This window comes from Porphyromonas crevioricanis, from assembly GCF_900476255.1.
Classification (GTDB): Bacteria; Bacteroidota; Bacteroidia; order Bacteroidales; family Porphyromonadaceae; genus Porphyromonas; species Porphyromonas crevioricanis.
Window position 1 is genome coordinate 2,062,672 of the sequence record NZ_LS483447.1, and the last position, 57,671, is coordinate 2,120,342.

Genomic DNA, 57,671 nt, shown 5'->3' on the forward strand with positions numbered 1-57,671 from the left:
ACAAAAGCAGACATGAAGAAAATCTTCTTTGCGGTAGCCTTGTTTGCGAGCAGCATGACTTGCTTGCTGCATGCACAAGAGCCCGTATCCAGCAAGCCCGCCTCGAATGACGAGAATGTATTCACTACAGTGAAAGTACTGCCCTACACTTCCATCAAGGATCAAGCGAACTCCGGCACCTGCTGGTCTTATTCGGCTTTGGCCTTTGTTGAAAGCGAACTCCAGAGAATGGGTAAGGGAGAGTACGATCTGTCGGAAATGTTTGTAGTAAATCGCTCATACAAAGACAAAGGAGACAAGTATGTGCGTATGCACGGCAAGCTCAATTTTGGCCAAGGAGGTTCTTTCTATGATGTGATTTATGTGCTCAAACACTATGGCATCGTGCCGGAAGAGGCTATGCGTGGTCTCAACTACGGAACCACAAAGAATATGCACGGTGAAATATCTGCCACAGCACAAGCTTACCTGGATGCAATCATCAAAAATCCAAACGGCAAACTCTCTACGGCTTGGCGTAAGGGATACGATGCCATTATAGACACATATTTGGGTGAAGAGCCCGAAGAGTTTAGCTACAAAGGCAAGAAATATACCCCGAAGAGCTTTGCTCAATCCCTGGGCTTCAATGCCGATGATTACGTATCGCTGACCAGCTACACGCATCATCCGTTCTATTCACAGTTTCCTCTTGAGATAGAAGACAACTGGCGTTGGTCCTCCTGCTACAACCTTCCTATCAACGAATTCATGGAAGTAATGGATTATGCCATTGACAAGGGGTACTCAATCGCATGGGGTACAGACGTGAGCGAAGTAGGTTTCACCAGAGATGGTATCGGAGTTTTGGCCGATGTAGAAGCTATAGAAACGAAAGGATCCGATCAAGATCGCTGGGTAGGCCTGAGCCGTTCCGCCAAAAGAGAAGAGATAGCCAAGCTCGTGCGTCAAGCCGATTGTCCTGAAATAGAGCCTACTCAAGAATTCCGTCAGCAGGGCTATGACAACTATACCCTCACAGACGACCATGGGATGCAGATTGTAGGAAAGGCCGTAAATCAAAATGGTCGTCCTTTCTTCATCGTGAAAAACTCTTGGGGCGAATCCGGCAAGTACAATGGTATTTGGTATGCCAGTCGCAACTTTGTGGCCGGTCGTACAATGAATATCGTATTGCACAAAGATGCTTTGCCCAAAGCTATCGCCAAGAAACTTGGTATCAAGTAAAAGAGGATAGGTATTACCTCTCAAATAAGAAAGCCGTCTTGGAGTCTTCAACGATTCTCCGAGACGGCTTTTTTCTTAAATCGTGCTTACGAGAGAAAAGATCAAATCTGAGTAGCTCTCGATAATGCAGTGAGTGCTTATGGCTCCAGACTATGTATTATTTTGTTTATATTCACGCATTTCAATTTTCTTTCGTAAAGAGTGTTTCCGATCAAATTAAGAGCTTTTTGGCTGTGTTTCTCCTCTCCTTTTTTGTCTCAATAGGAGTCATTTTTAATTGACACGGGAGAGAGCAAAAATTCTCTCCTGTGAGAAAAATATTTTTCTCCTGTGTTAGCAAAAATTCTCTCAGGAGAGAAATTCGGCCCTCTCAAAACGCCCTATTCATCGGCATTCTAAGAGTCTCCAAAAAGCTCTCCAAAAGCAGGTATATCCTCCAATCCATATGGCCACTCTTCCTTCTCTTTTTCCGCTTTTTTTTGCGAGTATATATTTACAAAACATATCTGTTTTAGGAGAAGGAGAAAAAAGCTTTTTAGAGACTGTGGGCTGAATAGGCCAAACCTCTTTCGATGCTGTTGTCTCGAAATAAGAGCATAGGCCTTTGCCAACATCAAAAATTTAGTTACCTTTGCGTCCGTAAATCAAGAACGGTATCTTGGCCGAGTGGTTAGGCAACGGTCTGCAAAACCGTCTACGGCGGTTCGAATCCGCCAGGTACCTCCAAATAAACTCCCGAAGCGCATAAATCAGCGGTTTTGGGAGTTTGTTCGTTTTTTGAAGAAGGCAAGTCCTCTTGATTAGCACTTGCTTTTTAATCCCATATTATGATGAATAAGCATATCAATTCACTCTTCCGTCCCAAGCTATTGGATGTATTTTCCTCCTATTCAGGGTCGCTTTTTGCCTCTGACTTGATGTCTGGACTTATTGTAGGAGTTGTAGCCCTACCCTTAGCTATTGCTTTCGGTATTGCCTCAGGGGTTTCGCCCGAAATAGGGCTACTGACAGCTGTTATCGGAGGGCTCTTGGTATCTCTGCTGGGTGGCTCCTCCGTACAGATCGGGGGGCCGACAGGAGCCTTTGTTGTGATTGTCTATGGCATCATACAACAACATGGCATAGACGGATTGATCTTGGCAACACTGATGGCTGGAGTAATGCTCTTACTAATGGGTTTGCTCAGGTTGGGTAACCTGATTAAGTTCATTCCTTACCCCATTGTGGTAGGATTTACGGCCGGCATCGCACTTACTATCTTCTCTACACAAATCAACGACCTTCTGGGCTTAGGCATAACATCCGTACCCGGAGACTTTTTAGGCAAATGGGCTGTCTATTTCCAGCACATAGGAGCTACAACTCCTATTGCCGTGGGTTTTAGTTTGGCAGCGATTATCTTGATAGTCTTCACTCCGAAGGTGACAAAGAAAATTCCAGGATCTCTTGTAGCTATCATACTCCTTACAATCATTGCTTATCTGCTTCGCTCCAAAGGCATCGGACAGATGGAAACGATCGGAGACCGCTTCGAGATCACGGCCTCTATCCCCAGTCCACATCTGCCACAGTTCTCTCTGGAAACTCTCAAAGAGCTTTTCCCCTCTGCCTTCACCATAGCTCTACTCGGAGCCATAGAGAGCTTATTATCCGCCAGCGTGGCAGATGGAATTACCGGAGACAGACACCGTTCCAACACCGAGTTGATAGCTCAGGGCGCAGCAAATATCGTGGTGCCATTTTTCGGAGGGATACCGGTAACAGGAGCCATTGCTCGTACAATGACTAATATCAACAATGGTGGGCGTACTCCCATTGCCGGAATTGTACATGCTGTGGTACTCCTCCTGATATTGCTTTTTTTGAGCCCTCTCATGGATTACATTCCCATGGCAGTACTAGCCGGGGTTCTGGTAATTGTTTCCTACAACATGAGTGGGTGGAGATCAGTCTGGAGTATCCTCAAGGGAGATCGTGGAGGCCGCATAGTGATGCTAACAACTTTCCTACTGACGGTACTGCTTGACCTCACCATAGCCATAGAGGTGGGTATACTACTCTCGATGCTTCTTCTGATGAAGCGTATCACCGAGACCACCAATATAGTGGTAAGCAAAGACAAAGTGCCCGTTGATCAAGACGGAGAATGGCCACAACATTTACAGGCAGAATCCGAACTGCACCTCCCCAAAGGAGTGGAGGTATACGAAATCAATGGCCCTTACTTTTTCGGGATAGCAAACCGGTTTGAAGAAGCCATGAATACCATTAAAGACACTCCTACAGTCCGGATTGTACGTATGCGAAAAGTTCCTTTCATGGATAGCACGGCTGTACACAATCTACAGGGATTGATACGCAACTCTCAGAGCAAAGGAGTGGATGTAATACTGAGCGGAGTGCGTCCGGAAGTGCGAGAAACACTCAATGCAGCTGAAATAAGCCAACTGATCAAACCCGAATATATTTGCAGAGACATACATCAGGCCATACAGGTCGCTACCCAATTGGTAGAAGAAAAAAAGGTCTGAAGAAAGTTTCAAACATGAATATTTCGGAGCAGCACATAGATTTATTTCCTCTGGCAGAGCTGAAAGGGAAAGAGCATCCTCAACCGATCAGGCAACTCTGTGGCCTCTACCATGCGGCATTCGTGCGTGAAGAGCAGCGTCCGTGGGGGATGCTCCTCTCTCCCTCCAAGAAGCCATCTTCTTTCCGCCCCATGGCCATCTATCATGGAGATGAATTAGCAGGGCTTTGCAGTTATTGGGAGTTACCCTCCGGATGGCTATTTGTGGAACATATTGCCATATTTGCTCGTCACCGGAACAGAGGCCTTGGCAGCCTACTGCTATCCAAACTCCGATCCTTGGGTGAGCTTATCTTAGAAATAGAACCTCCAACTCTCTCTTCGCAGGCGAGACGCAGGCTGGAGTTCTATCAAAGAAACGGCTTCAAAACGATAGACAAATACTACCAACAACCCCCATACAGAGAAGGAGATGCCCCCACTCCTCTATGGCTACTCTCAACAGAGGCAATCGATCCGGAGTATATCAAGCAAGATCTCTACTCTCTGGTCTACGGACTGGCCCCCGACCGGCAAAAACAAGCATGAAAATAGGCAATATAGACTTGGGAGAAAAGCCTCTTCTGCTGGCTCCCATGGAGGATGTAACAGATTTGGCTTTCAGACATATGGCCAAAGAGTTTGGAGCAGATTTGGTGTACACAGAGTTCGTTGCAGCCGATGCTCTCATAAGAGATGTAGCCGGCAGTATACGCAAGATGCAAGTAGACGAAACAGAGCGTCCCGTAGCTATACAGATCTACGGACGGGATGTAGAGACTATGCGTCAGGCAGCTGAAATAGCAGCCACAGCTAAGCCGGATCTCATTGATATAAATTTCGGTTGTCCGGTAAAACGAGTAGCAGGCAAGGGAGCCGGGAGCGGTATGCTCCGTACACCAGAGCTTATGCTGGATATAACTCGAGCTGTGGTGAAAGCTGTAAATCTCCCTGTCACTGTCAAGACCCGTCTGGGCTGGGATGCCTCTTCTATCATCATTGAGACGCTGGCCGAAGCCCTCCAAGACTGCGGTATTGCCGCACTCACCATTCATGGTCGAACGCGAGCACAGATGTATACCGGTTCGGCCGATTGGGCCCCTATCGGCCGGGTGAAAGCAAACAACAGGATACATATCCCAATCATCGGAAATGGAGACATCACCACTGCCGAAGAAGCAGCTGAAGCCTTTGATCACTATGGGGTAGATGCTGTAATGGTGGGTCGAGCTTCGATAGGTTGTCCTTGGATATTCTCCCAAATGAAGCACTATCTCAAGCACGGATGCCTACCGCCTCCTCTGCCTATGCAACAGGCTATCGAGATACTCAAGCAGTTGGTCAAAAACAATATCGCCAAACTGGGAGAAACCAAAGGTATTTTGCACTCCCGACGCCATATAGCCGTAAGTCCGATATTCAAGGGTATACCCAACTTCCGTCCGACACGTATTGCCATGCTGCGTGCAAGCACGGCCACAGAGCTTTTTGATCTTATGGATGGAATAGACATCGGTTAGAGGATCGTATTTAGCAGAATATATAGAGAGAAACAAAAGCGTGCAGTATTTCATTCAGACTATCATTTAGGGTGTAGAAAAGAAAAAATAAATCTATCCACCCTAAAAAGAATACCTGTCATGAAATCATTTATTTATCATCTGTTCGCCCTACCTATACTCCTAATAGGCCTGGCAGCCTGTAACAAAGACGATAATACGGAACTGGGGAAGGAACCAAACTCTCGTACCGTCTTGTCTCCCTGCAAGAAAACTATCGGAGAAAAACCGAAGAGCAATAATTACGATTTTCCGCAAGAGCTAATCACATTCTCCCCCCTCTCGTCCAAGCCTCAGCAAGAGTATTTCGTATACAATCATTTTGAACTTATGACACCCTGCGACTTAACTCGCCTTGACGTGAAAATACACACCGAAGGCAATGAGCTCTGGATTGAAGAAAAGATGCTGGACGGAGGGAATGTCAATTGTCTTTGCCCGAGAGATGTGGCCAAGATAGTACGCATCCCTGCCGGTGAGTATGAAATAATCCTCAATGAAAAAAGCCTGGGCACTCATCAATTGAGTAACACAGCCTCTACAATAATCAAGCTGGAAGATGTACAGCCCGTATTCGACATCAAATACATCCTGGGGGAACTCCCCTATCTCAGATTGACTGATAGGCCTTGGGTATTGGAGCATGTACGCATGGCAGAAAACATCATAGGAACCAGAGTCGAGTCGCCAAAAGAGAAAGATGGAGCACTAACTTTCGTAAACAAAACGGGCAAGTTTTTCTCCAAAGTGCACTATCTGACTACAGAAAAGGGAATCATACAAGCCAGACTCAAGGAAGATTTGTCTAAAGAGATGAAAGATGAGCTTATCCAGTTTATGCTTGGGAAAGGCTTCTCAATCTCGCCTACCACCCTCGAGGGGTACGACAAAACTTACATACACAATGCCTTCAAGGTTGCCATGCACTTCAAGAAGGATGGAGAAATACTTATCAATAAAAAGATCAGGATAGAGGGGACTCCGACAGAAAATTCTCAGCCAGTCTCCTTAGGGTTCGACAATCAACAAGCAAGGTATACAGAAGCTTGCAATGCAAAAGCCTGGAAGGACTTAGCCTCTTTGGCCGAGCTTTCTCCCAATGACAAAAACCTCATCTATAGCTACTACTCGATGATGCAACCTTGGGCAATGCTGCACAACGCGGCCAGCAATGATGGGATCCCGGAGATAGATTGCATCACAGCTATTCATCCTCCTCTGAACGAACAGTGGTACAATGAATATTGGGATTTGCTGAAAAGGAACTTCAATATCACCGATAGTGAGACAAGAATGAGTACAGCCAATACAATCTTCTCCTCTCATCTGGTCTCTCCCCTCCCCTCTTTCTTAGATGTATTGAAAGCCTACTACGACTGTGATCCACAGGTCGTGGACTTCTCTCAAAAGGAACAAACTGCGACACTCATCAACGAATGGGTCAAAGAGCATACTATGGAAATGATTCCCTCTTTCATATTGCCGGAAGAGCTCCAAGAGAATATGGTATCACTTCTCGTAAATGCTATCTACTTGAAAGCAAGTTGGAGTAAGGGATTGCACTTCGACGTTCAAAAGACTCAAGCCCGGCCTTTTGCCTCTCTCGGCAATATCCCGACAATGAATCAAAAAGCAGAGATGTGCTACTACCGCTCTCAGCAAGGCTTCTCGTCTGTCTCCTTACCTCTCGGGAACGGCTCTTTCGAAGCTATATTCATCCTCCCAGACAATGGAGAATCCCCTCTTTCCATAGCTAAACAAATCGCAAATACCCCTCATCTTTCTCTATCCGGACACATGACGGAAGTAGATCTATATCTGCCTAAGTTCAAGGTGATAGCCTCATCTCCTCTAAATAAGATGTACAAAAGAGACCATGGCAAACTCTATAAGAAAGAGGGTTTATTCTTGCGAGGCTGGAATAACCCTAGATTTGTGGTATCGCAGGTGACTCAGAAGTGTATCGTATCAGTGGATGAAAAGGGGGCAGAAGCTGCTGCTGCAAGCGCAATAACAATAGAACCGACAGCTGTCGAACCACAAGATCCCATTACATTGCACTTCGACAGACCTTTCCTCTTTCTTATCAGGCATACGGAAAGTCAAATGCACCTCTTCTCTGGTATTATTTACAGACCAGAGTGGAAGTAACAGAAACCTGTTTTCAGTCCTTACTAACACACCAACTTTGCCAAGGGGTTATGTCATAAATGATTTTATGGCATAGCCTCTTTTTTGTCGAAACAGGTAAGTATAAGTTGAAGAAAGAGGTTTACAGAAAAAAAGAAGAAAGGCAAGTGGAGATCAATCCATAAGAATGATATTCCGAATCCCATTGGCAATCACAAGCAGAATCAAGAAGGCTAATCCCCATGGAGGTACTCTCCTGCGATTCGGATGCCAGAACTCCGATCCTGAGAGCAGATAGAAAAGATAGAAAAGAGAAGAGAATAGTAAGTAAAAAGCAAAGAGCACAGCCAAGGGATTCATCTCTACAGCAGCAAACCAATCACCTTGGAGCAACAAGCGTAATGCACGCAAGGTACCACAACCGGGGCAAGGATAGCCCGTAAGCTGTCGGATGGGACAATGTAAAGGTTGGGACTCCCAGAAAAATATAACCGGCAACAGGCCTATGGGTAAAAACAAAAACCACCGCCTCCCCATGCGATGACATAGAGAAGCGATGGTCGAAAAAAATCTACCAGATCTGACGAACTTAGACATAAGACAAACAAAGCCCAGTGGTCAGAAATCCCGAATACCCTTTAGAGTAAGTTTATGGCCTCATGAATTCTCTTCATATTGGCTTCACGGGTAGCATCAGTAATCAAGAACAAATCGATAATAGCCCAAATACCACAGCCACCGAAAGTAAGCAGCTTAGCTACGCCGAGCCCCACTTGTCCAAGCATAAAACGATCTATACCGAGGGTTCCAGCAAAGATTGATACAATCAGCAACGTAGTAGGGTCTTTCATCTCTACTGCCTGAAGTTGAATGATCTGAGAATCACTCATATCTTCCAACCGCTTTCTCAAAGAAGGAATTTCATGTGAGGGTAAATACTTCGATACAGAAATGATGTACGCATTGAGCATATCAGAACTCATAATTTTTGTCATATTTGTGTCTTCCGGCTCCGGCGAAGACTTTTTACTATTGAGCTAAGAGAGTCGCGAAGCCACCTTCATATCAGCCGACCCTAATACTACACAAATGGAGGAAAGACCAATGCAATAGGACGCTCCCTTTTTTACTTCTTATCGGGAAAATACTTTTTAATTTCTGTTTGAGAGGCGGAGGTAATAATTATTTGACATCTCCATGGGGAGCGAAATTATACGATCCGATCTAAAGATACAAGTCTTTTAATACTTTCCCTTCGGAGTACACAAGAGACTACTGAAACAACATGCCCGAAGCAACTTCTTTGGCTCTTGCTTCTCCAGCCAACCGCTTCACGATAGCCAAAGCAAATGAGGCCGCAAAAGCTGGCCCCTTACCTGTGATGACATGGCCGTCTTCTGCCACTCCCTGTGTAGAAATACGAGCATCTATAAGACGCTCCTCAAAGCCGGGATAACAAGTCATCTCTCGTCCTTTCGAGATACCCAATGCCCCCAAAACCATGGGAGCAGCGCAGATTGCAGCCAAGAGACGACCTGCTTCATGCTGCCTAACCAGTGCTTCTCTCAATTTTACACAATCCATCAGATTGGCAGCTCCTGGCATTCCTCCAGGAAGAACAAGGCAGGCGGCATCGTCGAGAGTAACATCATTGATAAGAGTGTCGGCCTCAACAGCAACTTCATGTGCTCCAATCACCTTACGATCCGCATGTACAGATACTGTACATACGGGCAAATCTGCACGACGAAGGATGTCGATCACGGAGAGGGCTTCAATCTCTTCAAACCCGTTGGCTAAGAATACGAATACTTGATTCATGGCTAAATGTATTTTGTGGTTTTGTCTTTTTCTTTCTGCATCTCGGTTCCTCTATTCGGAACAAATCTCAACGCAAATCATAACGATAGGTAATAGTTCCTCGCTGATTCGGAGCATTCGATACGGCATTGAAGCGTGTACGCCTGGCTGCATCTCTGGCAGAAGAACGCATCCCTGCATCGGCAATATTCGTTCCAGCGGGATCAATCCAAGCATTTACTACACCCCCCGAAGCATCCACTTCTATACCAACTCGAATGGTTCCTCGTATGGCACTGGCATAGGTGGGACGGACCGGTTGCCCTCCATTGCCAGCAATGGTGCGCCCACTGAGGGCATAGGAGTCACCACTACCATGTATACTGCCCTGGTTACCTGTTCCCTTAACATCGGCTCCCTGACTTTCACTCTTATTTCGACCTCGTCCAAAAGCTCCTGCTACATCCTGCCCTATCTGCCGTTCGGCTCGTTTGCGAGCCTCTTCTGCCTGTTGGGCTCTTATGGCTTCTTGGCGAGCCTCTCGACGTCTGCGCTCAGCCTCCTCGGCAGCTCGCCTTCGTTCTACCTCGGCAGCATCAATCTTTGGGGCCTCGTTCCGAGTCATTGTATTGATAGGAGGTTGCTTAACTCTGGCCCTTCGATGGCTCTTAGGTGATGTATTCTTGGAGGCAGATGGTGGCATAGGGGTTTCTTTCTCCTGCACATTCCCTCGTGCAGGCTCCTCTTGCCCCTGTGTTATCTCTGATGTTGTGCCATAATTGATGAGCACCAGCTCTACCAACTCGGTACGAGGAGGAGTGGAGGAAATATGTATCAACATCAGCACCCCCAAAGCCAAGGCATGCAACCCCAGCGTGACAAGAAGAGATACGATTCGCTGTCGATCAATGGATTTCATGGTGTTCCAACTTAATCACACTCCCTCGACTAAATGTCCGCGACCTTGGTTGCCAACATGATGCGCACGTTGGCTCTCGAAGCCAGCGTTACCACCTTTATCACCTCTTTGTATGGTACAGATTCATCTGCATAAATTGCCATATACACATCCGGATCTACAGCCTGATATTCGGCCAGTTTGGCCGGTATATCTTCGAACAAGATCTCTTCCTCTTGATGCTGACCGTAGGCTAAAAAATAGTGCAGGTCGGGTGTGAGGGTAAGGCGAAGCACCTCCTTACTTGCAGAAGCCTGCTTGTCAGAAGCCGGTAGATTAACCTTGATGATGTTGGGAACAACGAAAGTGGAGGTAATCATAAAAAAGATAAGCAGCAGGAAGATCACGTCTGTCATAGAAGCCATGCTGAAAGACGGGCTGCTGCCAGAACGTCTGCGCAGACTCATACTCGCTCATTGATTAAATCCATAAACTCCAAAGTCTTTGTCTCCATTTTGTTCACAACCTTGTCCGTGAGGGCAACTAAATAGTTATAGCCAAAAAGGACAATGATCCCCACAATAAGTCCTCCAACAGTCGTGACCAAAGCTTGGTAAATACCACCGGCTAACATGCTTATATCTGCCCCTCCGGCAGCAGCACTGGACATATTGTAGAAAGACTCTATCATACCCGTTACGGTACCCAAAAAGCCTATCATGGGAGCTACAGCAGCTATCGATGCTAGTACAGGCATTCCGTTCTCTAACTTACCAACCTCGATGTTCCCGACATTCTCTATCGCAACGAGAATATCGTTCATCGGACGCCCCAATCGGCTCAATCCCTTCTCGATCATACGCGCAGAAGGAGTATTCGTACTCTGGCAAAGGTTAATAGCGGAGTCTAACTTCCCATCGTGGAGGTAGTCCTTTATACGTTCCATAAAGGCATCTCCCTCCTTACCGGCAGCATGTATCTGCAGCAACTTACGAACAAAGAGATAAATGGCTATTACAGACAGCGCAAGCAGGATATATATAATGGGACCTCCATATTGAGCCAACTCCCAGAAAGAGGGAGGCGATATGGGTTCTGCTGTGGCAGGAGAGGAAATTGTACGTACAATGGTATCTGTTACCGGGTTTTCTATTTGAAGCAATGGTATCATATGCCGTATATTCTGCGTTTAGGTGATATAATTTTCTTAAATGGCAAACAAGGAAGGGGATATGCCTTAGGCTTTCGCTTTCAGGCAGCTTAGATAAGCAGCAATTGTCCTCTCCAGCCCCATGTAGAGGGCATCGGCTATCAAAGCATGCCCTATGGAGACCTCTTCGAGCTGCCCGAGGGATTGGGCAAAGAAGGCAAGATTATCCAAATTCAAATCGTGACCGGCATTGACAGCCAACCCCAATTTGTGAGCATGGGCTGCGGCCTGCACAAAAGGAGCCACAGCAGTGTCTCTGTCTTGATGATAGGCCGAAGCATATGGCTCCGTATATAGCTCGATGCGATCCGTACCGGTCTCTCTGGCTGCAGAGATTGTAGGCAAAGAAGTGCCCACAAAGATTGATGTACGTACCCCTAAGCCATGAAAATGATCAATCAAAGATTTCAGGTGATCGAAATGTTTCTCCACATCCCAACCGGCATTACTTGTCAGCACTCCGGGTGCATCGGGCACCAGAGTTACCTGCGTGGGGTGTACTCTCTCTATCAACTTGATAAAACGATCATCAGGATTTCCCTCGATATTAAATTCGGTAGTAAGATGTTCATTCAGCTCCAACACATCGCTATAACGAATATGTCTCTCGTCCGGTCTGGGGTGTACCGTGATTCCCTCCGCTCCGAACCGCTCGCAATCGAGCGCGACTTGTAACACATTGGGGACATCCCCTCCCCTGGCATTACGCAGTGTAGCTATTTTATTGACGTTTACACTCAGTCTTGTCATCGGTTTGATATATATTTGCTTGTCGCAAAGGTAGTTTATTATCGATACAAGATAAAACAGTTGGTATAGGCCTTATGGAAATAGCAGTTTTTGGGAGCCAACATAAAGTAGATCAGGCAGAAAACATCGTACACTTCATCTGTCAACTGTCCCAAATAGCCAAACTCAGTGTGGAGAGACAGTTCTATGGCTTCATCCGTCGTAGTCTGGGGCTCAAAATAGAATGCAATATCTTGGACGAAGAGACACTTCCTACAGCCAACTATGTGGTATCCATAGGAGGAGACGGCACATTCCTAAGAGCGGCCCGTTATATCGGAGCTACAGAAATACCTATCTGGGGGATCAACTCCGGCAGGCTGGGTTTCCTAACTGATGCCGACTGCTCAGAAGCTATTGGGCTTATTGATAAACTAGTAGAAGGTATATTTGAGTTGGAGAGCCGCTCCATTTTGCAGATCGAGGTAGGAGACCATTACATCGGCCATGCCCTCAACGAAGCTGCTATCATGAAACGGGAAACCGGCTCTATCATTACCATTGACACCTATCTCGGGGATGACTATCTGGCAGCCTACGATGCCGATGGCTTGATCATAGCCACACCAACCGGATCTACAGCCTATTCTCTCTCTGTCAATGGTCCTCTTATCATGCCTCACTCTCAAGATTTTGTTCTCTCCCCCATTGCTCCGCATACACTAAATATGCGTCCACTGGTAGTACCGGACAACACAATCATATCCATGACGGTGAGCTCTCGCAGCGACAGTTTCCTACTCTCTTTGGACGGCAAAGCTTCCCCTTTCGACTGTGGAGAGCCAATACGCATACGAAAAGCAGACTATAGTATCCGCCTGATGAAAGTTGCCAACCACTCCTTTGCCGACACCTTGCGCAAAAAATTGATGTGGGGAGCTGCCGTGCGCAGTTGAGCTATTGGCCCCAAGAGAGAGAGAGAGAGAGAGAAGAAAGAGAGCTTTCAATCCTTCTCGGATAGGCTCTTGTTCTTGCCCTGCATGGCCTTTTCTACAACAGGCTCAAGCTCCTTGAGTATCAAACGCCCCTGACGCTGATAACCCTCAACGGTAAAGTGCACCTTGTCAGCTCCATACAAACCTTCTTCGGTCCAGCGCAAAGCCCCATCATTTCCTCCCATCATTTCATGCAGATCAATGCACACGATGCCACGCTCCTGACAATAGCTGCGCATAGCTTTGGCCGCTTTGAGAGTATTGTCATTAGGCTCTACTTGAGTGCGGTAGACCGGCACACGGCGATAGCGAGCCTTCTTACCACGACCTCGACGCACTCTCTTACTACCAGCCTTGAGCCGAGTCGTCCGGAAGAAAGGAGGAGGAGTTGTGAATACAATTTGAGCCTGAGGACAATACTCCTGCAATAGTGTGACTAAGCGATCTAAAGAGGATAAGTAAACCTCCTCGTTGAAATTTCGCCCTGTACACTCATTGGTTCCCAAAGAAACGAGTACGATGTTTGGCCTAAGAGAGGCGAGCCCTTGCATATACACATCACTGGCATACTGATCCATCACAGCTCCATTAAGCCCAATTTCGTGGTAAAAGATTTTCCTTTTCTTGGTCTCTGTCAGCTCCAAGACAAAGCCACTGTAGCCGGTATCCTCTCCAAAGACCACTGTGGAGTTGGGGATGAGACGCAGAGAAGAAGTCGGGATGTCCAAGAGCAGCGTATCTACAACCATATCGCTCCGTTGCTGGGATGGCAGCAGGGTATAGCCGGTATTGCTTCCCGGTTTGAGAGGAGTCGCATGATAACTCCGATGCACATATACTCGATCGAACTGCTCCGTATTTTTCAGAGACAGAGAGAGATTGAAGTTTTGGGCAGCAGGACGCAGTAAAATACCGGATGGTCCCACGGCCTGTGGAGTTCTGTTCTGCTGTGTAATGAGTTTGTAGTGCCAACGAGACGGGCTAGCCTGCACACTGTAATCGGTTGGCTGATTGCTCCCATACAATTTGTAAGGGCTAATCCACCCACGTCCTGCCGATCCGAAGCGTTGTTGCAACTCTTTGCGTAAGAGCCCACTCATATGCCCGGCCTGCACATGACTATCTCCTATATGTACCAACACAAAGGCTTGATTACAAGAAGCTCCTATATCGAGTCTTGTGGTCGTATCATCAGACAGCATAGCAGCCTCGGATCTGCCGGCCCACAAACGAAGCCAACACTCCGGTAGGGCAAGAAGCCCTACAAGAAGACAAGAGATGATAAGTTTCCATCTATTCGATAGCATCATAGTATTTCTTCTCCAGTTCAAACGCACGTACAAAAGCTTCAGCAATCTTCTTGCCTCCGGCAAAACTGATATGCGTATAATCTTTGGCAGCCTGCCCCTGCGCAACCATGCGTACCATACTGCCATCCCCTCCCATTGCCAAAAAGGTATTCCAGAATACAATACCGCTGTCCATGGCGATACGCCGTTGGGCTGCGAGCAAACGATGAATGGCAGGCATTGTCACAAAACCCTCGGTACTCCTCTGTGCCCTATCCGATACCCCCATGAGCATAATGTCGGATCCGGGAAAACATTTCCTCAGATGTGCTACAACAGAGAGCATCTGCTTGTAATAATTGTCGTAATTGAGCTGTTTGGCATTAGCTACGTTGAGACCATATTGCAGCACAATCAGGTCATAAGGTCTGAGAGAACAAAGAGAAGACGAAGTAGCAACATCTATTTTACTTAAAGCCAAACCGCTATTTCCTCTGAGGGAGAAGTTATCTACGCTGATCCCATCGGAATGCTCTAAACTCATTCCCAAAATACTCAAGCCATCGGAGGCCGGCACCGAGAGGCGTACACGTTTGGTGTTCCCCTGCCAACGGTATTCACCTACTCCTCCTTCGGTAGGGCGCAGATCAACTACAACTGTACTATCCCCTACAGTTTTGAGAGAAACAGTAGAGCCTCTCTCTGCCTGATAATACAAAGAAATACGGGTAGCCATATGGATAGAAGAGCTATCACCCGGCAATTTGTAGCTCACGGAAGATCCTCCTTGCTGTGGCAAAAAGTAATATCCGGATAAATTGTGCTTTCCCTTGGAATGGAGCATATTCATCGTTTTCCAGCCGGAGAACTGGTGGGAGATAGTACTCCTAAAACCAGCTACCTGACTTGTAATAGGCATCCAGCCAACTCCTCCTCCTCCGTATTTGCGCTGGAGCATCTTCCTCAAATGAGCTGTAAATATGTCTCCCTCAATGAAAGAATCCCCAAGCACAGCTATACGTACAGGTCTGCCCAAAGAGCTACCGGATCTGAGTGAGGAGAAGAGTCTCTTAAGCCCCGTATGCGAAGGGCTGTAATCCTCAAACAAAGCCAGGGTAGAATCCGACGGATTTTGCTTCCGCAGATGCTGATAAACAGAATCTCTCATCGCCAAACTGTCTCGAACCGGAAAGCCGGCTTCTTCCTGCGGTTGACGTTCGGACTGCTTTCTGCGTCTCTCCATGAAATCTGCAGAAAGCATACTCTGCCGAGCCAATTCAGTTTGACTGCTATCATCCTCGACTCGTAAGTCGGACAATAAATCAACCTTTTTGATTTGCCATGAGCCGACTTGCTCGGGAAGGAAATACAACGCTACAGTGGCTAAGGCTACTACCAACAAGAGAAGCCAAAGGCGGAGCATATAGTTTTTTCTACGCATCTGTATATCCTACAACAAGAATGAAGTCCTGCGAATGTACACACAATCAAGAGAATAAATTCTCCTTAACGGGCAGCAATATACCCCTCTAAATGAAAGGAACTATTATCATGGTGTAGCATAGTCGCTACTCCATCTTCCGGTTTGTTCATATACCTTAAGTACATACTCTCCGCCCTCTAAGTCTCAAAGGTTTCGCATGGTTATTGCTTTCTGCGAAATCTCGCAAAGAAGACTATCCGCACCTCTTCCTTCCTCTGTTTTTATTGATAAAAAACTGCGCCGTCAGGAGAAAAAGCCCGAACGACGCAGCCAAACACATTAACAACAATCTTTTAGCCAAGAGCCGAAAGCCGGACTCGAACCGGCGACCTATTCATTACGAATGAATTGCTCTACCAACTGAGCTATTTCGGCAGCCACCCACAAAAAGGGGCACAAAAGGTACCCTCCCTGCAAGGCGGTTGCAAAGGTATTAACTATATTCTAATCTGCAAGCAATTCTGATATAAACTTGTCCAGCTCTTCACTATAGCCCTTGAGCAAGGGGTCATCTATACGTACGATAGCACCATCTATGAAAAGAAGCTCCTCTATCAAACTAAAATCATCATGGACCAACTGCACCGAGAAAGGCTGATCGAAACAAGATTGTTCAAAATACTCCTCCTGCTGCAAATCCTGCACAATACCTCTAAGTTGGCCTATAATCCGCTCATCCGGTTCAGTAGCTCCTTCCTCGATCCAGCTGAAAATCACCTTTGAGGCCAAGAGGCTGTCGCCATCGCCATACACTTGCAACTCCCCAGTGGCACGATCCACCTGCAAGAAGAGGTCGTGCAGCACCAAGGCTGACTGCTTGCTCTCCAGCATACTGGGGATTTGCCTAAAAAGATCCTTGATGATAGAGATTTCTTTTCCTTGTTCCATGCTTATTTCTGCCTTTTAGATATTTTTCAGTGCCTGTATGCTTTGCTCTATCGTGCGAATACGGGCTTCTGCATCGGCCTTTTTCTTGTTCTCCAACTCCACGACTGCCGCAGGGGCATTCTGCACAAATCGCTCATTGCTCAGCTTCTTCATCACCGAAGAAAGGAATTTTTGTTGATATTCCAAGTCGGCTTGGAGCTTAGCCAGCTCACCCTCTACATCCACAGACTTGGTGATGGGCAAAGCGTAATTCAACGTACCGACCAGAAAACTCACAGCTCCCTCCGAAGGATGCTCCACCGGACGTATTTCCGATAGATTAGCGAGCTTAGCGACAATACTATCCAAACAGCTGTCGTGTGCAGGCTCGACCTCCAATACCAATAATTCTTTTGGGGGATATTCTTGCCAAGTCTCACAGAGCGTATGCCAGCTACAACCTCCAGCATATGGGCGAAGGAAACCAAAAAGGCTTCGTCCGGCTCGATTGGATCTGCGATCACGGCCTTCATAATGCTAATTTCTTTTGCCGAGGTATTGCCTTCGGAATTCAAATGCTGCCACACTTCCTCGGTAATGAAAGGCATAAATGGATGGAGCAACTCCAGAAGTTCTACAAAGAAAACTTTTGTTTCGGCCAATGTAGCCGAGTCGATCGGACTACCGTACGCCGGCTTCACAATCTCCAGGAAACGACCGGAGAAGTCATCCCAAAACAGCTTGTACAGCAGGGTCAAAGCCTCACTCAATCGGTACTTGGCAAACAGGTCTTCCAACTCTATTTTCACTGCATCGATACGCATCCGCATCCAACGGCAGCCCAGTAAAGCATATTCGGGCCTCGGTGTCTCATCCGATGATTGCCAAAGAGAAACCAGACGGAAAGCATTCCAAATCTTATTGCAAAAGTTTCGTCCCTGTTCACAAAGAGCCTCATCGAAGAAAATATCATTACCGGCCGGAGCTGCCATCATCATTCCCATGCGGACGCCATCCGCTCCATACTTGTCTATCAAATCCAGAGGATCGGGGGAGTTGCCCAAAGTTTTGGACATCTTACGTCCCTTATCATCCCGCACAATGCCCGTAAGATATACGTGTCTGAAAGGCATATCCCCCATGTATTCGTATCCGGCCATGATCATGCGAGCAACCCAGAAGAAGAGTATATCCGGGCCTGTTACCAAACAAGAGGTAGGATAGTAGTAACGCAACTCTTCATTGGGTTCGCCGGGGACATGTCCGAAAACGGATATTGGCCAAAGCCACGAAGAAAACCATGTGTCGAGACTGTCTTCTTCCTGTCTCAAGTCAGAGATCTGCAAATCGGCCTTTCCTTGCTCACGGCGAGCCAACTCCAGAGCTTCCTCTGCCGTGGCAGCCACAACAAAGCTACCGTCCGGCAAATAATAGGCTGGGATACGATGTCCCCACCATAGCTGTCGACTGATACACCAATCCTTGATATTCTCCATCCAGTGGCGATAGGTGTTTTTGAACTTTGCCGGATGCAGCTGTATCTTATCGCTCATGACAGCCTCCAAAGCAGGGACAGCCATTTTTTGCATAGAGAGAAACCATTGCATGGAGAGCTTGGGTTCTATAGCCACATCGGTACGTTCGCTGTACCCTACCTTATTAGTGTAATCCTCTACTTTCTCCACCAAGCCCTCCGCTTGCAGATCTTCCACAATCTGCCGGCGCACGGCAAAGCGATCCATCCCTGCATACTTACCTCCGTATTCGTTGAGGGTGCCATTGTCATTGAATATGTCTATAGATGCCAGCCGGTGTTTTTGTCCAAGGTTGTAGTCATTGATATCATGGGCTGGCGTAACCTTGAGACAACCCGTCCCGAAGCTAATATCTACATATTCATCCTCGATAATGGGCACAGCTCTCCCTTGCCCTGGGACAATGACTTCTTTGCCTTTCAACCAACCGTATCGCTCATCGGTCGGGTTGATACACACAGCCGTATCGCCCATGATCGTTTCCGGTCTGGTAGTAGCCACCACAATGTATTTCTGAGGATCATCTTGCAAATGATAACGCAGGTAGTAGAGTTTGCCATGTGTCTCTTTGTAGACAACCTCTTCGTCGCTCAGAGCCGTAAGGGCTTGCGGATCCCAATTCACCACACGAACACCTCTATATATGAGTCCCTTGCGGTAGAGGTCTACAAAAACGTCTATTACCGATTGTGAACGCTCCTCATCCATAGTAAAAGCAGTACGGCTCCAATCGCAGGATGCTCCGAGACGCTTGAGTTGCTCCAAAATAATACCTCCGTGCGTGTGTGTCCAATCCCATACATGCTCCAGAAACTCCTCCCTGGTCAAGTCGGTTTTCTTGATACCCTGTGCAGCCAACTTGGCCACGACCTTGGCTTCCGTGGCAATTGAGGCATGATCTGTACCGGGTACCCACAGGGCATTGTAGCCTTTCATCCGAGCCCGGCGTACCAATATATCTTGTATGGTATTGTTCAACATATGCCCCATGTGCAAGACGCCTGTTACGTTGGGGGGAGGGATCACCAGGGAGAAGGCTGGCCGAGTATCCGGTTTAGACTCAAACAAATGATGCTCTTGCCAAAACTTATACCACTTATCCTCCACCTCTCGCGGTGTGTATTTAGAAGCTAATTCCATTGTTGATATGCCTTATATTAATGTAGACCCAGCCCGATCGTAGAGCTTTTCCGAGCAAAGGTAAGAACAAATGCAAAATGAGACAGTTACACACCCCGGTAAAAAGCAGTTTCAGTAGCCTTCTGCCGGACTTTACAGAATGCAGCAATCAGGGAAAGACACCGATATGGAGAGTGAAGGGAACGTATTCCGGATAAGAATTCAAAATCCGAATGTCAACAACAGTGTAGTCAATGTGGCATGGAGCGAGGAGTTCATCTACTTTATTCTCGGTAGGTACAACCACAAAACAGTTACCACGGCTTTCACGGAGCATGACATGTAATGAATCGGCACAATGAAAGTATTAACACAAACACCACACAATTAAGGCGAGAACATTCTTTTATAAAGATCTAAGTGTCTCCTCTTTTTGATGCCAATAAACACCATTGAGGAGCAAAATAAAATTGTCTGGGGAGAGAGCGAAAATTCTCTCCTGAGAAAAAAATCGCTAGCTCCTGTGTTAGCAAAATTTCTCTCAGGAGAGAATTTCGACCCCTCCAGAACGCCCTATTCATCGGCATTTTGAGGAGAGGTAAAAAAGCTCTCAAAAAGCAATTTTATCTCTGTCTACCACTACAACTTTTTGTAATACTTATAGGCCAACCACGGACCAATCAGACGTGGAGCTTCCTTGGGTAAAGCAGCCCCTTGTGGCAGGTCGGTAAAATACTTGTCGATCACGACAGGTGCCGTAGAGTCGAACTCTCCTCTCTCTTTGGCGTTGCGCAGCAGGTGTTTCTTATTCTCCTTCAGCCACTGCCATTCAGAAAGAGTAAAACCAAATAGCTCGGCTTCACTACGCCAGGGAAAAGCCTTGTGCATCAGGGTATAGATCTTTCCCCAATAAAGGAACTTGTCTCTCAAGCTAAGGGCTTGCTCTCGTGGCTCAGGATACTCGGATATCAACCATCCCAATACAGCATCCACTGCTACATGCTCAATATCGGAGCGTCCCTGTTGCCAAGGAGAAAAATAAGTCCGGTAGAGCGAATAGTTTTTGCCTAAATAGAAGTCCAGAGCTACTGAGAGAAAACCCTCCGCTACTACTATTCGCTGATGAAAGCCGGAAACATGGGTATACAGCACTTCCGGCAAAGGCATTTGCGGACGTATCTTATGCAATCGTCTCATGGCCGACACAATCTCCTTGTGTACAAGCGTCAGTTGCTCGCGGGTATAGACTCTCTGCACATCTTCAGCCAAACGGAGCAATGCCGGGTGAGCATAACGCTCACCCACAGCGGGGAACAAGCCTGCACTGTCTATCTTCTCGCCTATCCCCAAGACTCCTCTGCCGATAAGCTCCACTACATGTCTATGTTGCTGCAACTCGGGTGAAATCTCATGGCCTCCCCCTCCCTGTCGGCTGAATTCGTACAGCAAACTATCCAAACGAAACAACGGTGGATTATACTTCGGGGCTGCCTGCAAAGCCAGAGAAGTGAGCCACAGCAAACTGACAAGCAAAAAGGAGAAAAAAAGTGATACTGCGTACTGCAATCGCTCGGGGAAATGATCTTTCACTGCTTTCATTCCAAAATCTTCATTTAGAGGTCTGGGATTCTTCTATCTCACAGTAGAGCCCGGCCGTTCTGCAAACTCAAGAGCCACCAGGCAAAGGACAATCCGTTGGCCGTTGTGGGTCTATAGTGAGTCTCGGCTTTCACCTGCTCCAAGATACGCCCCTTCATCAAGAGATCGAATCCGATACAATCACCTTTCCATAATCGGTTGCGCCTAAGCAACCAAGAGGACAGAAAAGGGCGTATGCGCCGCTTCAGTCTGGCTTCAAAGCGATTGAACAGCTCCAGAGAACGTGTATCCGAAGGCAGGGAGACATCACAGCGACGAAAATACTCATCTGTCACTTCTTCGTATAGACGTTTGCACCACCTGTATTCAAGGGGAAGACTATGCATCAAATTGATCAGGTCACGATCAAGAAAGGGCATCCAGACCGGGAAACCAAAATACTGCCAAGATCGGGAAGAGTTGATATAGTATTTTGCGGCAATCTCTCTATTTCGGAACATTTCAAAATACTCGACTGTGTCAAGGCCCTCCGGATAGGTAGCAATTATAGATTCCAAACGTGACAGCAAAAGGCGGTTTTCCTGTCTGCTTAGTAGGCGGTTGCCACTTTCGTGACGAGATAGGAAACGTATGAACTCTGCTTTGTTTGCTGCTCGCAAGAATATCGAATAAAAAAGATTGTCCCCCCCCAATATATCGCCATTATGACCGGGCAAAACGGTAGGCAACCTACCTTCATTCTCTTGAGACAGGAGAAGAGCCGGATAATACTCGGCAAAGAAATAGCCCGAACCCAAGCCACTTACATAGCGTAAGAAACGCATCGCTTCAGGATCTTCGGTGTAAGAGCTTTCTCCATATTCGGGTGGCAGACTGGAGAGGAAACGGTGCGGGAAGCCTAATCGACGTGCTACAACTCCAGCTTTGACTGCATCGGGGATACTGCAGTCACGACCATAGGAAAAACACTCGACCTCTTGTATTCCGTTCAGCTTCAGAGCAACGGCTATCATTCTGGAGTCTCGCCCTCCTGTCAATGGCAGAAGCAAATGTTCTCCTTCCACAACCCGGCACATTCGCTCCATTGCCTTGTCGATGGCTTGGGCGACCTCTCTCTTGGCCGAATTGTAGTCCAACAACTTCTTCTCCGGCAAAAGACAAAATCCCGTATCGTAGCGAGACACGAATTCCTCTCCGGAAGAAGAGATACAAACAGCACAGCCAGCCTCCACTCGCTTGATGTGCGGATGGAGCGTATTGGAGAAAGAAGTAAATCCCCAGCGAGAGAAGAAAACTTCTTCCTCCCAGTCGGGACAAACAGTGGTCTCCTGCGGTAGAAGCAAATCGAAACCATTATCGCTGACAAACAACTCTCCGCCTACCAGACGATAATAAAGAGAATAGGTTGTCCTATGATCTACAGCCAAATAAACTCCACAAGGACGGTTCAAAACGGCTCGCCAAGAACCATTGAGCCGATTACAACACTCGGCAAACCCTTCGAGATCGCAAAAAGAGGAGAAGTGCTTGCTCAGAGTTTGCCCCCTGAGTAGGCAATCCTTAGTATCGAAAGCAACGCCCTCGACCCAATCTTCGGTCTGCAACTGTCGTTTATAGAAGAGCTTCATATCGGTAGACCAGTCTCAGCAGGACAAGGAGATAGAGCAGTTGTTCCACAGCCATGCAAAGAAAATAGAAAGGAACAAAGGAATGAAAATCAAAGAAGGAGAGACCAACCAAGAGAACTAACAACTCAAAACACAACATCAAGAGCTGTGCGTACATATTCAATCGCTGACGGCCAAAAATATCCGGTAAGACATTTAACACCGAAGCCGGGAAATTGAAGATCAGCATAGGCAGCATCCAGCAGATCACGTAGGCAGAGAGAGCCCATTTGTCTCCGACAAGCCATACCACCATCGGCTCCAATATCAGCGAAAGCAAAAAGGCACTTGGCAATGCGACTACAAACCATCTGCCGAGTAGCTCCTTCACCCTGTCTTTGATAGACGATCCTTGCGACACTTCGGACGACAAGTGCTGGAAATAGACACGGCTCAAATTATCCCCCACAATCTGGAGTGGTCTGCGTGCCAGCATCACAGCCATAGTAACAATACCGACCTCTGTAAAAGAGAAAGATAAGGGCATCAGCATCAACAACAGAGATCCCAACAGCGTATCGATACCTCCCTGGATGATCCCATAGCGGGGAAACTTGCAAAACTTGCGAGCCACGCATTTGAGATCTGCCCATTTGTCCCGAAGCGAAAGATCCACTCCCTTGCCTCTGCTCCTGAGAGACAGCAAGCCAAGCAACAAAGAGCCCAAAGAAGCAGCAAGAAGCCCCCACACAGAGGGAGAGAGCCAACCAAAGAAGACTTTCCCAAAGCTATTACCAAGCCCCAAAGTAGCCTGAGCCAGAGAAAGGCGTGTATAAGACTTAAGCCGCAATCTGTACATCGAATAACTGTTGTACAAAGACTGCAGCAAAACAAACAATGGGATCAGAAGAAGATAAGAGTGAAGCTCCCGGTAAGAGGTATGTCCAATGAACATATTGAGTATAAAAGCCGGCAACAGCAACAAAAGGCAAGAAGAAATATTGAGTAGCAGACTCAAACGAAAAAGAAGAGAGGCATCTCGATCTCCATCTGCCACTACGATAGCATGTTCGTATCTCCCTCCTGCGATAATAGATAGAAAGCCACCCCAGCTAAGGAAAAGTCCCAGAGTGCCCAACTGTACTTGACTATACTGTCGCCCCACAATCATGAGTAACAGCAAAGAGACTACTTGCACCAGCCCTCCCGAGAAAATGAGTTTGAGGCTGTCTCTGGCTATGCTATGCTGTGCGAACCACTTCCGAGACATCTCTATCTCTTTCTATTATTGAAACGAGGCAAACTACGACTCAAACGAGAAGGGAGTAAACTTGGGTCCAAATCTCGGTATACAAAAACGAGCAAAAAAAGCAGTAGGAATATCGTATTCAAAAGCATTGCCCACACAGGTCTGTACGAAAAGACATATTCGATCCCCTGCATTGCAGAGAAAAAAGCAATGGACAGAAGGGCGTACAGACCGGCATTACCCAATTGATACGGCACTCTATAGTAATGCCTACCTACCGCATAGCTCGCCAGCATCATTGTTCCATTGCTCACTACCGAAGCCCAGGCACAAGCCATAAAACCATATCGGGGTACTCCCCACACGATAATCAATACCGTAATCAGACACCCCAGCAGAGAAAAGATAGCTCCCCAGTAGGTACGGTCTGTGACTTTGTACCAAGTAGAGATATTGAAATAGATACCAAAAAAGATCTCCCCGATCATTACCCATGGCACCACGGCAAGCCCTCCGTGATAGCTCTGTGCCACGAAATTTTTCAGCAAGTCCATATAGGCGGTCACACCCAGAAAGACAAAGAGGGTAAAGATGATGTAGTACTTCATGACTTCGGCATAGGCCTTGCGCTCACGCTCGTCTTCACCCTTCTTCTTGTTGAAGATAAAAGGCTCATAAGCGTAGCGAAACGCCTGTGTACACATCACCATCACCACGGCTATTTTGAAACAGGCTCCATAGATCCCCAACTGAGCATCCGCCTCGGCTCGATTGGTAAGAATGAGAGGGAAGAGTATCTTGTCTGCCACCTTATTGAAATTGCCGGCTATCCCCAAGAGTAGTATGGGGAAAGCATAACCCAGCATACGCCGCAACAAGTCTTTCCGAAAAGCGAAACCCGTACGACAGTAAGGCAAGCTCAACAGTAAAACAATGCCGGAGGCTATCAGATTAGACACGAAAATATATCCGACCTGATAACTGGGTTCATACCACCAATCAAGCAAGGAGGGCGCAACCCTCAGCAGCCAAGGGCAAAGCAGCAGGAAGAAAAGATTCAGGCCGATATTTAGGCCAATAAATGTGAATTTGAGAGCGGCAAAACGCCATGGTCTATTGGCATAGCGCAAATAAGCAAAAGGAATAGCCATGAAGGCATCCATGGCGACTATCACTATCAACATTGCCACACAATCCCACCTATCCGGATACCCCAAAGCTGTACTGATAGGCCCGATGAAAAGTAGCCCTACCAGTACAAAGAGAGAAGAAGTAGAGCCAAGACTCCAAAGTGTGGTAGAGTAGACTGAGCGAGGATCGTCGTCCTTGTTCATATAACGGAAAAAGGCTGTCTCCATACCATAGGTGAGAATGATCAGCAACAAGGCTGTCCAGGCGTAAAGGTTGGTGACAATGCCGTATTCTGCCGTAGTAGACAAGACGCGGGTGTACATAGGCACCAGCATCCAGTTGAGAAAGCGACCGGCGATACTGGAAAGACCGTATACAGCCGTGTCTTTTACAAGGGAACGAATCGTGGCCATAGATGATTTTATTCCTCCTGTGAAGTTGCGGGATTCTCGATGCGATAGTTAATAACAGTCTTGTGTCCCTTTTTGTCTGTGATCATTACCAGCTCGTCCAGATTTACCGCATACATCCAAAAACGCCCATACTTGGAGTTGGCAAACAGCCCTGTAAATCCCATAAATCCTGCGGACCCAAACAAACGGACACAACTCCAAACACTATTGAACGGAGGTATCGGCTCAATTTTCACCTCATCTTTTTGGAACATCAGAGGCCATCCCACACGCTTGACCACAATCCGGTCGGCATAGTCTTCTACACAGAGAGGCATCAACAGAGCAAAATAGCCAAGAGACAAGAGAGATAGGGCTATTAGTATGGTGATCCAGATACTCTGATCAAAAGCAGCAGTTGCCAATAAAATGATAAAAACGACCCATATAACAATTGTAAGCAACACTTCCCAACGATAATGCTTAAAACGCATCCTCCGACAGTTTTCCTGCTTCATGACTGATAATCTTTAATTAACCTCCGGGATTTACCGGTTTTTCCGATCTGCTACAAAGGTAAATAAATCAAGGAGCCAAAGACGAGAGAGATGGCTAAGCTGCCTTATTGCAACTGTCCGGGCGACCTTTTTTCGGTAGAGAAATATGGGTGTATAGTTTTATGCAATAATCTCAAGGTTTTTCTACTTTTGCCTCGGGACAACCCTATGGAAGCACACCCAAAAAGACCTTGAGGGCATGGTCCTTTACCACAAATACGAATAGGAGTTGGACAAGCTGAGATATTTTTTCTTTTTTGTCGAAATTATCAAAATACAAATCAATGAATATCATCGTTATCTGTGTTATTTTGGGAGTCTTGCTCTTGACTCTGATCTATGGGGTTTCTATTTTCAACAAACTCGTCCGCAGCAAGATGCTTGTGGAAGAGGCTTGGAGTGCTATTGATGTCCAGCTAAAAAAACGCTACGACCTCGTCCCCAATCTGGTTAATACGGTCAAAGGCTATGCTACCCATGAGAAAAGTACTTTCGAAGCTGTAATCTCGGCCAGGAGTCAGGCTATGAGTGCTGACTCTCCGGAAGCCCATCAAGAAGCAGAAAATACCCTGAGTAGGACACTCAGGAGTCTTTTTGCTGTTGCTGAGAGCTATCCTGAACTGAAAGCCGATCGTGCATTCCTTTCTCTACAAGACTCTCTCAATCAAATCGAATTGGATCTGGAGAAATCTCGCCGCTATTACAATGGAACAGCCAGAGACCGCAATGTATTGATACAGTCTTTTCCCAGTAACATCATTGCCGGAATGTTTTCTCACAAACCGGCTCCTTTCTTCGAATTGGATACTCAAGAGGAAAGACATGCTCCTGTAGTGAGTTTCTGACAGGTCGGAGAAAAGCCGTCACGAATATGAAGGATGCAATGAGGAGGTACTCGCTTCTTCTGCTTCTTGCTCTGTTGTCTGTGTGGAGCATACAAGCGGCAGAAGAGTCCGAAATAAATGACATAGGAGGAGAAACAGAGCAGATCTACCGTTTCCACGCCGATCTGCATATAAATACCAAAGGGCATCTGACCGTAACGGAAACGATTCGGATCTATGCAAAAGGAGACTCTTTCAAACGAGGAATAGTGCGATCTCTACCCACGATACGGAACATCAATGGGAGCACCATCCGTGTAGGCTACGACGTCCTCTCTGTGAAAAAGAATGGGCAGGAGGAAAATTACCTCACCAAATCTGGCAACATAGCAGAAACCTATGACATATATGTGGGGGAAGAAGATGTGTTGCTTTCACCAGGCGTGTATGAGTATGAAATTACCTACAAGACGACAAACCAAATTGGGTTCTTCGATCAATATGATGAGATATATTGGAACGTGAACGGCTTCGGCTGGTCATTGGGGATGGCACACGTAAGTGCAACAGTATTCCTGCCGAGAGGAGCTGAGGCTATGCAAAATAGCTGCTACACAGGGGAGTTAGGATCTACAGCCTCCGACTGCCGGTCTCAACTAATGGATAACGGAGCAATGTACTTCGAGGCCAATCATCTAAGAGAGGGGGAAAACCTCACTATTGCTGTAGGCTTCACCAAAGGGATCATCCAATATTCGCTATGGGACAAGATCATGGGGCCTTACAGAAACTATATCTTTTCTTCTTTATTTTCTCTGCTCTTCTTCCTCTTCTTGTTTATCAGCTGGCGGATCTATGGACGTGACCCCAAGAAAGGTACCGTCTACCCTCTGTACTCCCCTCCATATAACCTTTCTCCCGGAGCTATCAGCTGTGCCGTAGACAAAAGGAACCTCCCCAGAGCCATCTCTGCTGCTATCACCAACCTCTGCGTAAAGGGCTACATCAACATATCCGAAACACGGGAAGGAGGGCTTTTCAAGAAGAGACAGGTCATGCTACTGCGGACTGACAAAGAAGAAGAACTCAATTTACCGAAGGAGGAAAAGCTAATTCTGTCTTCTCTCTTTTTTTCAAGCGATTCTTTTTCTTTCTCTTCTAAGCCATCCTCCTCACTGTTCAAGATATTCACGTCCTTTGGAGAAAAGGTTTTCGAGAAGCAGAGAAATCTTGTCGATGAGAATATGGGATCGGGTTGGCGTACAACAGCTATCTTCCTGTGGATTGTTTGGTTCTTTATTGATATCAGTTATTTATCACGCATTTCCTGGCCCTTTCTCTTCCATTCTATCTGCTTCAGTATCATCTTCCTGATCTTGGCATCCATTATCTCTCGCATCTTTGGGTACCGCTACACACCAAAGAAGTATGTCTATGATCGGATCTTTGTCTTTGGTTTGGTTCTATATTGTGGCATTGCTGCATATTGGTCGAACATCCCACTGTGGAATGTTGTCATCAACGAGATCAATATAGCAATGCTTTGTACTTACTGTCTTCTGATCGGACGACGCTCGAAAGAGTACAGAGAGCTGCTCACGCAGATAGAGGGGTTTAAGATGTATTTGGGTACCGCCGAGAGAAATCAATTGGAAGCATTCAACCCGCCAAAGGTCACTCCAGCCGTGTTTGAGCAATACCTCCCCTATGCCATAGCTCTCGATATAGCCGATGTTTGGGGCAAGCATTTCCAGTCTCTCCTCCAGAAAAGCAATATATCGGAGACTGACCAGCCCGCCTTCACATGGGCTATTAACGGACGCAGATTCTCCTCTGCCGATATCCCTTTGCTACTCTCTTTGGTCAGCAATATCAATTCATCTGTCTACAGTGCCTCTCTCTCATCCCCAAATAGCAGCGGTGGCAGAACCTATAGCAGAGGAATAGGAGGAGGTAGCAGTAGTAGCTACAGTGGCTCCGGAGGAGGTGGATTTTCCGGAGGGGGTGGTGGCGGAGGTGGCGGAGGTGGCTGGTAATCCCCAGCTGCTCAAGCCCGACAGAAACAGTTCCTCCTAATGGGCAAAGCTGACTCTTCGGATCCGCCACTGCCTTGGAGTAAATGCCTATCTTTGCGGTATCGTCTTGTGGGATAAGACGCTATCGACATTTGTTTACTCTCCGAATAAAGATATGGAAGACAAAGAGCCTATTGTAAACCTCAAAGGGGTTTGTATATGCAGGGACGAGAATGTAATCCTTAGCAATTTTGACTTGCAAATAGAGCCTGGGGGATTCGTGTACATATCTGGGCCAGTAGGCTCAGGTAAAAGTTCGCTTCTGCGTTCTCTCTATGCAGAAATCCCTATCAGTGAAGGCCAGGCCCAAGTAGTAGGCTTCGATCTTAGACAAATTAAACGCTCCAGGCTCTGTCTGTTACGCAGGCAGATTGGGATTGTTTTTCAAGATTTTCAGCTACTGTACCACCTTACTGCCGAAGAAAACTTGGATATTGTCTTGCGAGCTATCAGCGTGAAACGAAAATCCGACCGCCAAAAACGCATCGCAGAGGTATTGGAGCAGGTAGGTATGGGCAACAAAGGGTACAAACGCCCACATGAATTATCCGGTGGAGAGCAACAGCGAATTGCTATCGCTCGTGCCCTACTCGGACATCCCAAACTGATCTTGGCAGATGAACCCACAGGTAATCTCGACGCTCAGACTGGCTTGGAGATCACTCGCCTGCTCCAACGAATGGCTGCCCGAGAAGGAGCTGCCGTACTGATGGCAACGCACAACAGACAGGTGATGGAGCAACTCCCTGCACGACACATCAGCCTTCAAACTCAAAGAGGAGCCTTCGGACTTACCTCCAATGAAGACAAGACAAAGACACCAGAAGAGTAAAGTTTATTTTTAAGATTGCAGATTGAAAGTACTCAAATTTGGAGGCACATCGGTAGCCTCGGCCGAAAGAATATCTAATGTAGCTCAGCTAATTAGTACCGGCAGTAAGCCTGTACTTGTGGTGCTATCGGCAATGGCTGGCACAACCAATACTCTCGTTGAGATAGCTCGCCTTTTGCTCCAACGCAAACCTCAAGAGGCAGCCACTATCATAGAAAATCTCTACGAAAAATACCAGACTGAACTGCAGCTTCTCTTCCCTCGAGAGGGAAGCCGTCGCATAGCTCAAGCAGCAGTGGAATGTTCTTTTGCGCTGATGCGAGAGATGTGCGAGCGAGAGAACTTTTCTCTCTTTGAAGAAAAAAGGATCTTGGCACAGGGAGAGCTTATGAGTACAGCCATGATGCTTCGACATTTGCAAGATATGGGCAAAAAAGCAGTGATCATACCGGCTCTGGATTTCATGAAAACAGACAAGAATGCCGAACCAGATCTCCCCTATATCACTTCTCATCTGCGCCCTTTGGTACAAACAGCTCCCGGTGATACCGAAATATATATTACCGAAGGGTATATCTGCCTCAACGCTTACAATCGGGTAGACAACCTTCGACGAGGAGGGAGCGACTACACCGCTTCGCTAGCCGGAGTGGCTATTGGGGCAGAAGAAATACAGATATGGACAGATATAGATGGTCTGCACAACAATGACCCCAGGTTTGTAGATAAAACAGCTCCGGTACGCCGTCTACACTTCGATGAGGCTTCCGAACTGGCTTATTTCGGAGCCAAGATACTGCACCCAACCTGTATTCAACCAGCTCGAGAACACAATATCCCGGTACGACTGCTCGACACACTCAACCCTTCTCTCCCCGGCACCTTTATTTCCCTCGATACGGAAAAAGATGTAATCAAGGCTGTTTCTGCCAAGGATGGGATTATCGCCATAAAGGTGAAAAGCAACCATAAGCTGGTTTCCTGGCATTTTCTCAGACGTGTCTTTGAGGTCTTTGAGCGGTATGCAGTAGTGGTAGATATGGTGACGACCAGCGAAGTGGGTATATCCTTAACTATCGACAACGACGAAAAACTTCCTGAAATACAACGAGAGCTGGAAGAACTCGGCTCCATCTCCGTAGAGCGCGGACTAACTATCATCTGTGTCGTAGGAGATATGAAATCCGACAATATTGGCTTCGAAGCCCGTATAGTAGAAGCCATCAGGACATTCCCTGTGCGGATGATTTCCTATGGCGGAAGCGATTACAATATGACAGTCTTGATTCGTGAGAGCGACAAACGAGAAGTGTTGGTAGCCCTCTCGGAACACCTTTTTTCGACAACTAAATCATCTTAGGATGGTCCATCCAGCCCTTTCTTCTCACTTTTCTCCATGGCTGAAGTTAATTCGACCATATACGCTAACTGCCTCACTCAGCCCTGTCCTACTAGCTGTAATCTACGCCATCAAAGAAGGGTACTTTCGTCCTACAGAGTCCCTACTTTGTTTGGCTGTCGCTGTGTTGGCACAAATAGCTAGTAATATAGCAAATGAATACTTCGATTATGTAAACGAATCCGACTCCAAAGAGAGCTTGGGCCCCAATCATCCTTTATCTCAGGGATGGCTCAACAAGACTCAAGTGCTTTGGGCCTTAGGGCTGAGCGTTCTGCTTACAATAGCAGCCGGTATAGTACTTGTTTTTATGCACGGTGCAATGTATATCTTGGTTGGCTTGAGTGTTTGTCTGGGCCTTTTTGCATACAGTGCAGGTCCTTGGCCACTATCTAAGCACGGGCTCGGAGATATAGCGGTGTTCATTTTCTATGGTTTGATACCTACATACTTTACCTACCATCTCCAATCGGGAAAATCCGATCCTGGCATCTGGTTACTATCTGGTGCCATGGGGTTTATGTCCACGTGTATTTTGGTGGTAAATAACTACCGCGACTACGAAGAAGACAAAGTCAAAGGCAAGCGTACCAGTATAGTCCTCATGGGCAAAAAGTCTGGTCCTAAACTTTACCTGTTTTGCTTTGTTTCAGCCATTGGCCTACTCTTCCCCTTCTACAGTTTGCCGGGGCTGGTTGTCCTATTCCCCTATGTACTCTTCTTTGCCAAAAATTATAGAGCTCTACTTCGTCTATCGGGACGAAAACTCAATATCGTACTCGCCCATACTGCTATCATGGTTTTTCTGTTTGTACCAGTATGCACTCTTCTACTCTTTTTATCTTAGGTCAGCAAACTTATCCACCCTCCTTTCTCCCATTAAATTACACTTAGGGTACACTCAGGACTGAAGTCTAAAAATCATCCTTTCAAGATAAAAAACGAGACAACGCCAGCAGCAAAATATCTCTGTATTCTTTGTGATAAAGGGTCTTGCAAAGAATCATTCAAAAAGGCCATCGCATATCAAACAAGTATCCTTGTTTTTGCAGCAAACTATTCCCCATCTATTTTTTTTTCTACCTTTGTTCCCGGTAAGCCCCTGTCAAGGCTTACTCCTTTGCTATTTCTCTTTCTTGCTCTCACTTTCACGTGTACAAGATAGGATCAGGGAATGCAAAGGATAATCAGTTTTAACTCAAACTAGACAACAAAAAAATGAAAATTAGTATGCGACTTTCGTCAGTATTGAAGGTAGCAGCCGTTGCTACCGGAATGTTTATGCTCACACCACATTCTTCAGCCGTAGAATATGGTACGGAAGGGATGATAAGGGTAAAACTCGTATCAGACATGGGAGAGAGGGCCGAATGCCCTCGTGGAATTGATCCAGAAGAGTTTGATTATACTCCGAAGTTTACCATCTGTACCGTGACAAAATATGTGGGGAGTGGCAGTTATGATGGGACATGGATAGATTTGAATAACAATGGCAAATATGACAAGGGAGAGGAAATTTTTGCCAGTGCCAATCATGTCACGAAGAAAATGGTTCCCGGAGTGAGAGAAGTGAGTATGTATGTAAAACCTGAAATAAGATTGCTAGAGGTGCTCTGCTCAGCCCTAACGAGCATTGATGCAACTGGATGCTCAACCCTAACAACTTTAGGGTTAGAAAAAAACCACTTGTCTTTTATAGACATTTCCAATTGCCCAAATCTGCGCTACTTGCGTTTGGCAATGAACAAGCTCACAGAAATCAAAGGTGCCATTGGTCATGAATACTCGTCAATGGAAGTTGTAGAGATATCCAGAAATCAATTAGGAGCTGAAGCCATCTATAGATTGGCAGCGGCCATAGGGGATCGTAGCAAAACAGTTGGGGGAGAAACCCTTACACCTGGGAAAATATACATCTCCGACCTATGTGAACTCGAAAAGAATCAAGTTAGCAAGGGTGCCTTGGCTCTTCTAAAAAAGAAAAATTGGGAGGTTATATTGCACGAACGATATGATGGCGTAGAAGTACAGACTCCTAACGGACCCACGATAGATGTAGGGGAAGATTATACAGAAGGAGAAGAGCAGTATGAGAACTGGGTTGCAACTAAGGTAATCGAAGATCCAGCGGACCTAAATTCAGAACAATTAGCGAATGATATGCTCAAGGTTTATCCTTCGGTAACAGCCTCGAACTTCAACGTGGAAGTTCCAGCTGGTCTATTAGGCAGTGACCTCCTCATGTACAACATGAATGGCAACCTCGTTTACACAGAGCGTCTCAATGGGCGCACCTCTATTGATGCGGCCAGATTGCCCGATGGAGTATACCTCATTAAGGTAAACAACCAGATCGTACGTGTGCAGGTAGCTCACTAAATAGTATAACACTGCACCTTTGGATTGAATAATATCTCCATCCATCGGTTGCATGATATATCTCCCTCCCCCAAAAAGGATGCATCATAAGTTCTAGGTTATGATGCATCCTTTTTGGGGGCTGCTTAAATCGGCCAAAATCAAACACAAAAAGAGAAGCGAATAAAAAAAATACAAAGCTTATTCTAAGAAATGATCAGAAATGATCGGGAGACGGCTTAACAGGAAAATTCTTTGCCAAGCACAATTGACTAAAAATAGGAGGGGCTTCTATGCAAATTCTCTTACCTTTGTGCTGCATCCTTTTGGAGATGTCGGTAGTCTTTGAAAGACAATTGTCATTTAGTAAAACCCTTAATAAAGAACCGTATGAATTTCCCCCAAGATCTCAAGTACACCAAAGATCACGAATGGGTACGTATCGAAGGTGACACAGCTACAATCGGCATTACAGACTTTGCTCAGAACGAATTAGGCGAAATTGTATTTGTAGATGTAACCACCTTGGATGAAGAACTCGAAACCGAAGAAGTGTTTGGCAGTGTCGATGCTGTGAAAACAACTAGTGACTTACTAATGCCTGTAGCAGGGACCGTGGTAGAGGCTAATTCGGATTTGGAAGCTCAGCCCGAGCTTGTGAACCAAGACCCTTATGGAAAAGGCTGGATTATCAAAGTTGCTATGAAATCACAAGGAGAACTACTCTCTGCTGATGAATACCGCACGCTTATTGGCAAATAAGCACTAAATAAGAGAAGTACTCGAAAGTCTCCGACCTACATGCAACCATTGGTAAGTATTATCATGGGGAGTACCTCTGATCTCCCCATAATGGAAAAAGCAGCAAAACGTCTTGAAGAGATGGAAATTCCTTTCGAGATGTTGGCGTTGTCGGCTCATCGTACCCCCATCGAAGTAGAGCAATATGCACGTTTGGCTCACGAGCGTGGAATCCGCATAATAGTAGCTGCAGCCGGCATGGCTGCGCATCTCTGTGGTGTAATAGCTGCCCAAACAGCTATCCCCATAATAGGAGTACCTATTGCTGCAACTCTGCAAGGTGTGGATGCTCTTTTGTCTATTATACAAATGCCTCCGGGCATACCTGTCGCCACTGTGGGAATCAATGCAGCCGATAATGCAGCTATCCTGGCTGTACAAATGATGGCTACAGGAGATGAGACTTTGTATGCTAAACTTGTAGAATACAAGGAAAGCCTCAAAGAAAAGGTAGTAAAGGCCAATCAAGAACTCGCATCTCTGCAGGGCTACAGATTCAAGGTAAACTGATCCACCGATGGCATATGTCTGAGGAAAATACTCCATACAATTACAGACGTCGCCACTCATCAACCGTACATATTGCAAGTACGATGATGGGTGGCGACTGTCCTATACGCCTGCAGTCCATGACGAATACGTCCACCATGGACACCACAGCCTCTACAGAGCAGTGTATGCGTCTGTCAGAAGCAGGAGCCGACTATGTGCGCCTGACAGCCCAGGGTGTACGTGAGGCCAAAAATATCGGAGAAATAGCAAAGCTCTTGAAACAAAAGGGATATCCAATCCCTTTGATAGCAGATATTCATTTCTCTCCCAAAGCAGCTCAGGCAGCCCTGCACACGGCTGACAAGGTGCGAATCAATCCAGGGAATTTCGTAGACTCCCCCCACAAAGGACTCTACTCGGAAGCAGAATTTGAGGAAGCAACTCAACGAGTAGAGGAAATATTCGGCACTTTCGTTGATGAGGCAAAACTCTTAGGGAAAGCTATCCGAATAGGAGTCAATCATGGTTCGTTATCCGAACGTATGATGCAGCGATACGGAGATAACCCATTGGGCATGGTAGAGAGCTGCATGGAATACCTGCGAGTATGCCACCATCGAGATTATCATGACGTGGTTATCTCGATGAAAAGCTCGAATGTACTGGTCATGACACAGGCTGTTCGTCTCTTGGTATCTCGTATGGAAGAGGAGGGCATGGCCTATCCTCTGCATTTGGGTGTTACAGAAGCAGGTAATGAGACAGATGGGCGTATTCGCTCAGCTTTGGGCATAGGGACATTGTTAGCAGATGGATATGGAGATACGATACGTGTTTCCCTCAGTGAAGATCCCGTAGCCGAATTGCCAGTAGCACGAATACTTATCGGACTGACAGAGCAATGGAGCCGTGCCCCTCAGATAGAGAGAGAAGAGTTGGGTACATATGAGAGAGAATATACCCAACGGAAAGACTGTCTGCCAGTGGGCGAGCTTCTGGGGCCAAATTATCCACCAATAGTATTGGCGGACCTAAGACAAGCCTGCTCCCGAGATCTTACAGGTCTGGCAACCCCTCCGGATGCCCTCCTGCAGAGTGAGGAGGACTACCAAACAGCCATACCGGGGGGCAAGATTATTCAATTGGATTGCTCCGAACTGAATGAAACTCGCATAGAAGAGATACGTTGCAGTCTCTCATCAATACTTCTTCTATCCTCTTCACATCTCAATCCCATAGGGGATTGGCGCAAAGCTTTCCAGAAAATGAGGAAAGCCAAGCTACATACTCCGGTCTTACTACATCGTAATTATGCAGACAACGATCTGGAGACTCTCATGGTAAAAGCCAGTACAGAGATGGGGGCATTACTCCTCGAAGGACGTGCCAATGGATTAGCAATATCGGCTCCTAAAATCTCTAACCAAGGAGAGATTGTACGAATTGCTTACAGCATACTACAAGCAGCCAGACTTCGTACTACAACAACAGAGTACATTAGTTGTCCCGGCTGTGGACGCACCCTATACGACTTGGGAAGTACGATCCGACAAATCAAAAAAGCAACAGCAGGTCTGGTTGGTCTGAAAATAGGAATCATGGGTTGCATCGTGAATGGCCCCGGAGAAATGGCCGATGCCGATTATGGTTATGTGGGAGCAGGCCCCGGACGAATTGACCTATACCGACATGGGAAATGTGTGGAAAAGGGTATTCCGGCAGATCAAGCTGTAACAAGATTGGTTGCACTGATCAAGTCCCATGGTGATTGGTCTCGTCCTAACGGCTAAAAACAAAAACAATGAAAGTAAGGATACTAAACCGCAGCCATCATCCACTACCAACCTATGCGACCTCAATGTCCGCAGGTATGGACATACGGGCTTTTCTCTCCCAACCTATTACCCTCTCTCCTTTGGAGCGATGCTTAATCCCCACCGGACTTTCGATAGAACTCCCTCCCGGCTACGAGGCTCAACTTCGGCCTCGCTCCGGCCTCGCTCTCAAACACGGTATCAGCCTGCTCAATACACCCGGGACCATTGATGCCGACTATCGTGGGGAGATTGGCGTGATACTAATCAACCTCTCCAACCAAGACTTTGTAATAGCTGATGGAGATCGTATTGCACAAATGGTCATCACCTCCTACGAACATGTATGCTGGGAACCTTGCCAAGGATTATCCACCAGCGAAAGAGGAGAGGGAGGATTTGGCCACAGCGGAAAAAACTGACGAGCCATATCAATTCTCTCTAAGGAATGTCCTCCTCGAAGAGATAAAAACTTTTGATTATCCAGATATATGACTATCCTCAAACCTTATCCTGAAATGAAAAAACTAAATCAACAACACAAGAAAGCTCAGAACCTACTCTTTCTCCCTCTCCTCCTACTCGCTCTCTTTTCTTGCAAATCTAAAGACAGTGAGCCAGAAAAATCTTTCATCATAGGACAAGATGAAAAGCGACCCAATGTAATCACTATTGTAACAGACAAAAAACCGGGCGAACAACTTGTACTAGGCTATGTCAGTGCCAATGGAGAGCCTGTTAGCTTTGAGGGAGCAGAAGGCAAACATCGCGATGGAGGCTACAGCTCTCTCACCATAAAAAGCCCGATTATCAAAATCGTAGGAGCGATTGCTCTTTTCGAATGCGGTGGAGTATATGATGCCAACGGAGTATTGGCCTCTAAACCAAACAAAATTAAATCACTCGTTGTAAGCCCTTCTCCCGCACTATCTCGGATAGCCTGTGCCGACAACATAATTGATCAAATAGACCTCCGCCAAGCAACTAATCTGGAGCGTTTTGCTGCAGGAAATAACCTCTTAAAAGAGATCGATTTCAGCCAAAACCGCAAATTGGAAATGGCATTTCTCTATCACAACAAACTAAAAACAATTGATTTCTCACAGAACCCCGATTTGGAAATTCTCAGTTGTTATGATAATGAACTGGAAAAGCTGGACCTCCGCAACAACAAAAGGTTGGGAGGAGTGTTTCTGCAAGGGAATAAACTGTCTTCTCTTGATTTCTCTGCTTGCGAACGACTGGTGAAGGTCATTTGCTTCTCCAATCGTCTTTTTGGTGCAGAAATGAGTAAAATGCTGGAGAGTCTTCGCTCCAATCCTCCAAAAGAAAATTCCCTAATACTGGTGGACAAAACGGACTCCGAAGAAGAGAATCAGGCGAATGGCGAAGATATTGCCCTGGTTAAGAAAAGAGGATGGAAACCAACATCCCTTGAAAAAGAAGCTGGAAAGATCGTGGAAAAAGACTACGAAGGCGAAAATGACTCGCCCTCCAAAGAAAGAAAGGGCCACGACAAATGGCGGACAGAACAAGAAAGGCTAACTCAGGCCGAAAGACAAAATTTCAGAATTTGATGGCAATCAATCCTCCTCTCTTCGGGTAGATAAAAAGATATCTCCCGAAGAGGAGGGTTATCGCCAATTAGACCCTCGCAAGGGAGAGCTGCTCTGCTGCCATTTGAGATCCTGCAACAAGCTACTCTTCACAGCAATCGTGATATTATAGGACTTATTAAAGCCGATAGGGATAAAACCTGCTGTCAGTGCCCAGCAGTGCATATCGCGAGTGAGATTGAACTGTAGATTAGTAACCCTTTTCAAATCGAAATTATAGTTCCCATGAAAATTGAATGACCATCCCGGTGTGGGGTTGAGCATTCCATTGAAGCTTAAGTTATGAGTGAGCTTATACTTAAAATCCTCACGAGCAAAGTCAAATTCAGCACGGCCGTAGTTCACGGAATAGTTTACAGAAAAATTCCAGCCAAACTTATTGATGACATAGCCACTATTATCCTGCTGTGGCACATCTTTCTTTCGTCCAAGCAAACCTCCGGAGGGGGAACTTTTCTCTCCATCCTTCTGATCATCTTTTTTACCAGCCGGATTCTTGTTACCTCCTTTCTCTGAGGAATTCTCCTCTCCAGCTGCGTCTTTCTTCTCTCTCGAAAAGAATTTAGCGAGCTTATCAAAGGTATCATTGTTAAATGTATAAGAGAATGCCGTACCGGTAGAGATCAGACTACCAATCCCTTTTCCATTCAAAATTTTCAAATCATTTGACTTATAGTAAGAGAAGCCACCCTCGGGAGTCTTAACAGTCTTGTAAACATAAGGATCGAAAGCTCCACTCAAAGACAGGTTGAAATTGCCGGGTAACTTTAAGCGCAAAGAAGTGTTGATATTACTCCAACGAAGAGAATCGGCAGCCATATTATAACTCGTTCCCCAAGTGAAGTCGTCGATAATACTCCATTTAGCAAAACCAGTAGAATCGGTTTTCGATTTCACTTTGGCTTCTATGTTGTTAGCAAAAGACAGACTAATCACCCCTTGCTTACCTCTCGGAGGAACACCTACAGACTGCCCCTCATAGGGCGAGTACCACTCTGTCTGAAGTTTCCCCTCCTTGTCCGGATAAGATATTTGCTTCCAAGCCTTGAAGAATGGATCAGAAAAGTCCGGCGCATAAGAAAGAGAAATAGTGGGATTCAGACGGTGCCTAATAACACTCAGTTTATCCCCAAAAAGGAATCTCCAAGGGGTAAAGAAACCATACAAAGTAGTAGAGAGAGAGAGGGAGGTATTGAAGTCCCAAGAACGATAGAAACCATAAACAGTATCAGAGACACTCAGCCTGCCAGCAGACGGATCAAAAGCCTTATTTATTTTATGAGAGTACCAGCGCTCATTATAATTGACAGAAGGAGTAAGATTAATATAGTCGAAGAGTGTAAATGTGGCATTGATGGGTATATTGTGAGAAGCTCCATTTTGCCAGTCACGCAGCAAGTCGGACTTCAATAACTTGTCCTCCTTTGTTGTAATACGATTTCGAATACTTCCACTATAAGACATCTTGATCTTCTCATACCAACGCTCGGAGCCCACGCGCTTTTTGCGTTTGAATGGGAATATAGAACTCATAGAGATGTTCATATCCGGCAAAGTGAGAGCAATAGTACTGTCTTGTGTCCTCTGTGTCACATTCATCGATGTCGAAATAGAGAAAGGAGTTCCAGGGAAAGTCCGCCTATAATTGACATTGGAGCTCTTGGTATTCTGAGCATACCTCTGCCCCCCTCCATAGAGGCTGGAGAGAGCATTACGGTCATAACTACTGGTCGAAAAATTGACACTGGCCGAAAAATTTCGATTGGGATCGGCCTTAGGATCTTGTGTATGCGACCAATTGATATGGAAATCCTTATTTTTTTGATACCCCTGCGGATCAAACTTATACCCATGTACAGTCACTAAATAACCAGCATCGACAGAGCCGGAAAATTTGTAACGCTTACGGTACTGGCTGGCAGCAGATACTCCCCACGAGCCTTTGCTATAGATCTCTCCGGTCAGGGCCAAATCGACATAGTCATTGAAAGCAAAATAGTAGCCTCCATTGCGCAGATAAAAACCCTTCTCCAATTCTTCTCCATAGCTTGGAGGAAGAATGCCCGAAGAATAGGTACTATTGAAAGGAAAAAAACCAAAGGGAAGACCCAGCGCATAAATAGGTACATCGGCAATCACCAAGTAAGCAGGGCCCGTGACAATATTTTTTTGTGGTCTTACCTTGGCCCTTGTCAAGTGTATATAAAAGTGAGGATGATCGACCCTATCACAAGTGGAATACTTGCCATCGCACATATAGAGTGTATTATCCTCCAATTTTTTTGTCTGTGTCGCTGTCACATAGCCTTCTCCCTGACGTGTAACAACCCCACTGATAAATCCTTTCCCGGTTTTGATGTTGTAGTTCATTGTACGAGCCTGATACTCCATCTCTCCATCTTTGAATATCGGGAAATGGTCAGCACGCCCCATACTGTCGGTGATGTAGCGGGAAAAGACGACAGAGCTATCAACATTCAAGCGCATAAAATTGGCCTGAAGACCTTTGTTTTGAAAATTGACACTACTCTCTCCAAAGAGATAAATCAAGTTACTCTTGAGCATCACCATAGAATCAGCAGCCTGATAGTCCACAATCTCTGCGAAAGCAGGATCATCTACGATAGTAGGAAAATCCTTGAGAGAATCTACTGTGGCCAAAGAAGAAAGAGAGTCTGCAAGCAAGCTGTCTCTACCAGACAGAGAATCTGGAGTACTACGCAGATCTCGACGAATAGTATCGGCTAAGCGAGTACTGTCAATCTTCTTCGATTGAGCTGAGCCGAAAAGCTTACCAAGAGAATCCGGGAGAAGAGAGGGAATTTTCGCAGCTGTATCCGAGAGAGTTAAGGAAGGAGGCTCTGACTGCAATATCGGAGATGGTTGGGTCCGCTTACGACCGACACAAGCAGAGAACAACAAGACCATACATGCCAACCACGGCAAGGCCTCTCTCAGCCATGTTCTTCCAGCACTTTTATTTGGTACCACTCCCGTATCTGCTATCTGCGGTCTTCTTAGATTTCGCCTCCATATCACAACTCATAGGCCAATCAACCTAACAAGTGATCGGACAGCGCGGAGCAAAGGTAAGTGGATTTTGGCATTTATCGGAGACTCTCGTGCGATACAACACTCGCCTCATCATCGTTGACATTCAAAATTGGTTATATATCCAAAGTACACTCTATTCTCTTTGATCTTTCAAAGTTCTGCGACTATAGTATTCCGGAGAGTTCTGCAAAAGGCTATACTTGAAATCGTTTTTCCGAGAGTTCTCACAACGATTTCTATCATAGCATTTTACCTAAATAATAAAAGCCGGATACACCCTTCTATCAGGTGTCCGACTTTTTATTTCTTACTCTAACAAGGTTTCTTGAGGAAAGAGCAAAACTCAGCCCCCTGCTTCTCCGAGAGGAGGGTTATCTCTTACTTCGACTAAACTTCCTTCTAATCCTTTTTTTCAAGAAGCCTAAAACGGCTGTCAACAAGATCGGAGTGGCCATACTGGCAGCCTGCCTCACAATAGGCGAAAGTCCATCGCTCTCACACGTTATTTCTACACCCGGACGAGCCTTGCCAACTGCACGCCTTCTCTGTGACGAGGGGGAAGGTCTATGTTCGGGTCCAGAAATCAAATCACGAATCTTCCCCAAAAAGCTATCTCTGGGAATAAGGATTGATCCAATTTCGGAATACAGAATATGTCGATAGTTATTCTTGAAATGATCATAGTCAGCCTGCAGGGAAGACAAAGCCCGCACTCGGTGTCTCTCTGCCATAATCTTCCTCTCAAGCATTGTTTCGTAAGCGTTCTTCTTCATCTATCACCTCCTTCCTCGGCATAACCTCTACAGGACGATTTCTCCTCACAAGACAAATCCTCATAAGTCTTGCGCAACTCCTCAATCTGGTCCAGCATACTCGCAGCAAAGAAATCACGAATCCGGCTACGACGCTTCTTGAAAAGAATCCATACCAGCAGCATTACCAATAGCAGTATGGCACACACACAGAAAAAGCCTGCATATATCGGAATGGAAAGCCAACGAGAAAAGCCAAAAGCGAGCCCGATAAGTGCAAGCAACGAAAACATGAAGCCAAGGGAGAATATCAAGAGCAAGGACACAGCCTTAGCTTCGAGTTTGGCCAGCATATCCCCCAAGCCATAGAGAAAGGCATCCAACGAAGCTTTCACATATGCACGTAGCCCGGAAAATAAGCTGTCGAGACTAAAATCTTTGTTTTGCATGAAACTGTGTTTTTAGTTGAAAGAGAGAAAGTCGCCTCTCCGAAAAAAGAAGGAAGTTCTCAGACTGACCAAGAGCAAAAAGCGAGAGAGCCACACGAGCATCACTGCCTCACTCTCGGTTAGAGAACCCACCCCAAGAGCGCCCCCGTGGAAACGGGAGACTAATAGGCTTCTAAAAAATCGCCTCACAAAACATTGACAAGTGTTTTGTGAGGCGACAATCTCAATGCTCCAGCTTCTCCTCGATAAACTCTTCTACCTCCTCGGCTTTCTCTTCCACCCGACTCTTCAAGTCCCGGGTTGCACGAGCAAGCTTATCGCGGTATTTCTGGTAGCGGTCTTTGGCTTCATAATAGCCTTCCACCACGCTGTCCTGCACCTTTTCTGCGGTTGCCGATACTCCCTCTACGAAACGCACACGCTTAGTTTCGTCCAAGAAATAGGCTATTGCGGCACCTGCGGCGGCCCCCAAGATGAGACCCAATGTGAATTTACCTTGATTCTGCATAGAAGATTCTCCTTTAATGGTTAGTCATTATTTTTCTGAAGTGCCTCACTCTCTGTGGGCGAAGTAAAGATAAGACTTTTTGGGCATTATAACAAGTTCGATACAAGTCTATCAAGCATAAGCTCAGCTACACAGGCTAAGATCAAAAACGCCACTTCTGGCTGGTGCGGGCAGGACGTCTCTTGCCTCCAATCTTGTTGTGTCCTTTTTTCATAGACTTATCTCCACCTTTTTTTGCTGATGGGGCATATTGCCGAGCTTGTGGAAGAAACTCCTCCAATGCCTTAATACGATTGACATCGCTGGGGTGTGTGCTAAGTATTTCCCAGTTTTGTCCTCCTTGACCGGAGCGTGCCATCTTACGCCAAAAAGAAATCGCAGCCTGTGGGTCGTATCCAGCGATAGTCATGAATACCTGCCCCATCTTATCCGCCTCATACTCTTGCTTACGACTATACGGCAGAGCAACCAGCAGTTGTGACCCTAACCCATAAGCCTGCCCTACAACAGCCTGAAGCAATTGGCTTTGTTTCGAAGCAGCAACCCCAATGATCTGTCCTCCCAATTGTCTCAACATTTCCTGACTAATGCGTTCATTGGAATGCTTAGCCACAGCGTGACTTACCTCGTGACCTACTACTGCTGCCAACTCATCGTCCGAGCCAACAAGTTGTAACAATCCTGTATAGACAACAATCTTACCTCCTGGCATGCAAAAAGCATTCACTTGCTCGCTTTCTATGGTGTTGAACTCCCACTGCATAGCTGAAGCCAGATCTGCCATGCCATTCTGTCTCAAGTAAATATCTGTAGCTGCAGCTATACGCTTGCCGACTCTGGTAACTTGATCCACGTATCTCGAATTACCGGACTGTGTAGCAGATCGGACAAATTGACGATACTGAGCCGCACTGGTTTGGTTGATCTCACTATCCGATACAAGGTTTAGCTGACGTCGCCCTGTAAGTGGCACCGTGCTGCAGGAGGGCAGCATCAAGAGGAAGACAAAAAGAGCCAAGAAGATCAGGCTTTTTCCATTTTTCATATAAACAAACTTGCGTTCTAAATTCATCAATGAGATTCCTTAAACAGCTGCTAAGTTAAATTTTTAGCCAATAAGAGCTTTCTCGGCTCTTGATTTACGAATCCTCAAGTAGAGTCTTTCGATAAGTACAACCGTTCGGAGAGTCTTATAGTAGACACGCATATATTTGTATATTTGTGGGCTAAACGAACGAATTACGAATAAAACATAGATCTAATGGCAACACTCGAAAAAATTCGAAACAGGGCCGGGCTACTCATTCTCATTGTAGGTCTCGCCCTTTTAGCTTTCATTCTGGGCGACTTCCTGCGCTCAGGCTCCACATTCTTCCAGCAGAGTAAAAATGTGGTACTCAATATAGACGGTGAAAAAATCTCCGCCCAAGAGTATCAACAAATGCTCCAAAGCATTGAGCAGATGGAAGAGCGGTTCGGTGAGGTCGACAATGACACAAAAATGTCGCTGAACAATGGTTTGGCATCTCACTACGTAGGGAAATACGCCATGAACAAAGAAGCCGAAGAGGTGGGCATATCGGTATCACCACAGGAACTGGGTGGGATGTTGTATGGTAATGATGGCAGACAACAAGCTGCCTTGCTCGGCAACTTCCTAAAGAGCTTGGGGGTAAATAGTGAAGATCCGAAAGCTTTGTCCGAATTTCTCGAAATGATTAGTGACAAAGGGATTAAGTCCAAGCCTAAGGAAGAACAAAGCTTCTTATACAGCATACGTGCACAGTGGGAAGTCATGCAAGACAGAACTGTAAGCGATCGCAAAAGAGAAAAGTTGTTTGCCCTGGTGGAACGCTCCGTGGTACTCAACAAGATTGATGCACAATATCAGGGTGGAATACCAAGGCGAGAAGTAGCTGTAGTACGCACCAACTCGTCTTCGATACCCGAAGAGAAAGTAAAAATAGAGGACACCGATATTGCGAAATATTACGAATCTCATAAGGAACTATACAAGCAAAAGTACCCTCAAGTGGAGATGCAATATATCAGTTCGGAGATACGCCCCAGTGCAGAAGACTACCAAGCTGCAGAGAAAGAAATGGCGGAAATCTACAACTCTCTGGAACACGGGGGGAATATAGAAGATGCGCTCCGGAACTGCAGCGAAAAAACTATTACACCGAGCTTCCTTACAACTCAGGAGTTGCAGACCCTACGTCTTAGTCAAGATGTAATAGATTTCATCACCTCTGCACAACCGGGACAGGTAAACACACCCGAGTTAGTGAATGACAAATACACACTCATCAAGCTGATCGACAAGAAGAAGTCTACCGAGGGGGTTCACTTGCAGATCATCGCATTAGACTCAACCGGAACAAAGCAGATAGACAGCATACGGATGCAGTTTGCAGCCGGGACTTCTTTTGCCGAGTTGGCTCGGAAGTACAATAAAAACGGAGGAGCAGAGCCTACTGATGGCTATGTGCTGATGCCCAATCGATTTGGAGGAGCCGACAGCGTGATTACCGAAAACATGGCACATCAAATGCAGCTCGACACCATCTTTCAGGTACCTGTAGGGCAAATTTTCGACTTCAACGTCAATGGGGTAAGCTTTGTAGGCTTGACTACAAAGGCTCGACCAGCTGTGGATAAATATAAGTTTGCTCTTGCTTACCTGCATGCTACATTCTCAGAAGACACCTACAACAAAACCTACTCTATCTTGAATAATATCCTACTGAATGGAGAAGGGAAATTCGACTCAATGGCTAAGGCAGCCAAAGAGCAAGGCTTGCAGGTGGTAGAAAGAGAAATCATTCCTCACGATGCGCCTATGCTCGGACGTATCAAATCCTCTCGTGAAATCATTCATTGGGGGCTTAATGCCAAAGCTGGGGCCGTAAATGACAGGGTTTTCCGCTGCGGACAAGACAAATTAGTGATCGCTGCTGTCAAGAACCTCTACGAGCCGGGGTACAAACCTCTCGAAATGGTAAAAGACGAAATTCGTACCAAACTCTTAGTAGATAAAAGAAGCGAAATGTTGGCACAAGAGCTCAAAGCTAAAAACCTCTCTTCTCTGGAAGGTTATGCTACTGCCATGAATAGCTCAATAGATACTCTCAGTGGTATTAGCTACTTGGTACGCGGTGCTCACCCAGCGGAGCTGAATGGCTATGCCATGGCAACTCAACTACAACAGGTATCAGCTCCGTTTGCAGCTGGCAGTGAAGTGATTGTAGTAAAACCAATGAGCCAAACAGAGACCTCTGCCGGACAAACTCAAGAAGCAGCACTGGCACAAAGACGCATGTCCTTGAAATACGAAATGAGCAACCGTGCTTATATGTATCTCATGGATGCGATCAAAGTAGTAGACAATAGAGGTCAATTCTTCTAAGAAAACAGAGTTTTCTTATCTCCCTCACGGCAGGGAGATCCCTTCCAAAGGGGAGTTTATAGCATAAATTCACAAGAGTTGCGCATCGGAGAAAAATCCGGTGCGCAACTTTTTTTATTCAAGTATTCAAGATAACACTCCTCAATAGGGGAAGTAGCATTGTGCAACAAAGGGCACTCGTTGCTCTTTATCGATGTCCGAATTTGGTCGCTTGAGTCTAATGTATACCCTCTGAAATGCTCCTCTCCATAGCTTTCCTAATTACCTTCTTACGAAAGTGGGCCAAAAGACTGTTTTGAAGAGTCTTTTGGCCCACGTACAACTGGTCTCAGAAAAGTCTAAGACAGAGCAATGAGGCTTTACTTCATAAGAGTCAAGACTGTCTGGCCAACCAATTTCCCTCGTTTGTCATAAGACTCACTCTTGACCATACCAACCCCCTCGGCAATCCATTCTGTCCCTCTCATTTTTTGGGATAAAAGAGCCTTCACTTGTATTTCATAGCCAATCTTGTAGCACTCGAATGTACCTGCTGGGGTCGTGACACTTTCAATGGCAAGGACTTTCCTATCCATAGCTCGTATACTGATAGGAGGGAGAGACACCCCCGACATGGCAGCTCTGACTGACACCTGTGCTTCGGGGAGCAATTGGCCAACATACATCTTCGAGGGATAGATAATATCAACACTTTCGACCTGCACATCCATATTCTTGAATGGTCCCATTGTATTAGGATCAAGCAAGAGTTTGGCATCGGCATGAAATTCATTATCCTGACATTGCATTGCAATCTCCCCGGATGATATGACCTCTCCTTTCTTATCATACATGGTATTAAATACAGAAACTCTCACCCCTTGTGGAGTCTTGCTCACTTGCTTTACTTCTTGACGAACACTACCAGTTACCTTGCCCTTGGCATTATAATTGGTCACCTCACGGATATTGCCAACCTCCATGGGGAAAAATACCCGGCGTTGATTTTCTCGCAAATTGGTCTCACCTTCGACCTCTTGCACGGAACCACTCTGTGCAGCATGACTCAAATTCTGAATTTTGGTCTCTCCAACAGATGCTGTAATTGCTACAAAAAAGGAATAGCAACAGCGATCGATAGTCGTTTCATTGTTCTCATAACATCGTATTTTTTAGGTTTCCAAATAAAAGGGGAAAAATGAAACAATCCTGAGATTTTTCAAATCAATAACAACAAATTCTTATTATCCCCCTTACTAACAACTTTGCTCCCTCCATCTCCTTCTCTAAAAAACAAGGAGTCAGAGTTTCTGGAGCAACTGGACAACATCACTGCCTCCTTCCACAAAAGAACAGCAAATCCAATTCATCCGATTAAGACAAATTGCGCATTCTTCGGTACAAATCAGGCTTTTTACACAAACTTCTATCTACAAAGAAAAGCAAACAAATAGACTACTCCCAGATCTCCGAAATACCGGACAAAGACAATGCAATAAATAAGCATAGAGAGTAATAAATTAAAGTAAACCAAAGTTGTCTTTTGGATATATTCCATCCTGCATAAAAATGGCTACCGAGAGACGAAAAAATATCTCCTGTGAGAGCAAACTTTTTCTCCTGTGTTAGCAAAAATTCTCTCAGGAGAGAAATTTCATTCTCTCCTGTGTTATTTTGACTGCAGCATAAGATCCAGATACAGAGGACATTCCAAGCGAGCAAAAAGAGCTATTTTCGGCTGTTTTCTCTAAGGAAAAGGGAGACTCGGAAAGAACATTTTTTAACTCTATTTCGAATATACAAGAGAGGACTTCAAGACATGATTTGACCTCCGATTGTACCATCGTTTCTCTTTCACACACTTTAATAGAGCACTATGACTAAGGCAAAGCTTTGTTGTCAAATCTACAAGGTTACTCAGTATAGGCATAGAACGAGTTACTAAGAGCAGGAATACAACTAATCGAGAGTTTACTTGGAAGAAAGGCTAAATCACATCTTACAAAATAAAGAGGCGATGTGCAGCTTATGCAACATCCTCCGCATAATAGAAATTCAATAGGATAAGTTTTATGGAGGTTTTACAGAGAAAGTGCAAGGCTCTCATATATAAATAAGAGTTACTTTTGCCCCCGATACGATTTTTCGTCAGGCGATATGAAGGTGTTCGATTATATGGTAGTAGGGGCAGGTCTGGCAGGTTTGTACACAGCTTACCGCTTGTCTCGAAAAGGGCGGGTTGCTCTGATCGCCCGAGCCTCGCTGGAAGACAGCAATTCGTACTACGCTCAAGGAGGTATGGCAGCTGTAGTAGATGTTGGGGATACTCCCTACGAACACTACCGGGATACGATAGAGGCAGGCCGTGGGCTATGTAAGCCCGAAGCTGTAAGAATGCTGGCCGAAGAAGCTCCGGAACGAATAGAAGAGCTTATCTCCTTAGGTATGGCTTTCGATACCGAATCTCCCGGCCATTTAGCTTTGGGTTTGGAAGGAGGTCATCACCACAAACGAATTTTACACGCTGGAGGAGATGCCACAGGACGTCTGGTAACGACCTTCATGATTGGCGAAGTGCATCGCAGCAAGCAGATTGAGATTTTCGACCACCACTTCGTGGCCGAATTGATCATCCGATCTGCCCACTGTATCGGCTGTTGGGTCTATCGGGAGGGAGACTGTTCGCCCGAAGCTTTCTACGCTTCAGCTGTTGTTTTGGCCACAGGTGGAGCTGCAGCACTTTATCGGCCTACCACCAATCCCCCCACCACATTGGGGGATGGTTTGGCTCTCGCCCTGTATGCCGGGGCTTCATTGGCTGACATGGAGTTTGTGCAATTTCATCCGACAGCACTCTACCTCCCCGACAAGCCCTCTTTTCTTATCAGCGAAGCTGTACGTGGAGAGGGAGCTTATCTGCTGAACAAAGAAGGGAAGAGGTTCATGCTCGAAAAACACCCTCTCGCCGAACTTGCCCCAAGAGACATCGTCGCAAGATCTATCTTCCGACAAATGGAGCAAGACAAAACACCCTGTGTTACTCTTTCTCTCAATCATCTCGATCCGAATCTCATTCGCTCCCGCTTCCCTTCTATAGCACAGCATTGCAAGGATGTGGGCCTGGATATTACCCAACAAATACCGGTAGCTCCGGCAGCTCACTACACTGTAGGAGGGATTGTTGTCGATCCGGATGGCGCAACCTCTGTGTCCAACTTGTATGCAGTGGGAGAGGTAGCCTCCACAGGCGTGATGGGGGCAAACCGGCTGGCGTCCAATTCTCTCGTCGAATGTTTGGTTTTCGGTCGTCGTATTACCGATGCTATCACATCGCTTGCCAAGACCCTCCCTCGCGACTTAGGTACAGACAAGCCTTCGTTTTCAGTTGCATCTCCCCAAGTCGAAGAACATTGGCAGACCCGGCAAGGAGCTACCCTAATGTCAGCTCTTGGCAATTTGCTCATGCGCCATGTCGGGATTATTAGAGACGAAACCTCTCTGAAAAAAGCTATCGTACAGATAGAGGAGCAAATGCAACTTATCGAACCCGATACAAGTAACCTCCTGTCTGCCAGGATGATTTACCACCGCCATAGAATAGCTCTATCCATAGCTCAGGCTGCTCTGGAAAGGAAAGAGAGCCGTGGTGGACATTACCGTAGCGATTACCCTACTACCCTACCACCCGAACAGACATATAGAAGTGTCATCAACCAAACTACTATATCTCAAGTAGCTGTAAACTATGCAACAGAATAGTTCGATCCTTCAGGAAAGACTCGATGATCTGATCAAGTTAGCTTTTCGTGAAGATATTTTCACCGGGGATGTGGCAACCGAGGCCATTATTCCCATCCAAGAAGAGGCTACAGCCATTATTTCGGCCAAAGCCGAAGGAATCATTTCCGGGATAGAAGTTGCCCATCGGGTACTAAATTATCTGGGAGAGAATGAATTTACCCCATTAGTAAACGATGGGGACCGGGTACATCCCGGCCAGGAGTTGATCCGGATGAAAGCCAAATACAACGTATTGCTCTCCGCAGAACGAACCATGCTGAATTTCATGCAACGTATGTCCGGAATAGCGACTGCAACCAACCAATTGGTGGCAGCCATAGAAGGGACAGGAACTCGTCTGCTCGACACCCGAAAGACATTGCCCGGACACCGATACACAGACAAAATGGCTGTAAGACATGGGGGAGGGCTTAACCACCGTATGGGGTTATATGATATGGCAATGCTCAAGGACAATCATATCAAGATCTCTGGAGGTATTACCGCTGCTGTCCGCAACGCCCGCAAGCAACTGCCTATATCTATCCTTATCGAAGTGGAAACTTCGACACTCGAAGAGGTAAAGGAGGCTGTAGCCGTGGGAGCAGATATTATCATGCTTGACAATATGAGTTGTGAAATGATGAAGCAGGCCGTAGACATCATAGGACATAAGGCCAAGGCAGAGGCTTCGGGGAACATTACTCTGGAGCGCATCGCTCAAGTTGCTGCAACCGGTGTGGACTACATCAGTGTAGGAGCCATTACCCACACCGTAAAGGCCTTGGACATCAGTATGAACTTTGTACAGAACAATTGAGACATGACATCTACCCCTCTCCACAGCGGGCAACACGAGGCTTTGTACCGTGAGATCGAAGAGCTAAAGGCGAAGCGTAATGCCGTGATCCTGGCGCATTACTATCAACGCCCCGAGATACAACAGATAGCGGACTATTTGGGCGATTCGCTGGGCTTATCGCAACAGGCAGCCAACACAAAAGCCGATGTAATCGTTTTCTGCGGTGTACATTTCATGGCCGAGACGGCAGCAATCATCTCTCCCGAGAAAAAGGTGCTGATCCCCACACCCAATGCCGGCTGCACTCTGGCCGAGAGTGTGACGGCAGCAGGCTTAGCTACTTGGAAGAAATATCATCCCGGAGGACTGGTCGTGAGCTATGTAAATACGACCGCAGAGGTAAAAGCCGAAACCGACTACTGTGTCACTTCTGCCAATGCGCTGAAAGTGGTGGAAGCCTTGCCCAAAGATGTACCAATGCTCTTCGGGCCGGATAAGCATTTGGGAGAATATATCCGAAAGGTTACGGGTAGAGAAATGGATATTTGGCAAGGAGACTGCTATGTACATCGCTACATCACTTCGGAGCTGGTGCAGAAGTATCTACATGACTATCCGGCGGCGGATATGCTCATTCATCCCGAATCGGCTGCTTGTACCGATGAAGATATACTGAAGCATCCACGATGTTTTGTCGGATCGACAACCGGTATCATGAAGCATCCGGAACATTCGAGCAAAGACACCTTTGTCATTGCTACGGAGCCGGACACCCTGGCTGAACTTTGTCGCAAGTACCCGGACAAGACTTTCATTCCTATCAGCACCGAACATTGCTGCGAATACATGAAGCTGACAAGTCTGGAAGATCTCCGTAATGCCCTTCTCTACGAGCAACACGAAGTGCGCGTTCCCGAGAATATTCGCAGCAAGGCGATTTTACCGATCGAACGTATGCTACATTTTTCATAAGTATCGGTTCTCTCGCAGAGCAAGACAAAAAAGACTACCTTTGGCTTACACAATTTGCGGATGAGAAAACCGCACTACTGCAAGCCCCAGCTTGAGGAAGTTTTAATCAATACAAGTTTTTTGGATTATGTCCTGGATAGGAACAATCATTGTAAGCCTCCTGGCCGGCTGTATCGCCGGGCTGATCACACGAGGCAAAGGCTTAGGGTTTATTTGGAATTTAATCGTAGGCCTCATTGGTGGCTCCATAGGCGGAGCTCTTGTGGAGCTATTCGGGCTTCACAGAGGACATACATTCTGGCCACAGCTGATTGTCTCTACACTGGGAGCCGTAGTCCTTCTCTGGGTTTGGGGACTTATCACCAAGCGCAGGATGAGATAACTCGAAGCATAACACAAGTATAAAGCATTTCACCATGGCTAATTATTGCGTGATTATGGGCGGCGGCATTGGAAGTCGCTTTTGGCCCTTCAGCCGGGAGCAACAACCCAAGCAGTTCCTCGACTTCTTTGGTACCGGCCGCTCATTGCTGCAAATGACTTTCGACCGTTTCGCCAAGTTTATTCCTCAAGAAAATATCTTCGTAGTAACCAATGAGGCCTATGTAGACAAAGTGCAGGCCCAACTGCCGGAAATTCTGCCTTCTCGCATCTTGGGTGAGCCGTGCAGACGCAATACGGCTCCTTGCATTGCCTATGCCATGTATTATATCCGCTCGATAGATCCTCAGGCCAACGTAGTGGTAGCCCCCAGCGACCACCTCATACTCAAAGAGGAGGATTTTGCATTGGCTGCAAATCGAGCTTTGGATCATGTAGCTGCCCACCCCAGCCTTATAACCCTTGGTATCAAACCCTCCAGACCCGAAACAGGATACGGATACATCCAGGTTTCCGATCGGGTAAGTGATCACTTGTTCAAGGTAAAAACCTTCACTGAGAAGCCCGATCTGGAGATGGCTAAGATTTTCTATACCTCCGGTGAGTTTTTGTGGAACAGTGGTATGTTCGTGTGGAACATAGCCACTATCACAGAAGCCTTTGCACAGCATCTACCGGAAGTAGCCTCACAACTGGATAGGACAGATATATATGGCAGCGAAGAGGAAAAGACCTTTATCAAAGATCGTTTTCCACGTTGCCCAAGCATCTCTATCGACTACGGAGTAATGGAGAAAGCTGAGAACGTGCTCGTTATGCCGGTGGACTTCGGTTGGGCAGACTTGGGGACGTGGGGAGCTCTCTACGAATTGGGAAGTCCAGACAAGAATGCAAATGTGGCTCTCAAGAGCAAAGCTCTCTTTTACGAAGCCAAAGGGAACCTTGTGGCATTGGACAACCCCGATAGAGTGGTCGTAGTGCAAGGTATAGACAACTGCATCGTGGCAGAGAGCGACAACGTACTCTTGATATGTAAACAAGACCAAGAGCAACGAATCAAGCACTTCGTGGCTGACACGGCACTACAGTTCGGAGACGACTACAACTAGTCCTCTCTTTAGCCGAGAATATAGGAGACAAAGTGGAAGAGAAGCTCTTGCACTATGCTTTCAGGTACCGCCTGTACGACTCTCTTGTCTATGTAAATGGGACGGAGGCCGGACAGGCGGTGTCTGTTCTGTCTCCGGGAGAACTGAACATAGATGCCGGACCGGACTTTTTCAATGCCTCCATCAAGATAGGTGAAGTGGAGATGGTCGGATGTGTAGAGATACACAAGAAAAGCTCCGATTGGTACACACACAAACATGACAGAGATCCGGCGTACGACAACGTAATCCTACACATCGTGCTGCAAGACGATGTACCCGTCTACCATGCGAATGGCTCACCCCTACCTACAGCACGAATTTCTATACCGGGAGCCATGCAACGTCTGGCCGGCGAACTTCTCAGCCGCTCAAAAAGTCCGGCTTGCATAGCCGAAAAAGACCGGATACAAGAAGGGGAATGGCAACATTGGTTACTCCAGTTGGCAGGGGAACGCCTTGACCGAAAAGCCGAACAAATCAGCCAGATGCTCTTACCTCTGCAAACAGACTGGAATGAGCTAACCTATATCCTGCTCGCTCGCTACCTTGGTGGCAATGTAAATGCAGAAGCCTTTGAGCAACTGGCACGACACCTGCCCTATTCCTATATCCGCAAGCAACGCGGACAACTGCTGCAAATAGAAGCAATGCTGTACGGTATAGCCGGTCTGATACCCGATCCGTCTACTCTCGGGGAGGCGGACGAAGACACTATTCGCTATGTAGAGCAGCTTGACAGGGAATACTGCTTCCTGGCTCACAAATACGGATTGAGCCCTCTACCTGTGGGCTGTATACGTATGCTACGAATCCGCCCCGCTGCATTCCCAACCATTCGTATAGCTCAATTTGCAGCCTTGCTCCACAAACACGAATTTCTCTTTAGCCGTCTCATGTCAGCTTCCTGTGTAGAGGAGGCCGAAGCCGTATTCGACCAAGTGAGAGTATCACCTTATTGGCTCACCCATTATTCTTTCAGCACAACAAGGCCGGAGATAAAGGAGCAAGGAATAAGCCGCAACACTCGTCAGCTGATAATAGCCAATGTGCTCTGTCCCCTACTCTCTGCCTATGGGCATATCAGAAAAGATAACTCTTATCGAGAACGGGCAAAAAGACTCCTTGAGCAAATGCCAGCCGAACAAAATCGCTACACCCGGTTTTTTGTTCCCTCCGTTGTGAAGCCAACCAATATGCTACAAAGTCAAGGGCTGATACAGCTCTACAAAGTCTACTGCAGCGCAAGCCGCTGCCTGAGTTGCCATATCGGCTACTGTCTATTGAGCAACACTGCCCTAAGTTGAGCCAAACCGGTAGTCGCCTTTGCCTGTATGTGCTGTACTCCGGCTCTTGTGGCAGCTACAGGTTGGGGATCAATCAGGTATATAGGACAGCCTCGTGGCACATAGTTGAGCAAGCCAGCTGCAGGATAAACCACAAGTGAAGTGCCGACCACCACGAATATATCGGCCGTTTGAGCAAGTTGTATCGCTGGCTCTATCATAGGCACAGGTTCTCCGAACCATACGATAAACGGACGTAACTGACTGCCATCAGGGGCCAAATCTCCTACATGGAGGTCGGGATTGTCGAGATCTACATCATAGAGTACCCGGTCTGTACGCACACTTCTGTTTTTCATCAGTTCTCCGTGTAGATGTATCACAGAACTACTCCCTGCACGCTCGTGCAGATCATCTACATTCTGAGTAATGATTTTCACTTCGTACTGCTCCTCCAACTGAGCCAATATGCGATGCCCCTCATTAGGATCACAGCCCTTGTATGCTCTGCGCCTGGCATTATAGAAGTCCAGAACTAATTCTGGATTTCGCTCAAATCCCTCTATCGAAGCAACATCCTCGACACGATGATTTTCCCACAGCCCATTGCTGTCTCTAAAAGTAGAGATCCCGCTCTCGGCACTCATGCCGGCTCCAGTAAGGACTACCAATCGGGCTTTCTTTTTTGTTTCCATAAGCTGTTTTAATCTATTGTATGATGTACTCCTCAAAGCTAATCAAATCTCAGTGTAGGCGGATGTATGTCGCTGCTTATAGGGGAGTTTTGTCGATGAGAAGTGAACTGCATTGGAATAATTTCTGAAATATTATTGTAGCTTTGCCCCGGTGTCGGAGACTTTTTTTCGTAGGCCGTTCCTAAACCCTGCGAGCCTCCTCCGCCAAACGAGAAGTTCTTTTTAGTTTAATCTATCTTAATGAGTAAGGAGTTTTTTGAAATGAAAAAGTTGGTATCCGTTGTAGCTATTGCAGCTACCCTCGTTGCTTGTGGCGGTAACAAGACAACTAACGACGCTACACAAGACAGTATCGCCGCAGCAGAGAGAGCTGCTTTCGTAGCAGACTCAACCGCAGTAGCTGCCCTCGTAGGCACCTATACAGATACAATACCCGGTGCTAATGCCAAGAGCGAGACCCAGGTGACTTTGACATTGAATCAGGACAAGTCTTGGAGCAAGTTAGTACACTATACTCAAAATGCCGAAATGGCTGATGAGACTACCAACGGTAGCTTTGTCCTCAATGCCGACACCCTGTTGCTCAACAACGAGACCAACGACATGTTCTTGGTAATGCCTGAAAAGGTACAGATGCTCAATCAGGACAAGACAATGCCCGAAAATCCTGATTTCTACGATCTGAAGAAAGAAATGGCAACCGAATAAGTTGCTGCTTGTCACGAAAGGGGAACTAAGAACACTTCCCTAAAACTAAATCAAAGGAAAGACCTTTGCTTCGGACAGAAATGTAGAGGCAGAGGTCTTTCCTCGTTCTCGATATATCTGCAAACCTTTCTACTATATCATATTGTTCTCGGCTCGAAAGCGGAATGGAATCCACAGCTCAACAAATAACCCGTCTGCGTGAGGAAATCAGGCAACACGAATACCTCTACTATGTACGCTCGGCACCACTTATCAGCGACCAGGCATACGATGCCTTGATGAAACAGCTGGAGGAACTCGAAACATCTCACCCGGAACTCATAACAGCAGATTCCCCCACGCAACGTGTCGGTGCCGATAGATCGGAAGGATTTCGCTTGGTCGCACATCGCTACCCAATGCTTTCGCTCAGCAATACCTATGAATACGGAGAAGTAGCAGCTTTCTACCGCCGGGTATCTGAAGCCCTCGGTGGAGAAGCTTTCGTAATCACAGCCGAGTTGAAATTCGATGGGCTCTCCATCTCTCTCATCTATCGACAAGGTGTATTGAAGCAGGCTGTCACTCGGGGAGATGGTCTACAAGGTGATGATGTAACAGCCAACGTACGTACCATTCGCTCTATTCCTCTGCGGCTAAGGGGAGCAGGATATCCCGATGAATTAGAAGTCCGGGGAGAAATCCTACTTCCATTTGCTGAATTTGAGCGACTCAACCGTATTCGCATCGAGCAAGGAGAACCTCCTTTTGCCAATCCTCGCAATGCAGCCAGCGGTACACTAAAGCAGCTTGATCCAGCTATCGTAGCCGAACGGAACTTAGATGCATACTTCTACTACCTGCCGGGCAACACGGAGTTGGACGACAGTCACTACAGCCGACTACAGCATTGCAAAGAATGGGGGATCAAAGTATCGGAAGCAGTAGGATGTTGCCACTCATTGGAAGAAGTCTACGACTTTCTGTCGTATTGGGATATTCGTAGAAAAGACCTACCTGTGGCAACAGATGGAGTAGTACTCAAAGTAGACTCCAAAGAGCAGCAAGAGCGACTGGGCTACACCGCCAAAAGCCCTCGCTGGGCCATCGCCTATAAATACCAAGCCGAACGTGTGCGTACTCGCCTACTTTCGGTGGAATATCAGGTCGGACGTACCGGGGCCATCACACCGGTAGCCAATTTGGAGCCGGTACTGGTCAGTGGTACAGTAGTCAAGCGCGCCTCATTGCACAATGCCGACATTATACGTGCCCTCGACTTGCATAGCGGAGATTATGTATACATAGAGAAGGGGGGAGAGATTATCCCCAAGATCGTGAGTGTCGATACAGAAATCAGGAGTAGTGAGGGCAGCCCCATTACATTCATATCTCATTGCCCTGACTGTGGAAGCAAACTGATGCGCTTTGAAGGAGAGGCAGCCTATTATTGCCCCAATCGGCGCAATTGCCCTACACAACAAAAAGCCCGTATAGAGCACTACGCCTCACGAAAGGCTGCCGACATAAACATCGGTCCTGAAACGATCGAACGGCTATATGCTCTGGGCTTGGTCTGCGATGTGGCCGACCTCTACAACCTGCGCTCCGAA

Annotated in this window: 49 protein-coding genes, 2 tRNA genes and 1 pseudogene (1 of these 52 running past the window's edge); 28 read left to right on the forward strand and 24 right to left on the reverse strand. The window is 46.6% G+C overall.

The genetic code is table 11. From position 1 onward, the window contains the following. Positions 1-12: 12 nt before the first annotated feature. The 6 genes from DQN70_RS09125 to DQN70_RS09155 all read left to right on the forward strand — a co-directional run bounded on the left by DQN70_RS09125 (position 13) and on the right by DQN70_RS09155 (position 7,506). On the forward strand, positions 13-1,227 hold the full coding sequence (locus DQN70_RS09125; protein WP_023936329.1) for a C1 family peptidase: 1,215 nt from the start codon (positions 13-15) through the stop codon (positions 1,225-1,227). Positions 1,228-1,879: 652 nt separating this feature from the next. Beyond that, a tRNA-Cys gene (locus tag DQN70_RS09135) sits at positions 1,880-1,953 on the forward strand. A 104-nt stretch (positions 1,954-2,057) separates the two neighbouring features. After that, a complete protein-coding gene (locus DQN70_RS09140; RefSeq protein WP_052115844.1) occupies positions 2,058-3,758 on the forward strand; it encodes a SulP family inorganic anion transporter in 1,701 nt (566 codons plus the stop codon). Between the two features lie 14 nt (positions 3,759-3,772). Next, the gene (locus DQN70_RS09145; RefSeq protein WP_023936323.1) at positions 3,773-4,345 is read left to right on the forward strand and encodes a GNAT family N-acetyltransferase; all 573 of its coding nucleotides are present in this window, start codon (positions 3,773-3,775) and stop codon (positions 4,343-4,345) included. After that, positions 4,342-5,316, forward strand: coding sequence for a tRNA dihydrouridine synthase DusB (dusB, locus tag DQN70_RS09150; protein ID WP_023939654.1), 975 nt, complete (start codon positions 4,342-4,344; stop codon positions 5,314-5,316). The genes DQN70_RS09145 and dusB overlap by 4 nt, the downstream gene beginning before the upstream one ends. Before the next feature lie 120 nt (positions 5,317-5,436). Then, positions 5,437-7,506 carry a serpin family protein gene (locus DQN70_RS09155; protein ID WP_023939656.1) on the forward strand — a complete coding sequence of 690 codons (2,070 nt, stop codon included), beginning with the start codon at positions 5,437-5,439 and terminating at the stop codon, positions 7,504-7,506. Positions 7,507-7,659: 153 nt separating this feature from the next. Here DQN70_RS09155 and DQN70_RS09160 read toward each other — a convergent pair whose 3' ends face one another. The 7 genes from DQN70_RS09160 to DQN70_RS09190 form a co-directional block, all read right to left on the reverse strand. Then, positions 7,660-8,082, reverse strand: coding sequence for a DUF2752 domain-containing protein (locus DQN70_RS09160; protein WP_081711882.1), 423 nt, complete (start codon positions 8,080-8,082; stop codon positions 7,660-7,662). 41 nt (positions 8,083-8,123) lie between these two features. Beyond that, complete coding sequence (locus DQN70_RS09165) at positions 8,124-8,480, reverse strand: TM2 domain-containing protein (RefSeq protein WP_231968827.1); 357 nt, start codon at positions 8,478-8,480, stop codon at positions 8,124-8,126. Between the two features lie 277 nt (positions 8,481-8,757). Continuing rightward, positions 8,758-9,306: a DJ-1 family glyoxalase III gene (locus tag DQN70_RS09170; RefSeq protein WP_023939662.1), complete on the reverse strand. Its 549-nt coding sequence runs from the start codon at positions 9,304-9,306 to the stop codon at positions 8,758-8,760. 67 nt (positions 9,307-9,373) lie between these two features. Further along, entirely contained in the window at positions 9,374-10,204 is an 831-nt protein-coding gene (locus tag DQN70_RS09175) for an energy transducer TonB family protein (RefSeq protein WP_052115812.1), read from the reverse strand. 29 nt (positions 10,205-10,233) lie between these two features. Beyond that, complete coding sequence (locus DQN70_RS09180) at positions 10,234-10,650, reverse strand: ExbD/TolR family protein (protein ID WP_023936307.1); 417 nt, start codon at positions 10,648-10,650, stop codon at positions 10,234-10,236. Next, positions 10,647-11,363, reverse strand: a complete 717-nt coding sequence (locus DQN70_RS09185; RefSeq protein ID WP_394341832.1) for a MotA/TolQ/ExbB proton channel family protein — start codon at positions 11,361-11,363, stop codon at positions 10,647-10,649. Before DQN70_RS09185 ends, DQN70_RS09180 begins: the two co-directional genes overlap by 4 nt. 57 nt (positions 11,364-11,420) lie before the next feature. Beyond that, positions 11,421-12,143 carry a pyridoxine 5'-phosphate synthase gene (locus DQN70_RS09190; protein WP_023939677.1) on the reverse strand — a complete coding sequence of 241 codons (723 nt, stop codon included), beginning with the start codon at positions 12,141-12,143 and terminating at the stop codon, positions 11,421-11,423. 74 nt (positions 12,144-12,217) lie between these two features. Here DQN70_RS09190 and DQN70_RS09195 point away from each other — a divergent pair, with 74 nt between their 5' ends. Continuing rightward, complete coding sequence (locus DQN70_RS09195; protein ID WP_023936302.1) at positions 12,218-13,078, forward strand: NAD kinase; 861 nt, start codon at positions 12,218-12,220, stop codon at positions 13,076-13,078. A 47-nt stretch (positions 13,079-13,125) separates the two neighbouring features. Here the strand turns inward: DQN70_RS09195 and DQN70_RS09200 are convergent, their stop codons facing one another. From DQN70_RS09200 to DQN70_RS09215, 5 genes and pseudogenes are all read right to left on the reverse strand, one after another. After that, positions 13,126-14,427, reverse strand: coding sequence for a GDSL-type esterase/lipase family protein (locus DQN70_RS09200; RefSeq protein WP_042225723.1), 1,302 nt, complete (start codon positions 14,425-14,427; stop codon positions 13,126-13,128). Further along, complete coding sequence (locus DQN70_RS09525; RefSeq protein WP_042120152.1) at positions 14,411-15,847, reverse strand: SGNH/GDSL hydrolase family protein; 1,437 nt, start codon at positions 15,845-15,847, stop codon at positions 14,411-14,413. The genes DQN70_RS09200 and DQN70_RS09525 overlap by 17 nt, the downstream gene beginning before the upstream one ends. A gap of 344 nt (positions 15,848-16,191) precedes the next feature. Further along, positions 16,192-16,264 (reverse strand) — tRNA-Thr (locus tag DQN70_RS09205). A 69-nt stretch (positions 16,265-16,333) separates the two neighbouring features. After that, on the reverse strand, positions 16,334-16,777 hold the full coding sequence (locus tag DQN70_RS09210) for a hypothetical protein (RefSeq protein ID WP_023936297.1): 444 nt from the start codon (positions 16,775-16,777) through the stop codon (positions 16,334-16,336). 15 nt (positions 16,778-16,792) lie between these two features. Further along, positions 16,793-19,431: pseudogene (locus tag DQN70_RS09215) on the reverse strand (valine--tRNA ligase). Between the two features lie 139 nt (positions 19,432-19,570). Between DQN70_RS09215 and DQN70_RS09220 the strand changes: the two are divergent. After that, positions 19,571-19,756 carry a hypothetical protein gene (locus DQN70_RS09220; protein WP_023936295.1) on the forward strand — a complete coding sequence of 62 codons (186 nt, stop codon included), beginning with the start codon at positions 19,571-19,573 and terminating at the stop codon, positions 19,754-19,756. Between the two features lie 293 nt (positions 19,757-20,049). On the opposite strand, the gene DQN70_RS09225 is transcribed toward DQN70_RS09220, so the two are convergent. Genes DQN70_RS09225 through DQN70_RS09245 form a run of 5 tightly spaced genes read right to left on the reverse strand, consistent with a single transcriptional unit; the run spans position 20,050 to position 25,906 of the window. Then, the gene (locus DQN70_RS09225) at positions 20,050-21,009 is read right to left on the reverse strand and encodes a gliding motility protein GldB-related protein (RefSeq protein ID WP_023939693.1); all 960 of its coding nucleotides are present in this window, start codon (positions 21,007-21,009) and stop codon (positions 20,050-20,052) included. Between the two features lie 38 nt (positions 21,010-21,047). Continuing rightward, complete coding sequence (locus DQN70_RS09230) at positions 21,048-22,637, reverse strand: asparagine synthase-related protein (RefSeq protein ID WP_023936292.1); 1,590 nt, start codon at positions 22,635-22,637, stop codon at positions 21,048-21,050. Next, positions 22,621-23,886, reverse strand: a complete 1,266-nt coding sequence (locus DQN70_RS09235; protein WP_023939695.1) for a lipopolysaccharide biosynthesis protein — start codon at positions 23,884-23,886, stop codon at positions 22,621-22,623. The genes DQN70_RS09230 and DQN70_RS09235 overlap by 17 nt, the downstream gene beginning before the upstream one ends. 2 nt (positions 23,887-23,888) lie before the next feature. Then, positions 23,889-25,409, reverse strand: coding sequence for a lipopolysaccharide biosynthesis protein (locus tag DQN70_RS09240; protein WP_023936290.1), 1,521 nt, complete (start codon positions 25,407-25,409; stop codon positions 23,889-23,891). An 8-nt stretch (positions 25,410-25,417) separates the two neighbouring features. Continuing rightward, on the reverse strand, positions 25,418-25,906 hold the full coding sequence (locus DQN70_RS09245) for a hypothetical protein (protein ID WP_023936288.1): 489 nt from the start codon (positions 25,904-25,906) through the stop codon (positions 25,418-25,420). Between the two features lie 323 nt (positions 25,907-26,229). On the opposite strand from DQN70_RS09245, the gene DQN70_RS09250 reads away from it, so the two are divergent. The 11 genes from DQN70_RS09250 (at position 26,230) to DQN70_RS09300 (ending at position 38,117) form a co-directional block, all read left to right on the forward strand. Further along, positions 26,230-26,790 (forward strand): LemA family protein, encoded by a 561-nt coding sequence (locus tag DQN70_RS09250; protein WP_023936285.1) that lies wholly within the window; start codon positions 26,230-26,232, stop codon positions 26,788-26,790. 26 nt (positions 26,791-26,816) lie between these two features. Further along, positions 26,817-28,805, forward strand: coding sequence for a DUF2207 domain-containing protein (locus DQN70_RS09255; RefSeq protein ID WP_023939698.1), 1,989 nt, complete (start codon positions 26,817-26,819; stop codon positions 28,803-28,805). A gap of 154 nt (positions 28,806-28,959) precedes the next feature. Next, entirely contained in the window at positions 28,960-29,676 is a 717-nt protein-coding gene (locus tag DQN70_RS09260) for a cell division ATP-binding protein FtsE (RefSeq protein ID WP_023936281.1), read from the forward strand. Positions 29,677-29,698: 22 nt separating this feature from the next. Next, the gene (locus tag DQN70_RS09265; RefSeq protein WP_023939700.1) at positions 29,699-31,036 is read left to right on the forward strand and encodes an aspartate kinase; all 1,338 of its coding nucleotides are present in this window, start codon (positions 29,699-29,701) and stop codon (positions 31,034-31,036) included. A 1-nt stretch (position 31,037) separates the two neighbouring features. Then, a complete protein-coding gene (menA, locus tag DQN70_RS09270; protein WP_023936277.1) occupies positions 31,038-31,922 on the forward strand; it encodes a 1,4-dihydroxy-2-naphthoate octaprenyltransferase in 885 nt (294 codons plus the stop codon). A gap of 371 nt (positions 31,923-32,293) precedes the next feature. Continuing rightward, the gene (locus DQN70_RS09275) at positions 32,294-33,454 is read left to right on the forward strand and encodes a T9SS type A sorting domain-containing protein (protein ID WP_023939703.1); all 1,161 of its coding nucleotides are present in this window, start codon (positions 32,294-32,296) and stop codon (positions 33,452-33,454) included. A 369-nt stretch (positions 33,455-33,823) separates the two neighbouring features. Continuing rightward, a complete protein-coding gene (gene gcvH / locus DQN70_RS09280) occupies positions 33,824-34,195 on the forward strand; it encodes a glycine cleavage system protein GcvH (protein WP_023936272.1) in 372 nt (123 codons plus the stop codon). A gap of 39 nt (positions 34,196-34,234) precedes the next feature. Then, positions 34,235-34,744 (forward strand): 5-(carboxyamino)imidazole ribonucleotide mutase, encoded by a 510-nt coding sequence (gene purE / locus DQN70_RS09285; protein WP_023936270.1) that lies wholly within the window; start codon positions 34,235-34,237, stop codon positions 34,742-34,744. A gap of 14 nt (positions 34,745-34,758) precedes the next feature. Further along, positions 34,759-36,516 (forward strand): (E)-4-hydroxy-3-methylbut-2-enyl-diphosphate synthase, encoded by a 1,758-nt coding sequence (gene ispG, locus DQN70_RS09290; protein WP_023936268.1) that lies wholly within the window; start codon positions 34,759-34,761, stop codon positions 36,514-36,516. Positions 36,517-36,527: 11 nt separating this feature from the next. Further along, positions 36,528-36,962 carry a dUTP diphosphatase gene (gene dut, locus DQN70_RS09295; RefSeq protein ID WP_023936266.1) on the forward strand — a complete coding sequence of 145 codons (435 nt, stop codon included), beginning with the start codon at positions 36,528-36,530 and terminating at the stop codon, positions 36,960-36,962. 69 nt (positions 36,963-37,031) lie between these two features. Then, positions 37,032-38,117 (forward strand): leucine-rich repeat domain-containing protein, encoded by a 1,086-nt coding sequence (locus tag DQN70_RS09300; RefSeq protein ID WP_023936264.1) that lies wholly within the window; start codon positions 37,032-37,034, stop codon positions 38,115-38,117. A gap of 57 nt (positions 38,118-38,174) precedes the next feature. Here DQN70_RS09300 and DQN70_RS09305 read toward each other — a convergent pair whose 3' ends face one another. The 5 genes from DQN70_RS09305 to DQN70_RS09325 all read right to left on the reverse strand — a co-directional run bounded on the left by DQN70_RS09305 (position 38,175) and on the right by DQN70_RS09325 (position 43,964). Continuing rightward, the gene (locus DQN70_RS09305) at positions 38,175-41,084 is read right to left on the reverse strand and encodes a putative LPS assembly protein LptD (protein WP_023936263.1); all 2,910 of its coding nucleotides are present in this window, start codon (positions 41,082-41,084) and stop codon (positions 38,175-38,177) included. Positions 41,085-41,581: 497 nt separating this feature from the next. Further along, on the reverse strand, positions 41,582-41,983 hold the full coding sequence (locus DQN70_RS09310) for a hypothetical protein (RefSeq protein WP_023936261.1): 402 nt from the start codon (positions 41,981-41,983) through the stop codon (positions 41,582-41,584). Continuing rightward, positions 41,980-42,411, reverse strand: coding sequence for an Asp23/Gls24 family envelope stress response protein (locus DQN70_RS09315; protein WP_023936259.1), 432 nt, complete (start codon positions 42,409-42,411; stop codon positions 41,980-41,982). The genes DQN70_RS09310 and DQN70_RS09315 overlap by 4 nt, the downstream gene beginning before the upstream one ends. Positions 42,412-42,634: 223 nt before the next feature. Then, a complete protein-coding gene (locus DQN70_RS09320; RefSeq protein WP_023936255.1) occupies positions 42,635-42,919 on the reverse strand; it encodes a YtxH domain-containing protein in 285 nt (94 codons plus the stop codon). Between the two features lie 142 nt (positions 42,920-43,061). Then, a complete protein-coding gene (locus DQN70_RS09325) occupies positions 43,062-43,964 on the reverse strand; it encodes a M48 family metallopeptidase (RefSeq protein WP_081711886.1) in 903 nt (300 codons plus the stop codon). Between the two features lie 216 nt (positions 43,965-44,180). Here DQN70_RS09325 and DQN70_RS09330 point away from each other — a divergent pair, with 216 nt between their 5' ends. Further along, positions 44,181-46,328, forward strand: coding sequence for a peptidylprolyl isomerase (locus DQN70_RS09330; protein WP_023936252.1), 2,148 nt, complete (start codon positions 44,181-44,183; stop codon positions 46,326-46,328). Positions 46,329-46,687: 359 nt separating this feature from the next. On the opposite strand, the gene DQN70_RS09335 is transcribed toward DQN70_RS09330, so the two are convergent. Next, on the reverse strand, positions 46,688-47,377 hold the full coding sequence (locus DQN70_RS09335) for a TapB family protein (RefSeq protein ID WP_023939716.1): 690 nt from the start codon (positions 47,375-47,377) through the stop codon (positions 46,688-46,690). Positions 47,378-48,464: 1,087 nt separating this feature from the next. Between DQN70_RS09335 and nadB the strand changes: the two genes are divergently transcribed. From nadB to DQN70_RS09370, 6 genes are all read left to right on the forward strand, one after another. After that, positions 48,465-50,066, forward strand: a complete 1,602-nt coding sequence (nadB, locus tag DQN70_RS09345) for an L-aspartate oxidase (protein WP_023939718.1) — start codon at positions 48,465-48,467, stop codon at positions 50,064-50,066. Then, positions 50,053-50,907, forward strand: coding sequence for a carboxylating nicotinate-nucleotide diphosphorylase (gene nadC / locus DQN70_RS09350; RefSeq protein WP_023939719.1), 855 nt, complete (start codon positions 50,053-50,055; stop codon positions 50,905-50,907). The genes nadB and nadC overlap by 14 nt, the downstream gene beginning before the upstream one ends. A gap of 3 nt (positions 50,908-50,910) precedes the next feature. Further along, entirely contained in the window at positions 50,911-51,861 is a 951-nt protein-coding gene (nadA, locus tag DQN70_RS09355; RefSeq protein ID WP_023936235.1) for a quinolinate synthase NadA, read from the forward strand. A gap of 127 nt (positions 51,862-51,988) precedes the next feature. Next, on the forward strand, positions 51,989-52,243 hold the full coding sequence (locus tag DQN70_RS09360) for a GlsB/YeaQ/YmgE family stress response membrane protein (protein WP_023936234.1): 255 nt from the start codon (positions 51,989-51,991) through the stop codon (positions 52,241-52,243). 34 nt (positions 52,244-52,277) lie between these two features. Then, a complete protein-coding gene (locus DQN70_RS09365) occupies positions 52,278-53,351 on the forward strand; it encodes a mannose-1-phosphate guanylyltransferase (protein ID WP_023939720.1) in 1,074 nt (357 codons plus the stop codon). Between the two features lie 32 nt (positions 53,352-53,383). After that, positions 53,384-54,697 (forward strand): DUF2851 family protein, encoded by a 1,314-nt coding sequence (locus tag DQN70_RS09370; protein ID WP_023939721.1) that lies wholly within the window; start codon positions 53,384-53,386, stop codon positions 54,695-54,697. Here the strand turns inward: DQN70_RS09370 and DQN70_RS09375 are convergent. Then, a complete protein-coding gene (locus tag DQN70_RS09375; RefSeq protein ID WP_023936231.1) occupies positions 54,664-55,371 on the reverse strand; it encodes an SIR2 family NAD-dependent protein deacylase in 708 nt (235 codons plus the stop codon). The two genes, DQN70_RS09370 and DQN70_RS09375, sit on opposite strands and share 34 nt — an antisense overlap. Before the next feature lie 261 nt (positions 55,372-55,632). On the opposite strand from DQN70_RS09375, the gene DQN70_RS09380 reads away from it, so the two are divergent. Further along, complete coding sequence (locus DQN70_RS09380) at positions 55,633-56,079, forward strand: copper resistance protein NlpE N-terminal domain-containing protein (RefSeq protein WP_023939722.1); 447 nt, start codon at positions 55,633-55,635, stop codon at positions 56,077-56,079. Between the two features lie 164 nt (positions 56,080-56,243). Next, positions 56,244-57,671: the 5' portion of an NAD-dependent DNA ligase LigA gene (gene ligA / locus DQN70_RS09385; protein WP_023939723.1), read on the forward strand. 603 nt of this gene lie beyond the right edge of the window; only the first 1,428 of its 2,031 coding nucleotides appear in the window; the start codon lies at positions 56,244-56,246; the stop codon falls past the right edge of the window.

What these genes read in the sequence shown, in the direction of transcription:
- DQN70_RS09325 (WP_081711886.1), bottom strand. Translation starts at nt 43,964, where the DNA reads ATGAAAAATGGAAAAAGCCTGATCTTCTTGGCTCTTTTTGTCTTCCTC.
- DQN70_RS09250 (WP_023936285.1), top strand. Translation starts at nt 26,230, where the DNA reads ATGAATATCATCGTTATCTGTGTTATTTTGGGAGTCTTGCTCTTGACT.
- DQN70_RS09320 (WP_023936255.1), bottom strand. Translation starts at nt 42,919, where the DNA reads ATGCAGAATCAAGGTAAATTCACATTGGGTCTCATCTTGGGGGCCGCC.
- DQN70_RS09225 (WP_023939693.1), bottom strand. Translation starts at nt 21,009, where the DNA reads ATGAAAGCAGTGAAAGATCATTTCCCCGAGCGATTGCAGTACGCAGTA.
- DQN70_RS09230 (WP_023936292.1), bottom strand. Translation starts at nt 22,637, where the DNA reads ATGAAGCTCTTCTATAAACGACAGTTGCAGACCGAAGATTGGGTCGAG.
- DQN70_RS09180 (WP_023936307.1), bottom strand. Translation starts at nt 10,650, where the DNA reads ATGAGTCTGCGCAGACGTTCTGGCAGCAGCCCGTCTTTCAGCATGGCT.
- DQN70_RS09260 (WP_023936281.1), top strand. Translation starts at nt 28,960, where the DNA reads ATGGAAGACAAAGAGCCTATTGTAAACCTCAAAGGGGTTTGTATATGC.
- DQN70_RS09360 (WP_023936234.1), top strand. Translation starts at nt 51,989, where the DNA reads ATGTCCTGGATAGGAACAATCATTGTAAGCCTCCTGGCCGGCTGTATC.
- DQN70_RS09255 (WP_023939698.1), top strand. Translation starts at nt 26,817, where the DNA reads ATGAAGGATGCAATGAGGAGGTACTCGCTTCTTCTGCTTCTTGCTCTG.
- DQN70_RS09235 (WP_023939695.1), bottom strand. Translation starts at nt 23,886, where the DNA reads ATGTCTCGGAAGTGGTTCGCACAGCATAGCATAGCCAGAGACAGCCTC.
- DQN70_RS09145 (WP_023936323.1), top strand. Translation starts at nt 3,773, where the DNA reads ATGAATATTTCGGAGCAGCACATAGATTTATTTCCTCTGGCAGAGCTG.
- DQN70_RS09380 (WP_023939722.1), top strand. Translation starts at nt 55,633, where the DNA reads ATGAAAAAGTTGGTATCCGTTGTAGCTATTGCAGCTACCCTCGTTGCT.
- DQN70_RS09365 (WP_023939720.1), top strand. Translation starts at nt 52,278, where the DNA reads ATGGCTAATTATTGCGTGATTATGGGCGGCGGCATTGGAAGTCGCTTT.
- nadB (WP_023939718.1), top strand. Translation starts at nt 48,465, where the DNA reads ATGAAGGTGTTCGATTATATGGTAGTAGGGGCAGGTCTGGCAGGTTTG.
- nadC (WP_023939719.1), top strand. Translation starts at nt 50,053, where the DNA reads ATGCAACAGAATAGTTCGATCCTTCAGGAAAGACTCGATGATCTGATC.
- DQN70_RS09200 (WP_042225723.1), bottom strand. Translation starts at nt 14,427, where the DNA reads ATGATGCTATCGAATAGATGGAAACTTATCATCTCTTGTCTTCTTGTA.
- DQN70_RS09160 (WP_081711882.1), bottom strand. Translation starts at nt 8,082, where the DNA reads ATGTCTAAGTTCGTCAGATCTGGTAGATTTTTTTCGACCATCGCTTCT.
- DQN70_RS09275 (WP_023939703.1), top strand. Translation starts at nt 32,294, where the DNA reads ATGAAAATTAGTATGCGACTTTCGTCAGTATTGAAGGTAGCAGCCGTT.
- DQN70_RS09375 (WP_023936231.1), bottom strand. Translation starts at nt 55,371, where the DNA reads ATGGAAACAAAAAAGAAAGCCCGATTGGTAGTCCTTACTGGAGCCGGC.
- DQN70_RS09245 (WP_023936288.1), bottom strand. Translation starts at nt 25,906, where the DNA reads ATGAAGCAGGAAAACTGTCGGAGGATGCGTTTTAAGCATTATCGTTGG.
- DQN70_RS09305 (WP_023936263.1), bottom strand. Translation starts at nt 41,084, where the DNA reads ATGGTCTTGTTGTTCTCTGCTTGTGTCGGTCGTAAGCGGACCCAACCA.
- DQN70_RS09315 (WP_023936259.1), bottom strand. Translation starts at nt 42,411, where the DNA reads ATGCAAAACAAAGATTTTAGTCTCGACAGCTTATTTTCCGGGCTACGT.
- DQN70_RS09170 (WP_023939662.1), bottom strand. Translation starts at nt 9,306, where the DNA reads ATGAATCAAGTATTCGTATTCTTAGCCAACGGGTTTGAAGAGATTGAA.
- purE (WP_023936270.1), top strand. Translation starts at nt 34,235, where the DNA reads ATGCAACCATTGGTAAGTATTATCATGGGGAGTACCTCTGATCTCCCC.
- DQN70_RS09240 (WP_023936290.1), bottom strand. Translation starts at nt 25,409, where the DNA reads ATGGCCACGATTCGTTCCCTTGTAAAAGACACGGCTGTATACGGTCTT.
- DQN70_RS09210 (WP_023936297.1), bottom strand. Translation starts at nt 16,777, where the DNA reads ATGGAACAAGGAAAAGAAATCTCTATCATCAAGGATCTTTTTAGGCAA.
- dut (WP_023936266.1), top strand. Translation starts at nt 36,528, where the DNA reads ATGAAAGTAAGGATACTAAACCGCAGCCATCATCCACTACCAACCTAT.
- DQN70_RS09175 (WP_052115812.1), bottom strand. Translation starts at nt 10,204, where the DNA reads ATGAAATCCATTGATCGACAGCGAATCGTATCTCTTCTTGTCACGCTG.
- ispG (WP_023936268.1), top strand. Translation starts at nt 34,759, where the DNA reads ATGTCTGAGGAAAATACTCCATACAATTACAGACGTCGCCACTCATCA.
- DQN70_RS09125 (WP_023936329.1), top strand. Translation starts at nt 13, where the DNA reads ATGAAGAAAATCTTCTTTGCGGTAGCCTTGTTTGCGAGCAGCATGACT.
- DQN70_RS09220 (WP_023936295.1), top strand. Translation starts at nt 19,571, where the DNA reads ATGCAGCAATCAGGGAAAGACACCGATATGGAGAGTGAAGGGAACGTA.
- DQN70_RS09300 (WP_023936264.1), top strand. Translation starts at nt 37,032, where the DNA reads ATGACTATCCTCAAACCTTATCCTGAAATGAAAAAACTAAATCAACAA.
- dusB (WP_023939654.1), top strand. Translation starts at nt 4,342, where the DNA reads ATGAAAATAGGCAATATAGACTTGGGAGAAAAGCCTCTTCTGCTGGCT.
- gcvH (WP_023936272.1), top strand. Translation starts at nt 33,824, where the DNA reads ATGAATTTCCCCCAAGATCTCAAGTACACCAAAGATCACGAATGGGTA.
- menA (WP_023936277.1), top strand. Translation starts at nt 31,038, where the DNA reads ATGGTCCATCCAGCCCTTTCTTCTCACTTTTCTCCATGGCTGAAGTTA.
- DQN70_RS09165 (WP_231968827.1), bottom strand. Translation starts at nt 8,480, where the DNA reads ATGACAAAAATTATGAGTTCTGATATGCTCAATGCGTACATCATTTCT.
- DQN70_RS09190 (WP_023939677.1), bottom strand. Translation starts at nt 12,143, where the DNA reads ATGACAAGACTGAGTGTAAACGTCAATAAAATAGCTACACTGCGTAAT.
- DQN70_RS09140 (WP_052115844.1), top strand. Translation starts at nt 2,058, where the DNA reads ATGAATAAGCATATCAATTCACTCTTCCGTCCCAAGCTATTGGATGTA.
- DQN70_RS09330 (WP_023936252.1), top strand. Translation starts at nt 44,181, where the DNA reads ATGGCAACACTCGAAAAAATTCGAAACAGGGCCGGGCTACTCATTCTC.
- DQN70_RS09195 (WP_023936302.1), top strand. Translation starts at nt 12,218, where the DNA reads ATGGAAATAGCAGTTTTTGGGAGCCAACATAAAGTAGATCAGGCAGAA.
- DQN70_RS09525 (WP_042120152.1), bottom strand. Translation starts at nt 15,847, where the DNA reads ATGCGTAGAAAAAACTATATGCTCCGCCTTTGGCTTCTCTTGTTGGTA.
- DQN70_RS09310 (WP_023936261.1), bottom strand. Translation starts at nt 41,983, where the DNA reads ATGAAGAAGAACGCTTACGAAACAATGCTTGAGAGGAAGATTATGGCA.
- DQN70_RS09155 (WP_023939656.1), top strand. Translation starts at nt 5,437, where the DNA reads ATGAAATCATTTATTTATCATCTGTTCGCCCTACCTATACTCCTAATA.
- nadA (WP_023936235.1), top strand. Translation starts at nt 50,911, where the DNA reads ATGACATCTACCCCTCTCCACAGCGGGCAACACGAGGCTTTGTACCGT.